Raw genomic sequence first — 57671 nt, forward strand, 5'->3', positions numbered from 1 at the left:
GGCGTGAAGATGGCCTTCATCGGCATGACCCTGGAAGGCACGCCGAACATCGTCACCCCCACCGGCATCCGCGGCCTGGAGTTCAAGGACGAGGTGGAGACCGTCAACGCGCTCGTCCCGGAGCTGAAGGCGCAGGGCGTGAACGCCATGGTCGTCATCGTGCACGAGGGCGGCGTGCCCGGTCCAGACTCGCTCTACAACGAGTGCAAGGGCATCACCGGCCCCATCGTGGAGATCGCGTCGAAGCTGGACCCCGCCGTGAGCGTCATCGTCAGCGGCCACACGCACAACGCCTACAACTGCATGCTGAGCGGCAAGCTCGTCACCAGCGCCGCGTCGGTGGGCCGGCTCGTCACGGACATCGACCTGACGCTGGACGCGGCCACGGGCCAGGTCGTGAAGGCCCAGGCCCAGAACGTCATCGTCACCCGCACCGTGACGCCCGACCCGGAGGTCGGGGAGCTCATCACCCGCTACAAGGGCCTCACCACGCCGCTGGAGAACCGCGTCATCGGCTACATCGACCAGACGCTCGCGCGCGGCAACATCCAGTTGGACCCCACCGGCCAGTCCACCATGGGCTTCGTCATCGCGGACGCGCAGTTGGAGGCCACCAAGGGCGCGAACGTGGGCGCCGCCCAGATTGCCTTCATGAACCCCGGTGGCGTGCGCGCCGACCTGGTGCGCGACCCGGCCGACCCCAATGACAAGGGCGCCGTCACCTACGGCGAGGCCTTCACCGTGCAGCCCTTCGGCAACAGCCTGGTCACCCTGACGCTGACGGGCGCGCAGATCGAGCGCGTGCTGGAGCAGCAGTTCCAGCTCGCCAGCCCCCGCATCCTTCACCCGTCCGCGGGCTTCACCTACGCGTTCAGCGCGTCCGCGCCCGCCGGAGCCAAGGTGGACCCCGCCAGCATCCAGCTCAACGGCGTGACCATCGACCCGGCCGCCAGCTACCGCGTCACCGTGAACAGCTTCCTCGCTCCCGGCGGCGACGGCTTCACCGTCCTCGCGGAGGGCACGAACCCACTGGGCGGCGCGGTGGACGCGGACGCGCTGGAGGCGTACCTCACCGCGAAGAGCTCGGAGGCCGCGCCGCTCCCGGCCCCCGCGCTGAACCGCGTCACGCGGCTGCCGTAGCCCTCACTGCGGACCCGAGCCGCCCGTCGCGGGGCTCGACTCGCTGGGCAGGGAGGTCCTGGAGGTGGGCGCGAAGGTGGGGTTGATGTCGATGCGCCGCGACCCCGTCACGCGCTGGGCCAGCTCGTCGAAGTCCAGCTCCAGGAACTTCCCGGAGCCCTCCTCCGGGAGGGCGAAGCGGATCCGCCAGTAGTTGGGGCGGATCCGCACCGCCTCACCACTCTCCGCCAGCACCAGACCGTTCTGCCGTGCGTACTCCGCGCCCGCGTCGACGACGTTGCGCTCCCCCAACTGGTCCTGGACCGACTGGGAGCTGGGGGGCACGGGCAGACGTCCCGTGGGGCCGGTGGCACAACCCACACCCGCCAGGAGGGCAGGCAACAGAGCGGCGGCAAGGAGACGGGGAAGCATGTCCAGACATTGGACACGCACCCGTCAAGCTGCACCGTGGGGCGGCTTGCGAAGCCGCCACCCATCGGATGCCTGCCCGGAGCAGCGGCACGGGGCCTGCTCCTCCGGTCGCGGCTGGAATGGAACCTACTTGGGCGCCGGCACGCCCGAGGCGCGCTCCACGACCTCGTCGATGAGGCCGTACTGCCGGGCCTCCTCGGCGCTCATGAAGTAGTCGCGCTCGGTGTCCTTCTCGATGCGCTCGATGGTGTGGCCCGTGTGCTTCACGAACAGGCCGTTGAGGTACGTGCGCAGACGGAGGATCTCCTTCGCCTGGATGTCGATGTCCGTCGCCTGGCCCTGCGCGCCACCCAGCGGCTGGTGGATCATGATGCGGCTGTTGGGCAGGGCGTAGCGCTTGCCCTTGGAGCCGGCCAGCAGCAGCAGCGCGCCCGCGGAGGCCGCCTGGCCCACGCAGATGGTGGACACAGGGCATTTGACGTACTGCATCGTGTCATACATCGCGAGCGCCGCCGTGACGGAGCCACCGGGCGAGTTGATGTAGAGGTTGATGCCCTTGTCCGGGTCCTCGGACTCCAGGAACAGCAGCTGGGCGACGATGAGGTTGGCCACATCGTCGTTGATGGGCGTGCCCAGGAGGATGATGCGGTCCTTGAGCAGACGGCTATAGAGGTCGTACGCCCGCTCGCCGCGGTGCGTGGTCTCAATGACGAAGGGGACGTTCATGGCTCCCGTACCCTAATCGTCCCCCTTCCCGCGCGCTCCCCCCTTCTTGCCGGAGCGTGCGCTGTCCCACGCTTTGACCCGAAGTGAAGCGGCCGCCCTTGTTACCGCCGGGCAGCGTCCCAACACATCCCCCGCCGACACGCACCCACCGTCCGTGCGTCCGGCGTCTCTGTTGGGGGAAGTCATGCGTTGGAAGCAGTCGTTGAGCACGTTGGCCGTCTTTCTCTTCTCACTGGGCACGAGCACGGGTTGCGAGTCTCCGGCTCCCGCGTCCGGAGCCGAGCCGCTCCCCACCGAGGAGGTCCCGAACGAGCCCCTCCCCCAGCCCGGTGATACGCCAGTGGAGGAGGAGCCCGGCCCGGTGGTGCAGCAGCCGCCTCCGGTGAAGGAGGAACCCGAGCCCGTCGAGCAGGAGCCCGAGCCCACCGAGGAGGTCATCGCCGCGCCGTTCCTGGTGAAGGACGTCACGCCCGGGCTCCTGGCCGCGCTCCCCGCCGCGCGGACCGAAGGGTACGTCCCGTTGGGGAACCGCTGGTTCTTCACCGTGGATGACGGCGTCCACGGCAAGGAGCTCTGGGGCACGGACGGGACGCGGGAGGGCACGGCGATGGTGACCGACCTGCTGCCCGGCGCCGAGGGCTCCGACCCCGAGTCGCTCGTGCGCATGGGAGACCGGCTGTACTTCACCGCCCGGATGGTGCCGGGCCTGTACGCGCTGTGGAGCTCGGACGGCACCGCCGCGGGCACCCGGCGGGTGACCCTGCTGAGCAGCCACGCCCAGAACGTCGCCGTGGGCGATGGCGTCTTCGTCTTCAAGGCGAAGGCCGTGGCCGGCTCCGCGTGGTGGAGTGACTGGTACAGCCTGTGGCGCTCGAACGGCACGCCCCAGGGGACCTGGCAGATAGGGGAGTACGGCTTCGCGGACCGGGTCACCGCGATTGCCCCGGTCTGGGAGGGCGGCAGGATCGACTTCATCGTCCGGCTGTTCGAAGGGGGCGCCCAGTTGTGGCGGACGAACGGCACGGACCCGGGCATGCGCCAGTTGGTGGAAATGAGCGCCCCCTGGGAGCCCACGCTCATGACGCGGGTGGGCGGCCGCTACGTCTTCTGGGCACGCGGCAGTGAGACGGGCCCCTTCACCCTGTGGAGCACGGACGGGACGAAGGAGGGGACGGTCTCCCTGAAGTCCGTGCGCTGGAGCAGCTCCACGGAGGAGCAGCCCATGGAGCCCCTCACCGTCATCGGGGACACGGTCTACTTCCGGGGCTGGGACGCCGAAGCGGGCCAGGAGCCGTGGAAGACGGACGGCACCCCCGAGGGCACCGTGCGCATCGCGGACCTGCGGCCGGGCGCCGCCGACAGCCACCCCGTCTTCACCGCCACGTTCGCGGGCAGCGCCTGGTTCACCGCGCTCGAGGGGACGGACACCGTGCTCTTCAAGACGGACGGCACCCGGGAGGGCACCGTGCGCGTGACGCCTCCGGGCGCGCGGCTGGACGCCGAGGCGAAGCCCCAGGCCACGCCCTCGGGTGTCTTCTTCTCCGCCTTCAGCACCGCCGGGGGAAACCAGGTGTGGCGCACGGATGGCACCGCCGGTGGCACGTTCCCGGTGAGCGCCGCGGATCCGCGGGGCCTGCCCTCGCTGGGCGGATGGGGCGGGGACCGGATGTACTTCACGTCCGCGGACGGCGTGCTGCACTCCACCCGGGGGACGCCCGGCACCACGGACACCCTGGCGCCGCTGACGGCCGCCCAGGCGAGCTCCTTCGACGCGCGCTCCGAGACGGCGGACGTGGACGGCACGCTCTTCTTCACCGTGCCCATCCCTCACGGCGCCGGTCCGTCCGGCCTGGCGCTGTGGCGCTCGGACGGGACAAGCGGGGGAACGCAGCGGGTGGAGGGCACCTTCGAGCACGAGCCCACGCACCTGATGCCGCTCAACGGCGGCCTGCTGTTCCTCGACGGGCGCGACCAGACCACCCTCTGGTGGATGGACCGCGCGGGAGGTGAGCCGCGGCGGGTGGGAGACCTCGGGGGCAACAGCCCCCAGCTCGTCTCCACGGGGAAGTACGTCTGGTTCGTGCGCGGGCAGCACCCGGCCCTGCAGGAGCTGTGGCGCACGGACGGCACGGTGGAAGGCACCCTGCGCGTGGTGGACCGCATCGGACGGGGCATCTACAGCGACATCCGGCCCATGCTCCGGGCGGTGGGGGACACGCTCTATTTCACGACGGTCCAGGACGTCCATACGCCGATGCGGGACACGCTCTGGAAGTCGGACGGGACGCGCGAGGGCACGGTGCGCGTCCACGTCTTCCAGGACACCCTCGGCTGGAACTCCATCCGGAACATCTGGCCCGCGGGCTCGCGCGTCTACGTGGACCTGATGAAGGACGCCTCGACCCACCATGTGTGGGTCACGGAGGGGACGACGGAGACCACGCGCTTCGTGGCGGAGCTGCCCTTCACCAATGTCCCCGGCTCCGACTCCGCGGTGCTGGGCGACACGCTGTTCCTGTCGCTCGACGCGGACCTCACCGTCCCGAAGCTCTGGAAGACGGACGGGCAGACCTCCGAGGTCGTGCGCCAGTTCGGCAAGGGTCCCGTCACTTCGGGGCCCGCGACCTTCACCGTCCACGACGGCCAGCTGCTGTTCTGGGCGTCGGATGGCACGAACGGCTACGCGCTGTGGAAGAGCGACGGCACGGCGGCGGGCACGACGCCAGTGGAGAGCGCCCCTGCGTCCAACGCCGGCGTTCGCACCCCGTTCCCCGGTCCCCTGGTGGCGCTGCGCCCGGGCGGTCCGCTCCTCTTCGTCGCGTCGGACGGCGCCACGGGCACGGAGCTGTGGCGGACGGACGGCACGGCGGGGGGCACGGAGCGGGTGACGGACCTGGTCCCCGGGACCCGGTCCTCGGCGCCCGCGAACCTGGTGGTCTCGGGTGACAACCTCTTCTTCTCCGCGTGGACCCCTGAGTCCGGGCGTGAGCTGTGGGCCCTGCCGCGCCAGGCCCCCGAGGCTCCGGCTTCGCGGTAGGCCCCAAACCCAGACGTCGAAGTGAAGCGAGGCCCCCGGCCCGGCGCGAGCCCCGCGCCAGACCGGGGGCCTTCGCGCGTCGCGCGAAAGGGTTGGACCGTGCGCTGCCTCACGTTTGAACCCGTGTGAAAAGCCGTCCCCTTGTCGCGAGCCAGGACCGTCCCGACACATCCCCCGTCGACGCGCATCCACCGTCCATGCGCGCGACGCGGATGCATTGGGGAACGTCATGCGTTTGAAGCCATCCCGGAGTGTGCTGACCACCTTCCTCCTCACGCTGGGCGCGAGCCTCGGATGCGGCTCGCCCTCCGAGCCCCCCGGGCCCGGAGCACCTCCAGAGACCGCGGGCCCCCAGGAGCCCGGCCCCGCGCCGGAGCAGGAGCAGCCCGGTCCGGTGACGGAGGCGGAAGCGCCGCCGCCGGTCCCGCTCCTGTTGAAGGACATCCTGCCCCGGGCCCCGAGCGTCCCCGAGCTGAGCCCCGGCAACTTCGTCGAGCTGGGCGCGACCCAGTTCTTCACGATGGATGACGGCATCCATGGGCCAGAGCTGTGGCGGACGGACGGGACGGCTGAAGGCACGGCGATGGTGGCGGACCTGATGCCGGGGGCGCTGGGCTCGAACCCGGCCGCGCTCATCCCGATGGGGAACCGGCTGTACTTCGTGGCCCGGACACTGACGGACCCGCGCATGCCCGCGAAGTACAGCGGCGGCGACCTGCATGGCCTGTGGCGCACGGACGGCACCGCGCGGGGCACCGAACAGGTGGTGGCCCTGGGCAGCTTCGCGTCCTTCATCACCGAGCACCAGGGGGTCCTCTACTTCGAGGCCCCGACCGTGGACGAGCCCCACCGCGCCCACCTGTGGCGCAGCGACGGCACTCCCGAAGGCACCCGGAAGCTGCGCACGGGCGGCCTCGGGCTGCGCTCGGTCTCGACTCCGGCCTGGGTGGGGGACTCCCTCTTCTTCCCGGCCACCGGCCAGGACGGCGGCCCGGAGCTGTGGAAGACGGACGGCACGAAGGCGGGCACCGTCCGCGTCGCGCGCTTCCTGAACGGCGAGGGCCCCGCCGCGCCCCGGCACCTCACCGCGCTGGGCGGCAAGGTCCTTTTCTGGGCCTATCGCGAGGGGCAGAACTTCCCCATCCCATGGACGTCCGACGGCACGGAGGCGGGCACCGCCCCGCTGAAGGACCTCTTGATGAGCCGCAGCTACCACGCGCAGCCCGCTCACTTCGTCGTCCTGGGGAACACGGCCTTCTTCAGCGCCTGGGACGCCGAGGGCGGACAGGAGCTGTGGAGGACGGACGGCACGCCCGCGGGCACAGTCCGCGTCAAGGACCTGTGGTCGGGCCCCGAGGGCAGCAACCCCGGTGAGCTCATCGTGCGGGACGGACGCGTCTACTTCAGCGCGACGGCGCGTGGATACGCCCCGGGCGTGTGGCGGACGGATGGAACGGAAGCGGGGACCGTGGTGCTCGCGCCCATGTCGGGTGGGGATCCGGCGGTGCTGCGGTCCTGGTCCGTGCCCCCCGACGGTTCCGGGCGGGTCATCTACAGTGACTCCTTCCAGGAGGGAGGCCACCGGGTGTGGCGCACGAACAACACCGCCATGGGCCCGGATCCGCTCATCCCTGCCTCGGACACCCATGAATTCAACCTGAAGGGCTGGGGCCTGGGCCTTCAGTACTTCACGTCCACGGACGGGACGCTCTGGGCGACGGATGGCACCGCGGAGGGAACCCGCGTGCTGCGGCGGTTCTCCGCGGACCACGAGGACGTCTACGCCGCGGAGTTCACCGAGTCCGTGGCGCTGGACGGCGCGTACTACTTCACCCGGCCGCAGAAGCTCCTCTTGAAGCCGGGGCAGGAGGGCGTCGTCCCGGTGCTCTGGCGCACGGACGGCACGCCGGAGGGAACGCGTCAACTGAGCCGCAGGGCCCCGGGTGTCTTCGAGCACGAGCCCACCTCCCTCACCCCGGTGAACGGCCAGCTGCTGTTCGTGGACGAGCACGACCGCAAGACGCTCTGGACCCTGGACGCCCGGACCGAGGAGGTCCGCCCGCTGATGGACCTCCCCTTTGGCGACGAGACGTTCTCGCTCACCTCCACGGGCACGCAGGCCTGGTTCGTCCGCAAGCTGTCGACCTCCCTCCAGGAGCTGTGGCGGACGAACGGCACACCCGAGGGCACGGTGCGCGTGGCGAGCACGCCCAGGACTTCGTCCCGAGGCTGGACACCGCGCCTGCTCACCCCGGTGGGCCAGACGCTCTACTTCGCCGCGCACGACGACGCGCAGTTGCGCGACTCGCTGTGGAAGACGGACGGCACCCCCGAGGGCACGGTGAAGCTCAAGTCCTTCGCGGGCCTCCCCGCCGGGGTGGAGCTCCTGGCCCTCTACCCGGTGGGCTCGCGCGTGTACTTCCGGGTCCTGGCGGAGACGCACCAACTCTGGGTCACGGACGGCACGGCCGAAAGCAGCCGCTTCGTGTCAGCGCTGCCCGGCGACAGGCTGTTCTATCCGGGCCGGATGGAATGGGCCGCGGTGGGTGACACGCTGTTCCTCGCGTTGGAATCCACCGGCGGCGAGGCCCCGAGGTTGTGGAAGACGGACGGGAAGAGCTCGGGAGTCGTGCGCGCCCTGCCCCAGGCGAACGTGCCCGCGCCGCCCACGCGCCTCACCGCGAACGGGGACCAGTTGCTGTTCTGGTGGACGGACGGCGCGAGCGGCTTCGAGCTCTGGAAGAGCGACGGCACGGAGGCCGGCACGGCGCCCGTGAAGGATCTCCACCCCGGCGCCGCGGGCAGCGTGGGCATCCCCGGGCCGCTGGTGCCGCTGGGCCCGAAGGGGCCGTGGGTGTTCGCGGCCTCGGACGGCGCCACGGGCGTGGAGCTGTGGCGGACGGACGGCACCGCGCAAGGCACGAAGCCGCTCGCGGACGCGCTGCCCGGCCCCATGTCCTCATCCCCCGCGAACCTGGTGGTCGCGGGCGACAGGCTCTTCTTCTCCGCGTGGACGCCGGAGACGGGCCGCGAGCCCTGGGTGCTGCCCCTGCGCTGACGCCAGCGAAAGCCTATCGGTTCGCCGGAGCGTGTCTGTCCAAGGCTCCGGCGGATTTGATAGGGATTCCCCGCCACGCTGGACCCGCCATCGCGGGTCCAGCGCAGAGGGGGATGCATGACGTCGAAGTCCGTGAAGCTGCTGCTGGCGGGTGCGCTGACCCTGGGGATGGCCTGCGGCGGGGAGAGCACGCCGGAAGGTCCCCGGGACGCGTACCCCGTCTGGGATGGACAGACGGGTGACCGCCCCGGGAAGAGGACGAGCGCGCCCCGCGACCTGGTGGACCTGGGCTCCACGCTCCTGTTCACCCAGGATGACGGCGTCCACGGCCGCGAGCTCTGGACGACCGACGGCTCCGCGCAGGGGACCGCGATGATGCTGGACCTGCTGCCCGGGTTCCCGGGCTCCGAACCGGACACCTTCACGCGCGCGGACAACGACAGCGTCTACTTCGTGGCCCGGACGACCTACGCGCTCGACACCGTGACGCCCCGCGGCCCGGACACCTTCGCGCTGTTCCGCACCCGGGGCACCGCTGAGAGCACCACCCTGCTCCTCGCGCTGCCCCGCCGCCCGGGCTTCCTCGTCGCCGCGAGCGGCGGCGTCTACCTGTCGGCGCCGGACTTCACGGATTCTGGCGAGGACGCGGCCTCGCTCTGGTTCAGCGACGGCACGCCCGGGGGCAGCCGGAAGGTGGCGCTGCCCCCCGACGCCCGCCTCTCCATGAAGGATTCGAGCGCCGCGACGCTGGGCAACGCGGTGCTGGTCACCGCCCGGACCTCCGTGGGGGGCTGGCAGTTGGTGAGGGCGGACGGGACGCCGGAGGGGACGCGGCGGCTGGCGCTCCTGCCTCCGACCGGTGTTGGAGAGACCCCGCGGCGGCTCACGACGCTGGGCAGCCAGGTGATCTTCTGGGCGGAGGCCCTGGGGGGCCTTCGCAAGACGGTCCTCTGGCACTCGGACGGAACGGAGGACGGCACCGTCCCGTTCGCGGACATCGCCCCGGACCGCGACCAGGACGGCTTCTTCGTGCGGGACGGCATGGCGTTCTTCAGCGGAGAGGACCCGCTGACCGGCAGCGAGCCCTGGCGGACGGATGGCACGACGCAGGGCACCGCCCTCATCGCCGACATGATGCCCGGCACCGCGAGCTCCCACCCCACCGCGTTCACGCGCCAGGGCTTCGACGTCTACTTCACCGCGCGCACGGAGGCCGGGACGCGCCTGTTCCGCACCCTCGGGGCCGAGGAGAACACGACGCGCGTGAACGTCTGGGACGGCGGCGCACAGGAGACGCCGCAACCCACCGGGGGACGGATGGTCGCCACCGTGGATGCCCTCTTCTTCCTCGCCACCACGCAGGCGGACACGTCGCTCCGGCTGTGGCGCGTGGGAGCGACCACCGCCGCGGCGACGGCCGTGTCGGGGCCGCTCTCCGTGCCCATGGGCCTGGAGATACCGGCGCGAGGCGTCCTCTATCTCAGCAGCCTGGAGGACGGGCTCTGGACGCACAATGGCATGACCGGCCCCGCGACCCAGGTCGCGCCGCCGTCTCCCCTGCCCGCGGATTCCTGGGAGGGCGCCACGGAAGCGGTGGACCTGGGAGGCACGCTGTATTTCACCCAGCGCGACCCGGCCCGGATGGACATCTGGCGGCTGTGGAAGAGCGATGGCACGGCGGCGGGAACGGTGCAGGCGAAGCCTCCCGTCGCTGGCGAATACGGCCAGGTGCGGTTGTCACCGGAGCTGCTCACCGTCGTGAACGGGCAGCTCCTGTTCGCCGCCATGGCTCCGGAGCTCCAGGTGCCCTACTCCCTCTGGAGCTACGATCCGGCGTCCGGGAACGCCACGCGGCTCGCGACCTCGCTGGGCCGCTGGATCACGGCGACGGATCCGCGGTTGTTCACCTCCCACCCCGTCAAGGTGGGGCGTCAGGCGTACTTCATGGTCGCCAGCAAGGACGGTGGCAGCCCGGACGAGTTGTGGAAGACGGACGGCACGAAGGCGGGCACCGTGCGGCTGAAGACCGGCCTCGAACCCTCCTTCGCTGCGAACTTCATGCCCGCGGGCTCACGGCTCTTCATCGCGGTGAACAAGAGCGCGACCCGCGCGGAGCTGTGGACCAGCGACGGGACTGAAGCGGGCACCGTGCGGCTCACGGCCCCGGAGGTCCATCAGCCCATCTTCGGAGGTGCCGCCATGGGCGACCAGCTCTTCTTCTGGAGCGGAAGCGGCGGCGAGCCCCCCGCGCTCTGGAAGAGCGACGGCACCCCCGAGGGCACGGTGCAAGTGGGCGTCATGCCCGGCGCCCGTCCGACGCCGATGGATCCCGGCGTGGCCCTGGGGGACGCGTTCTACTTCCCCTGCGGCTTCGGCCAGGGCGCGCCCCAGCTGTGCCGGACGGACGGACAGGTCATGAACGCGATGACGGGCACGTTCGGGCCGGAAGGCACGCCCCTGTGGCCCAACCACCTGACGGTGCAGGACGGCCACCTGCTCTTCTGGGCCGCGACCCCCACGAACGGCTACGCCCTGTGGCGCGCGGAGCCGGGGAGCGCCCCCACCCTGCTGATGCAGGCACGGGCAGGGATGAGCGCGGTGGCCACGCCGGGCCCGCTCGTGCGGAGCAGGCCCGGGGGCCCCTTCCTCTTCGCCGCGTCGGACGGCGTCTCCGGCCTGGAGCTGTGGAAGACGGACGGCACGCCCGAAGGCACGGTGCGCGCCGTGGACATCGCGCCGGGGCCCCTGTCCTCCGCACCCGGTTGGCCCATGGTGACCTCGGGCGACCGCGTGTACTTCCCGGCCTGGACGCCCACCCAGGGCCGGGAGCCGTGGGCCCTGCCCCTGCCGTGAGGCGAAGGGACTAGAGGTTCCCGGTCATCTTCTCCGGGCGCACCCACTGGTCGAACTGCTCGGCGGTGACGAGCCCCAGCTCCACCGCCACCTCCTTCAGCGTCTTGCCCTGCTTGTGGGCCGTCTTGGCGACCTTCGCCGCGTTGTCGTAGCCGATGTGCGGGTTGAGCGCGGTGACGAGCATCAGGCTGCGCTGGAGGTTCTCCTGGAGGCGCGGGAGGTTGGGCTCGATGCCCACCGCGCAGTTCAGGCGGAAGCTGCGCATGCCATCCGCGAGCAGGCGGCAGCTCTGCAGGAAGTTCTGGATGATGAGCGGCTTGAAGACATTGAGCTCGAAGTTGCCGGACGCGCCGCCCAGGGAGATGGCCACGTCGTTGCCCATCACCTGGGCGGACAGCATGGTGAGCGCCTCGCTCTGCGTGGGGTTCACCTTGCCCGGCATGATGGAGCTGCCCGGCTCGTTCTCCGGGATGTTGATTTCACCAATGCCCGAGCGCGGCCCCGAGGACAGCCAGCGGATGTCATTGGCCACCTTGAACAGCACCGCCGCCAGGCCCTTGAGCGCGCCGTGCCCCTGCACCAGGGCGTCGTTGGCGGCCAACGCCTCGAACTTGTTGGGCGCGGTGACGAAGGCGTGGCCGGTGAGCTTCGCGATCTCCGCCGCCACGCGCTCGGCGTAGCCCAGGGGCGCGTTGAGGCCGGTGCCCACGGCGGTGCCGCCCAGCGCCAGCTCCAGCATGTGCGGCAGCGCGGCTTCGATGTGGCCCTTCGCGCGGTCCAACTGCGCCACGTAGCCGCTGAACTCCTGGCCCAGGGTGAGCGGCGTCGCGTCCTGAAGGTGCGTGCGGCCAATCTTCACGATGGACTGGAAGGCCTGGGACTTCTGGGCGAGCACGTCGCGCAGGGCCACCAGCTCCGGCAGCACGTGCTTCACCACGGCCTCCACGGCGGCCACGTTCATCGCGGTGGGGAACACGTCGTTGGAGCTCTGGCCCTTGTTGACGTCGTCGTTGGCGTGGACCTTGCGCCCCTCCCCCCGCTCGCCGCCCAACAGCTCCGAGGCGCGGTTGGCCAGCACCTCGTTGCAGTTCATGTTCGTCTGCGTGCCGCTGCCCGTCTGCCACACCAGCAGGGGGAACTCCTCGTCATGCTGGCCGGCGAGCACCTCGTCCGCGGCCTTCACGATGGCCTGGGCCTTCTCCTTGGAGAGCGAGCCGTTCTCCTGGTTCACGAGCGCGGCGGCCTTCTTCACCAGCACCAGCGCGTGCACGAGCGCCAGCGGCATGCGCTCCGAGGAGATGGCGAAGTTCTGGCGGCTGCGCTGCGTCTGCGCGCCCCAGAGCCGGTCGGCGGGGACTTCGATGGGACCAAAGGTGTCCTTCTCGATGCGAACATTCTTCGTGCTCACGGGGCTCTCTCCAGGGCAGGAACGCTGTCTGCGCGCGATTAACACCGCCGCGCCGCCGCGGCAGGACAGAGTGAAGAACCCGGCGTTAGTGTCACGTCGTGAGCACCGCTGGAATCATCAAGGCCCTCTTCCTCGCCCAGGAGCGAGGCACGCCCATGCGCCGCGTCCCGGAGGCCCGCGCCGTGGAGCAGCACGGCTTCGAGGGCGACCGCCACCAGCGCAGGGCGGTGGGCCACAAGCGCCAGCTCCTGCTGTTGGACGAAGCGCAGCGCCAGGCGCTGGACGTGCATGAAGGCGCGCTCAAGGAGAACGTGCTGGTGGAAGGGCTGCCCCTGGACGCGCTGCCCCCGGGACAGCGCCTGGCGCTGGGAGGCGAAGTGGTGGTGGAGCTGACCGAGCCCTGCGTGCCCTGCTGGAAGCTGGACGCCCTGCGCCCCGGCCTGCTGAAGGACAGCTGGGGCAGAAGGGGTCAGCTCGCGCGAGTGCTGAAGGCAGGCACCGTGCACGAAGGCGACACCGTGCGCCTCTTGGACGTGAACCCGGACGCCCCGCGCATCATCCGGCCCAAGCTGCCCTGAGCCGTCACCGGCTCCAGAGCCTGCCCAGGTTCAGGGGCACCGCATCGAAGGGAACAGCATTCACGGTGCCGCTTCCAAGGTGGGCCTCGTGCAGGCGCCACTGGCCTTCCTGGAGACGGTGGATCTCCAACCCCTCCGCCAGCGGGTCGATGAACCACAGCCACTCCACGCCCGCGCGTGCATAGACGCGCATCTTCGGGCCCCGGTCCCAGCGGTAGGTGGACGGGGACAACACCTCGCAGATCCAATCCGGAGCCAGGGAGAAGACAGGTGTGTTTGGAATGCGAGGCATGCGGTCGCGGCGCCATCCCGCGAGGTCCGGAACCAGCGCATCCCCCGTTCCCGCGAAGCGCAGCTCCGGTTCATACAGGATGACCCATCCACCGGGCCCATTGCTGCCCTCGTCGAACGGTCCATCCAGCCATCCACCGAGCTTCGTCGCCGCTCGCGCGTGGGGAGACGCCGGCCTGGGACTGACGACCAGCTCCCCTTCGATGATCTCCCCCACCTTCGTCGGCGGCACGTCCTCCAGGACGGCGTACGACACCGACTTCCCCTTCCCGCTCCCGTTTCCATCGCCCATGCGCGCAAGGATGCCCCCTACCCCTGACATCCTCAAGCCAGCGGCCGACCCGGTGCCGTCACGGGGAGGCAGGAAGACAGGCCCGTGCAGTGCTGTCTGCCCTGAACCCGATTAAAACAAGCTTTGCTTGAATTATTCAAATCACGCCTGCCTGGGTGACGCCGCCAGGGCGTCCGTGACACACTTTTCTCAATCGTTCTCACGGCTCCTGGGGGCGCCTGCATGTCCATGCAATGGCTGGGTTTGGCGCTGGCGGCCTGGGGGCAGCTGCCGCCGGACGGCGTCGCGCAACTGCACAAGGTGGATGGCGTCATGCCCCACCTGCGGCGTCTGGCCGAGGACCCGGAAGTGGTGCGCGCCCTGCGCGCCCAGAACGCGCGCCGCACGCCGCTCGCCACCATCCAGCAGCTGGACGCGGACTGGATGGCGACCCCGTCCCTCACGCCCCACAAGCAGCACGTGCTGGACGGCCCCTGCACGGGCGCGCTCCGCCGCCTGCGCGAGCGCCTGGGCCCGGCGATGGCGGAGGCCTTCGCCATGGATGACCAGGGCGCGCTCGTCTGCGCCAGCCGGCGCACGTCCGACTTCTGGCAGGGCGACGAGGACAAGTGGCGCCTCACCTACGCCCAGGGCCGCGGCGGCCCCGCGCTGAGGGAAGCCCCCTTCTTCGACGAGTCCTCCCAGGCCTACGTCATCCAGGTATCCCTCCCCGTCCGCGACGGCGCCCGGGTGATTGGCGCGCTCACCGTGGGCCTGTCCCTGCTCGACCTGTGACACCGACCGCCCACCCTGGGTCTTCACGCATGCGACTGCTGTCCGGATTGAAGTTGCGGGGCCGCCTCACGCTGTGGATCTGCCTGCTGCTCGCCGCGGCCCTCATCCCCGCCGTCGGCGCCGGAGTCCACACCATCCGCCGCAACCTGGAGCAGCAGGTGCACGGCGTCCTCCAGGTGGAGGCGGACGGCCTGCAGGACCTCATCGAAGCCTCGCTCCACGAGCGCGAAGCGAACGCCCGCGCGTGGACCGAGGACGCCATCGTGCGCGGCGCGCTCCTCTTCGACACCTACGCCAAGAGCGACGCGGTGCTCGCGTCGCTGAACGGCCGGCACACCAGCTTCGCCGGGCTGGTGCTCTTCACCCCCGACGGACGCGCCGTCTCCGTGAGCCGGCCGGAGCTGCGCCAGGCCTTCGCCGGCCGCGAGCAGGAGGTGCGCGCCGCGCCCTGGTTCCAGACCGCGCTGGAGGACCGGCTGGACGCTGGCGTCCTCACGGGCGCGCTCACGAAGAACGACCCCTTCCTCGGCCGTCCCGTGATGCCCCTGGCCCTGCCCGTGCTCAGCCCCATCTCCGGCGCGCGGGTGGGCGTGCTGCTGGCCGCGTATGACTGGAGCCAGCTGGAGAAGGTGGTCGTGGGCGCGCTCCAGCGGGCCCAGGACCGGGGCCAGAAGAGCTTCACCCTGGAGATCCTCGCCCCGGACGGCGCCCGCCTCTTCAGCGCCCGCGCCGAGGGCACGCCGAACCTGGAGAACGCCGTGCGGGCCGAGGTCCACAACGACGCCGCCCACCGCTTCGCCGCGAGCCAGGACTGGCGCTTCGTGGCGGCGATGGAGTCGAACGAGGCCTTCCTGCCCCTGCGGCGCTTCCTGCAACTGAGCCTGCTCGCGGGGGCCCTGCTCCTGGGGCTGGCCGCCCTGGCCGCCTGGGCCCTGGCGCGCGGAGTGACGCGGCCCATCGCGACGCTGAGCGAGCTGGTGTCCCGCGTGGTGCGCGAGGGCGACCTCACCCAGAAGGTGGAGGCCCACGGCCACCAGGATGAAGTGGGCGAGCTGGCCTCCGCCTTCTCCCGGATGATGGACCACCTGCGCGAGTCCACCACCAGCCTCCAGCAGGCCACCCGCGTCCTGGGACAGACGGTGAGCGAGCTCACCGAGGCCACCGAGCAGCAGGAGCGCAACCTCATCCGGCAGGGCACCGCCATCCAGGAGACGCAGGTCACCGCGAAGGAGATCCAACAGACCTCGCAGCTGGCCGCGGAGCGCTCACAGGCAGTGCTCGCGCTGGTGGCGCGGGCGCGTGAGGCGGGCGGCTCCGGGCAGACGGCGCTCGGCGCCAGCCTGGACGGCTTCGAACAGCTGCGCGACCACGGCGAGCGGCTGGCCGAAGGCATCTCCTCCCTCAACGAGCGCACGCAGCAGATTGGCGGCATCACCCAGACGGTGAAGGACCTGGCGGACCAGTCCAACATGCTCGCGCTCAACGCGGCCATCGAAGCGGCGCGCTCCGGCGAGCACGGCAAGGGCTTTGGCGTGGTGGCGCGCGAAATCCGCAGCCTCGCGGACCAGTCCATCCAGGCCACCGGCCGGGTGCGCGACATCCTGGACGCCATCCGCGGCGGCATCCACGACACCGTGGCGCTGTCAAAAGAGGGCCAGCGCCGCTCCGAGGCGGGCCTGGCCCAGGTGCGCGAGAGCGGTCAGAGCCTGCGCGCGCTGACGGACATCATCCAGGACAACGCGTCCGCGGCCCAGCAGATCGCCGCCGCCGTCATCCAGCAGAACGCCGGCATCGCGCAGATTTTCACCGCCGTCACGGACCTGTCCCGGATGATGGACGACACCCTCCAGGCCATGCACGGCACCCAGCGCATGACGCAGGCCCTGCGCGGCGCGGCCGAGCGCATGGAGTCCGTGGCCGGCGTCTGGCGCGTCCAGTAGCGGACGCGCCAGCGGCACGCGGCGACGTCAGACGCGCTTCTCCCAGCGGGGCGTGTCGTCGTCCACCGGCGTGTTCGCGACCTTGGACACCCAGTCCAGCGTCCCCTGCAGCGGCGCCCGGCCCCAGGCCTTCGCCGGGATGAACGCCCAGAGCAGCAGGTAGAGCGCCGCGCTCATCCCCGCGGACGCGAACAGCATCAGCACGAACGCCACCCGCACCAGCGAAACGTCCACGCCCAGCTCGCGCGCCAGCGCCGAGCAGACGCCCAGGAGCGCCCGCCCCTCGCCCCGGTGCATCGGCACCGTCCGCGCACGGCAGTGCGGGCAGCGCGGCGCCTCCCCGGACAGCTCCTTCGAACAGGCCCTGCAGCGTGTCGTGACGTCCATGAGGTGACCTCCCAGTCAGGCCCCCGCTTGGCACGATGGGGGTCCCATACCTACCTACGGACCCCACCGCCCGCGATTGCACCCGCCCCTGGGTGTCGTGATTCCGGGGGTTTCTGGCCGGCTGCGTCAGTGGATTTACAGATTTAATCCAGGTGATGTTGACAGCCTTACAGGCAAGCAGCTTCTAATTCACCAAGGCTTCCCTTCCCTAGACGGGAGGGACATCTTTCAGCCCGTTGAGCCGCTTTTACAACGCATCTCGTCAGGAGCCGACATGGACGCGCGCACCTCCCAGACTCCCCCGGCCTTCGGCCCCGGCGTGACCGTGGAGGGCACCTGGCACCCGGACTACGCGGAGGTGCTGACGCAGGAGGCCATGGCCTTCGTGGCGAAGCTGGTCCGCACCTTCGGTGAACGCCGGGAAGCACTGCTGGAGCGGCGCAAGAAGGTGGCGCAGGGCTGGCGCAAGGGTGAGCGGCCCCACTTCCTGCCGGAGACGGCGGACATCCGGAAGGGCGACTGGACCGTGTCCCCGGTGCCCGCGGACCTGCAGGACCGGCGCGTGGAGATCACCGGTCCGGTGGACCGCAAGATGATCATCAACGCGCTCAACTCCGGCGCCAGCGTGTTCATGGCGGACTTCGAGGACGCCAACAGCCCCACCTGGGACAACGTGGTGCGCGGCCAGCTGAACCTGCGCGACGCCGTGCGCAAGACCATCTCCTTCACGGCGGAGAACGGGAAGCACTACGCGCTCAACGACAAGCACGCCGTGCTGTTCGTGCGCCCGCGCGGCTGGCACCTGCCGGAGCGCCACGTGCGCATCGACGGCAAGCCCATCTCCGGCTCGCTCTTCGACTTCGGCCTGTTCTTCTTCCACAACGCGCGCGAGCAGTTGAAGCGCGGCACGGGCCCCTACTTCTACCTGCCCAAGATGCAGAGCCACCTGGAGGCCCGGCTGTGGAACGACGTGTTCCAGCTGGCCCAGAAGGAGCTGGGCATCCCGAACGGCACCATCAAGGCCACGGTCCTCATCGAGACGCTGCCCGCCGCGTTCGAGATGGACGAGATCCTCTACGAGCTGCGCGAGCACTCGGCCGGCCTCAACTGCGGCCGCTGGGACTACATCTTCAGCTTCATCAAGACGCTCCAGTCCGACGCGTCCGTGGTGCTGCCCGACCGTGGGCAGGTGACCATGGACAAGGGCTTCCTCAACGCCTACTCGCAGCTGCTCATCCAGACCTGTCACCGCCGGGGCGCGCACGCCATGGGCGGCATGGCCGCGTTCATCCCCATCAAGGGGGACACCGCCGCCAATGACGCGGTGATGGCCAAGGTCCGCGCGGACAAGCTGCGCGAGGCGAAGAACGGCCACGACGGCACCTGGGTGGCGCACCCCGGCCTCGTGCCGGTGGCGAAGGAGATCTTCGACGCGCAGATGAAGGGCCCCAACCAGGTGGTCAACAAGCGCGAGGACGTGCGCATCACGGAAGGCGACCTGCTCCAGCTGCCCTCCGGCACGCGCACGGAGGAGGGCCTGCGCCACAACATCCGCGTGGGCATCCAGTACACCGCCGCGTGGCTGGGCGGCCTGGGCTGCGTGCCGCTCTACAACCTGATGGAGGACGCGGCCACGGCCGAAATCTCCCGCGCCCAGGTGTGGCAGTGGATTAACCACGAGGCCACGCTGGAGGACGGCCGCAAGGTGACGCCGGAGCTGTTCCGCGAGCTGCTCGCGGAGGAGATGGCGCGGATGGGCCGCGAGGGCGCCGTCGAGCGCTACGGCCAGGCGCACATGGAGAAGTCCCGCGCCCTCTTCGAGCAGCTGTCCACCGCGCCCGCCTTCGAGGACTTCCTCACCCTGCCGGCCTACGAGGCCCTCGACCCACAGTCCTGACGCTCTTCAACCGCTTCAACGAAGTCTTTCCAACCCTTCACCGCAGCCCGAGGAGTCCTGGCATGTACGACGCGACGCCGACCACTTCCGATGCCTCCCCTCACGCGAAGCTCCATGCCCAGCGCTTCGAGGGAATCAAGCGCAACTACACCGAGAAGGACGTGGAGAAGCTGCGCGGCTCCATCCGCGTGAGCTACACGCTGGCGGAGCTGGGCGCCCGCCGCCTCTGGGAGCTGCTCCACACGGAGGACTACATCAACGCGCTGGGTGCCCTCACCGGCAACCAGGCCGTGCAGATGGTGCGCGCGGGCCTCAAGGCCATCTACCTGTCCGGCTGGCAGGTCGCCGCGGACGCGAACAACGCCGGCCAGATGTACCCGGACCAGAGCCTCTACCCGGCGGACTCCGTCCCCAGCGTGGTGAAGAAGATCAACAACGCCCTGCGCCGCGCCGACCAGATCGACCACGCGGAGGGCCGCAAGGACCGCAACTGGTTCGCGCCCATCATCGCGGACGCGGAGGCCGGCTTCGGCGGTCCGCTCAACGCCTATGAGCTGATGAAGGGGATGATCGAAGCGGGCGCCGCGGGCGTGCACTTCGAGGACCAGCTGGCCAGCGAGAAGAAGTGCGGCCACATGGGCGGCAAGGTGCTGGTGCCCACCAGCCACTTCGTGCGCACGCTGACCGCGGCGCGCCTGGCGGCGGACGTGATGGGCGTGCCCACGCTGCTCGTGGCCCGCACGGACGCGGACAGCGCCAAGCTCTTGATGAGCGACGCGGACGAGTACGACCACGCCTTCATCGACAAGGCGGCGGGCCGCACGGGCGAGGGCTTCTACCGCATCAAGGGCGGCCTGGAGTGCGCCATCGCGCGCGGCCTGGCCTACGCGCCGTACGCGGACCTGGTGTGGTGCGAGACCAGCACCCCGGACCTGGCCCAGGCCAAGGCCTTCGCCGAGGGCATCCGCAAGCAGTTCCCCAACAAGATGCTCGCGTACAACTGCTCGCCGTCCTTCAACTGGAAGAAGAACCTGGACGACAGCACCATCGCGAAGTTCCAGCGTGAGCTGGGCGCCATGGGCTACAAGTTCCAGTTCGTCACCCTGGCGGGCTTCCACGCGCTGAACTTCTCCATGTACGAGCTGGCCCGTCAGTACAAGGACCGCGGCATGGCGGCCTACAGCGAGATGCAGCAGTCGGAGTTCGGCGCGGAGAAGCACGGCTACACCGCCACGCGCCACCAGCGCGAGGTCGGCACCGGCTACTTCGACCAGGTCGCCGAGGTGATCTCCGGCGGCAGCGCCAGCACCCTGGCCCTGCACGAGTCCACCGAGGCCCACCAGTTCTAGGCCCGGCGGATCAGCCCCAGGCTCGGACGTCCTGAAAAGGCAATGAAGGCCGCGGCGTCCCAGGGAAATTCCCTGGGATTTCGCGGCCTTCGCCGTTCGTTCGGCGAAAGAGACAACTTCCCCGGCGCCACGGCGATAATGGGGAGAACGAACTTGAAGCCCCACAGGCACGCCTCCGGGTGCGCCGTGCAGACCGGGGCCTTTTGACGGGAGCCGCCATGAACCGCATCACGTCTCTCTCCGGTCCTCGGGTGCAGCCGGCCACGACGAACACCGCCTCCTCCGTGTCGGGCAGCCGCTTCGGCTCGCTGATGTCGGGCGCGGCCGCGCAGCCCAAGGTGGGCGCGCAGCTGACGGGCGGTTCGGTGGTGTCGTCGGCGCTGGCGCAGATGGGGGCCACGCCGCACGGCGGGCTGCTGAACGCCTACACCGCGGGCGCCACCTCCACGCCCATCAACGTCTCGGGCAACCAGACCCAGCAGCAGCAGGCCGCGGCCTCGCAGACGGGCGCGGAGCCCAAGAGCGAGGAGATGCAGGCCATCGAGGACCTGGCCATCATGTCGTCGGTGTCCATGTCCCAGTCCATCCTGCACATGGGCGGCATGAAGCTGGACCTGGAGCGCGAGTAGTCCCCTCGCCCCAGGCCGTCCTTCACAGCATTGATTTCAAGAAGCCCTGGGGGAGACCTCAGGGCTTTTTCTTGTCGCTGTCGTCGCTGTACTGGTCGCGGATGCCGGCGTGCCGGTGCCGCGTGTCGTTCCAGGGCTTGTCCACGTCGGAGCGCTGGCCGCCGTTCTGCCCGGTGACGTCGTTGAGCTCGTCGGCGCGGCCTTCCGCGGGCACCCGGTCGCCGTCCTCGTCCGGGTCCTTCTGCTTGCTGGGGTCCAGCGGGATGCCGGCGCTCTTCTTGAGGTATTCGTCCTTGGGGTCCATGCCGTCATTCCTCCCTTGAGCCCTCAAGGTGGTGACGGGGCGCCGTTCCGGGAGCGGCCGGGCGGCCGGGCCTCCCCTTCCTCAGTTGAGGTACTGCGGCTTCTTCGCCGCGGCCGGCGGCTGGGCCTTCATCATCTCCAGCCCCTGGCGGGTGAGGACGAAGCGGACGACGCCGGAGCCGCGCTCGGTCTCGATCTCGGCCTCGAAGGCGGGCCCGGCGATGCCGCCCAGGGACACGTCCTTGCGCAGGTTGTTCACGCGGCCGGAAATCAGATCGCCGGCCACCTCGCGCGAGCCCTCGCCGCGCGTGTACAGCTCGAAGGCGGCCTCGTGCAGCGTCATGGCCAGCGCCGGGGTGAGGGGCTGGGAGCTGAAGAGCACGGAGATGAGGAGCCAGTAGGGCGTCTGTTCAGCCATCGCTGGAGTGTAACGGGTGCGGCTAGCGGGCGCGCGGCTGTCTGCGAGCGGCGATGGCCTCCGCGAGCACGCCCTGTGCCCTCCAGTGGCCATACAGGCGGCCCTGGGACGCGAGGAAGTCCAGCCGCTGCCGGGTGCGCTCATCCAGCCGGCCGGGGGCCGCGTCGCGGAAGGGCGTGCCGGGCAGCGGCATGAAGGTGTGGCCGTGCACGCGGGCGCCCAGGTCGGACAGCCGCTGCATGAGGTCCAGCGTGGCGTCCACGTCCGCGGGCTCCTCACCGGGCAGGCCCAGGATGAAGTCCACGTTGGGCACGAAGCCGCCCTCCACGGCGAGCCGCGCGGCGCGCACCACGGTCTCCACGTCGTGGCCGCGCCGGGTGGCCTGGAGGATGCGCTCGGAGCCGGACTGGCCGCCGATGATGAGGTTGTCATTGGCCACGTAGCGCTTGAGCAGCGCCAGGGACTCCGGCGTGACGTGCTCCGGGCGCACCTCCGAGGGGAAGGTGCCGTAGTAGATGCGCCCGTCCGGGGCCATGGCCTCCGTCACGGCGGCGAGCAGCTCCTCCACGGCGGCCAGGTTCACGGTCTCGTCGGGGGTGCCGTAGGACAGGGACGTGGGGGTGATGAAGCGCAGGTCGCGCCGTCCCGCGCGGCGCAGCTCGCGGGCCCAGTGGGCGATGTTGGCCACGGTGCGGTGCCGGAAGCGCGCCTTGGACATGAAGGGCGTCTGGCAGAAGCGGCAGGCGTAGATGCAGCCGCGGGTGATCTCGATGGCGCCGAACTTCACGTGCTTCGCGGCGAACGGAGGGAAGTCATCCAGGCGCACGCCCTCGCCGTGGCCGTGCTGCACGAGCTTGCCGTCCTTGAGGTGCGCGGTGCCGTGCGTGGTGCGCGGGTCCTCGCCCTTGAGGACGCGGGCCAGGAGGGCGCGCAGGGTGTGTTCGCCCTCGCCCACGGCGACGAGGTCGAAGCCGGCCTGGAGCGTCTGGAGCGTCTCGGCGGTGGCGTGCACGCCGCCCGCGATGCAGAGGACGTCGCGGCCCTCCAGCCGTTCGCGCACCCAGTGGAGCTCCTCCACGGAGGGGCCGAAGCTGGCGGAATAGAAGGACCACGCGGCGACGACGGTGTCGCCCGCGTCCACGCGCTCGCGCACGGTGGTCAGCAGGTCCTCGCGGTTGCGAGGGAAGTGCAGTGACACCTCCGCGAGCGCGGGGTCCGCCTCCACGGCGCCAGCGAGCACGGTGAACGCGTACTTGCCGGGGTACTGGTAGCTCAGGACGAGCGAGACCTTGCGAGGCGGCTGAGACATCACGGCCGCGGATGATGCCACAGCGCGGTCAGAGGAAGCGGCGCTCCCACTGGCGGACCTCTGCTTCGGTGAAGTCGCCCCAGGAGCCCTGGTGCGCGTAGAGCCACGGCTCCAGGACGCGGGCCAGCTCGCGATACGCGGGCAGTGTGTCACCGGCCTCCAGGTCCCCGGCTTCGGGAACAGGCCCCAGTGACACCAGCGCACGGTCCGGAGACAGGGACTCGACCCGGGTCGAAGGCGAGTGCAACCGGGAGCGCAGTCCCTCCGCGCCACCCAGTTCGTTGAGCACCGGCGGCCCCAGGAACGTGAGCCACGCTGGCCCCCAGAGCCGTGTCCCCAGTTCCAGCGCCAGGGTCTCCAGTCCTGGCAGCAGAAGGCCAGGATGCCGGAATCCCTTCTCCTTCATCACCGGAGTGGTGGACTCCGCCCAGCCCCAGGCGTCGAAGGACAGTCCCACGTAGCCAGAGTGGAACGGCAGCTCTCGCCCCAATTCGAAGGCCAACGCACGCACCCATTCCGGGCCTGGATGCTCCAGGAACTCGACGGGGAGCCAGAACTCCGCGGCGAAGGTGCCATGCGGTGTGAGCTGGAAGAAGGGTTGTTGAGGCAACCCTCGGCCCCGGTACTTGAACCGGATCCCCGTCACGGAGTTGGGTTTCTCGCTCGCCTCAATGCGCCCGGTCGCCGGGTGCATCAACTCCCCGCGCAGGAATGCGTCAGCCTCTTCGGCCAGGGGACTCCAATCGCCGTGGCGGTCCACGTACCACTCCAGGGAATGGGGCTCGATGGCACGCCGGTAACGTTCCAGAGCGCGGCAGAGTGGCAAGGCCAGCTCCTCGTGGGGCCCGCCCATGTAGAACGCGATGCTCACCGCCTCGCGCAGGACGACGATCGACTCACCTTCGATGTCGAGGGTGACACGGCTTTCTGGATAGCGAGTGGCCATCACCTGACCCCCAAATTCGGAGACACGAGACGAGGAGCAGTGTCCCTGCCAAGGAGCAGTAAGTAGACCTCGCCCTGCTCCTTCTTCGCGAAAGGATGTCCTTCAGGATAGGTGTCCCACCTGGGAGGATTTGTCACGGGACACGGGAACTTGAAGTCGTAGACCCGCTGCGCCTGGAGCGGATTCCCGAATGCATGCAGTACCACATCCGGTGCGATGCTCCCCGAGAGCAGGTGGAACAGGCCGTCCCGCAGCCATTGCGCCACCTCCTCCGGCGCCAACCACCGCGTCCGCCCGGTCTTCGCGTCCCGCAGATAGCGTGGCTCCAGGCTGAACCGTCCTGCATCCGTGGAGCCCAGCGCCCGCTGCACGCACTCCAACGCGGCCGAATGCTTGGCCTCTCCCAGTTGCATGGCCCGGGTGATTTTCCTGCCATTCGCGTCCACCACCTTCTCCCGACACACCGCGGGAGAGGTCTTCCCTCCTGGCCCCAGCAGCCGCTCGTTCACCTCGAAGTTCGCCTGCTTCGCGCACTCCACCAGCACACGCTCCACACGGGCCACCTCCGCCGCGTCCCACAGGCGCATCACCGCCGCGGCCTGACCTGCCCGGGCCGCCGCTCGTGACAGCCACGGCAGGATGGCGTCCTGCCCCACCTGGGACGCGCACGCCGGATTGCGCAGGCATCCCGACGTCGCGGAGTCCATTGTCGCCTGGGAGTAGCTTGGGGGCCTGCGCACCTCCGGGCCCGCGCACGCGGTCCACAGCAGGAGGCAGCACAGCCACCGCATCCAACGGGGAGGAGTCATTCCGCGCCTCCTCGCATGGAGGCGCGGGCTCCTTCAACCCACCTCCCGCCCCGGACACACCAGAGCGGGAGGGTCCTTCAACCGCGCTTCAGCTCCGGCGACGGCGCGCCCGCGCCAGACCCAGCAGGCCCAGCAGCGAGAACGCGGCCAGGGAGCCACCGCTCGCGGAGCAGCCGCCGTGGAAGTTGGCGTCGCCCTCGTTCTCATCCAGCGGCGAAGGCTTCACGCCCGTGTTCGTGCCCGCGTCCACCACGGGCGCGGGGTCCACGGGCGAGCCCGCGTCCACCACCGGATCCGGATCCTCCGGGCTGCCCGCGTCCACCACCGGGTCCGGATCCTCCGGCGAACCCGCGTCCACGGTCGTGCCCGCGTCCACCGGCGTGCCCGCGTCCACCACGGGCTCGGGGTCCGGCTGCACCACCGGGAACACGTCCTCGCGCTTCGTCGCCTGGATCATCCCGTCGTGGTAGACGACGCCCACCGGCTTGATGGTGTCCGCCCGGTACAGGCCCAGCTTCAGGTAGTTGTTCTGGCCGGAGAACATCGTCTTGGCGTAGGTCTTCTTCAGCACCTGGACGCCGTTGTGCCACAGCTCCACGTAGCCCACGGACGAGTCCGGGGACCACTTCACGTGGAAGATGAACTCCTGCCACGCGCCGCGCTTGAGCGCCGTGCTCCACACCGTGCCGCTGTCGTTCAGCGTCAGGCGGATGAGCTCGCCCTTCACGAAGAACTCAATCGGCGGCGACCCGCAGCACCCGTCGTGGTGCCACTGCGTGAAGAGCTGCCACGCGTCCACGCTGGGGAAGTCGTTCGCGAACATCACCTTCCAGCGGTACCAGTACTCCGAACCCACCTTCTCGTTGCTCAGGTAGACGAGCTCGTTGCGGTTGCCGCTGGAGTTGATGGGGTCATCGCCCTGCTTCACCGTCGCCTTGAGGGCGTACTTTCCTTCCGACACCGGACTCGTCACCACCTGGAGCCGGTCCGAGCTCACCATCTGTTCCGTGCTGTATTGGGAGCGGTTTCCCGTCTCGAAATCGCCCCGCCAGACGATTTCCGCCGCAGCGAGGCTCGGGAGCAGACAGGCCACGAGCCAGAGGTGCAGTGCTTTCAATGCTGAATCCTTGGGGGAGGTGGAAGGGGAGGGGCTGATGCTTTGACAGCAAAGCTTTGACAAACATTACCCCAAACCATTCCCTCACTTCATTCCCCCACCAAACCATTCCAAGACGCCTGACAACACAGCATGCAGCCAGACAGGCCCTCCCCTGGATTGAGACATGTTTCACGTCAGGACCGGGCCGCCCGTACCCACCGAGCGGTCGGCGGAGCGATGTCCTGAACGCAACGCGTCATTGACAGGGGAGCATCCAAGAGGCTGACGGGACGGGGGCGTGGTGTAAGGTCACGGGCCCTTCCGGCGCTCCCTTCCCGGGGCGCCCTTCAGTGTGCCCCATGCTCGTGCTGCGAGACGTCCAGAAAACCGACTTGCCCGGCCTGAAGCGTCTTGCCGCGGTGCTGAACACGGTCAACCTGCCGAACAACGAGGAGACGCTCGAGGCCATCATCGACAAGTCGGTGAAGAGCTTCGCCGGCAAGGTGAAGGACCCGTTCGAGCGCGAGTACCTCTTCGTGCTGGAGGACGTGCGCAACAACCTCATCATCGGCACGTCGATGATCATCGCCCAGCACGGCACGTACGACGCGCCCCACATCTACTATGAGGTGAGCGAGCGCGAGCACTACTCCGCCTCGCTGGAGCGGCACCTGCGGCACAAGGTGCTGTCCATCGCGTACAACTACGAGGGCCCCACGGAGATTGGCGGCCTGGTGGTGGACCCGCCCTACCGCGCGACGCCGGACAAGCCCGGCAAGCAGCTGTCCTTCGTGCGCTTCCTCTTCATCGCCATGCACCGGCGGCTGTTCCGGCCGCGCGTGCTGGCGGAGCTCCTGCCGCCGCTGCTCCCGGACGGGCGCAGCCTCCTGTGGGAGGCCTGCGGGAAGAAGTTCACCGGCCTCACCTACCTGGAGGCCGACCGGCTGAGCCGCCAGAACAAGGAGTTCATCAAGGAGCTGTTCCCCGCCTCGGACATCTACGCGTCGCTGTTCCCGGACCGCGTGCAGAAGGTGCTGGGCGAGGTGGACCCGGCCACGCGCGGCGTGCAGCGGATGCTGGAGCGGGTGGGCTTCCGGTACGTGGAGCGCATCGACCCGTTCGACGGCGGCCCGCACTTCGAGGCGGACACGGCGGACATCTCCCTGGTGCGCCGCTACCGCACGATGAAGCTGGCGGAAGAGGACTTCGAGCTGGTGGGAGACGACGTGCTGGTCGCCGCCGAGCGCGAGTCCGGCCGCAACCGCTTCCGCTCCGTGCGCTGCCAGGCCCGGCTGGACAACACCGTCATCCACCTGCCCGCCCGCGCCAAGGAGATCCTCGAAGTGAAGCCCGGCGCGAAGCTGTCCGTCATTCCGTTCGAGTAGCGCGCACCACCCGGAAGTCCCCGCGCAGGAGCGACAGCCAGCGCTCCCCTGCCTCCAGCGCAGGGCCCTCCGGCGGCACCAGCGCCAGCGCCAGGTGCGTGTCCGGGCGCACGGGGTCCAGGGACGTGGGGTCCAAGTCCAGCGTCCCGCCGCCCTTGAGCGCCACCCGCACCCAGGCGTGCGGCCGGGCGGGGCCGCCGTCCACCACCAGGAGCCCGTGCACCAGCCCCACCCGCTGGCCCTTCTCGCGCGCCAGGGACGCGTAGCGCAGGGCGTGGGCCAGGCAGCCTCCGGCCTCGCCCTCTCCGCCCCGGTTCCAGTCCGCCTCCGAGGGCCCCTTGTCCGGGAAGGCGGCGTGCACCTTCGCGGACAGGGCCCGCGCCGCCGCGGACGTCCACTCCGTCATGCCCTCGAGGCGCCGGGGGACGGCCGGCGCGCGGGGCCCGTCCCTCCGGGCCGTGACGAGCGCCAGGGGCCCCGGGGCGTCTCCCTCCACCGGCAGGCCGTCCGAGAAGAGCTCCGGTGGCGGCTTCAGCCGTTCCCCGGGGGCGGCCCGGGTGAAGCGCGAGTCCCCCAACTCCAGCACCTGGAGCCAGCCCTCCCGGTCATAGGTGGCCCGGAAGGCAACGCCCAGCATCGTGCCCTCGGCGCGCGTGGGGCCGCGGGACGTGACGCAGTGAGGACCGATGCGCGCGGGGGAGGACAGCTCCTCGCGGGCCTCCACGCACCCTTCGGGTGGAGGGCCCCGCCAGACCCAGAGCGCCTGGGGCATCACGTCGCGCTCGCGGTCGGTGTCCGTGATGCGCCCCCTGCCGTCCACGTGGAGGATGGCCGAGCGCCCCAGCATGCCCGCACGGCCCGAGCGCAGGTGCAGGTGCTCGCTGGCGTACGTGAAGCTCCCTGGCTCCAGCGTCAGGGTGACCGTCCCCACCGGCACGCCGCGCCACGCGAAGATGAACCGGGCCCGCGACACCTCCGTGCGGACCGGCGCCGGGGGTCCGGCCTCGGCGCCCGTGCTGGCGGGGTTTACGGGGAGCGCCAGCATGGTGATGGCGAGCAGGGCCTTCATGTCTCATGAAGCATGCGTCGAAATCAGGACCGGCGCGAGAAGGCGGGTTAGCGTCCACCCCGTCCATGGGCGCCAAACGGTACCTCTTCTCGTTCGGGCTGGTGGCGGCCCTGGTCTCCGCCCTCATCCTGGGCTTCGTGCTGTGGTGGGTGACGGGCAAGCCGGATGACACGGCCGGGTGGGCGGTGCTGCTGCTCGGCGTGCCGTTCCTCTGGCTCATCGGCAGCTACCTGTCGTGGTTCCGCTTCGCGGCCATGCGGCGGCGCGAGCGGCGCGACCTGATGTCCCGGCTGGCGGAAGGCGACCTCACCACGCCCATCCACACCGGCTTCGAGGGCCAGGAGGACCTGCGCCGCCTCATCCTGTCCCTGCGCCGGGCCATGTCCCAGGTGCAGCGCGTGACGAGCAACCTGCACCGCACCGGCAACGGCGTGAGCGAGCAGGCCCGCATGCTCCTGGAGGCCGCGCGCCGTCAGGGCGGCGCCGTGGAGCGCACGCTCACCGCCGTGGGCGGCAACGGCACCAGCCTCCAGGTGGCCATCAAGCGCGTGCAGCACATTGAAACCTTCGCGCACGAGACGACGGGCGCCCTCTTGGAGATGACCGAGCGGCTGCACCAGGTGGTGGACGGCCTGGAGACCGTCAACGACTTCAGCCAGCGCACCAGCGGCCTCACCCAGGCGATGACGGAGCGGCTGACCCACATCGCCGCGTCCGGCGACGAGCTGGGCCGCTTCGCTTCGGAGGCGGAGGACTTCGTCGCGCTGGTGGAGGGCGGCATCGACGCCGTGCGCCGCCGCGCCACGGAGACCAACAGCATGGCCATCGCCGTCACCGCCACCGCCCAGCGCGGCGAGGCGCTGGTGGGCGACAGCGTGCAGGGCATGTACCGGGTGGAGGAGACGGTGCGCAAGGCGGCCGAGCTGATGGAGATGCTCGGCACGCGGTCGCTGGAGATTGGCCGCATCGTGGACGTCATCCAGGAGATCGCCGACCAGACGAACCTCCTGGCCCTCAACGCCGCCATCATCGCCGCGCAGGCGGGCGAGCACGGCCGCCCCTTCGGCGTGGTGGCCAATGAAATCCGCAGCCTCGCCGAGCGCACCACGCGCTCCACGCGCGAGATTGGCACCATGGTCACCGGCATCCGCGACGCGGTGGAGACCGCCGTGGCGCTGGTGCAGGAGGGCCGCGAGCAGGCCACCGCGGGCGTGGCCCTGGGCGACCGCGCCTCCGAGGCCCTGAGCGAGATCCGCTCCATCACCCAGCGCACCTTCGCCGCCGTGGAGGCCACGGTGATGGAGACGCAGCGGCTGGAGGCGCAGGGCGCCACGGTCGTGGAGGCCAGCAAGCGCGTGGCCCGGCGCGTGGAGGACATCACGCGCATGGCCATCGAGCAGTCCGGCAACGCGCGGGACCTGGTGCGCCAGATTCAAGAGATGTCGCGCGTGGGCCAGAGCGCCGGCCAGAAGGCCGAGGCCCAGGCGCGCACCGGCCGCGACCTGTCCGAGGCGGTCATGCGCCTGAGCGCGGCCATCGAGGAGCTGAGGGCCGCGCACCAGGTGCTCACCCGGGGCGACGCGTCCATCCGGGAAGAGGTCGCGCAGGTGCGCGAGGACGCGCGCCGGGTCATCCGCATTGGCGACGGGCTGGACCGCACGGTGGACCAGTTGGGCCACGAGACGGCGAGCCTGGAGGCGGAGGTGTTCCGCTTCCAGCTGCCTCGGGCCCGCGTGGGCGGCACGCTGAGGGTGGGCCTGCATCAGTCAGGCTCGCTGCGCGCGCGGCAGACGGTGGATCCGCTGTTCTCCGTGGAGAACCAGATGACGGAGCTGACGGCGTGCCTCTTCTCCTGCCTCGTGCGGCTGGAGGACGGCATGCTGGTGCCCGACCTGGCCGAGCGCTGGGACGCGGATCCGTCCGCGCGCCGCTACCGCTTCTATCTGCGCCGGGGTGTCACCTTCCACGACGGCGCCCTGCTCACCGCGCAGGACGTGAAGCGCCACCTGGAGCGGCTGATGGACCCGGCGCTGCGCTCGCCGGACCGCAGCCTGCTGGAGGACGTGGAGGGCGCGCGCGAGTACGCCAGCGGAATGGCTCGCGAGGTGACGGGCATCGAGGTCCTGGACGAGGGCACGCTGGAGATCCGCCTGCGCGAGCCGAAGGCGTTCTTCCTCCAGCTCATGGCGCTGACCGCCACGGCGGTGGCGAAGATGGACCCCGCGGGGAAGCTGGTGGGCACGGGGCCGTTCCGCGTCGTGGGCATGCAGGCGGACCGGATGGTGCTGGAGCGCAACGCCACCTACTGGCGCGGCGGGCTTCCGCTGCTGGACCGGTTGGAGTTCGTCCTCACGGAGACGCGCCCGCAGGCGGTGCGCCAGTTGCTGGACGGGCAGGTGGACCTCGTGTCGTTCCTGCATGTGGAGCACACGGAGGCGCATGGGCTGGACGCGCACCAGGTGGTGACCAGCACCACGCCCTCCACGGCGTTCCTGGGGCTCAACCTGACCGAGGCGCCGTACAACGACGTGCGCGTGCGGCGGGCACTGCGCGCGGGCATGGACATCCCGAGCGTGGTGGCGCAGTTCCACCCGGGCGCTCGCGCGGCCCGCACCTTCACGCCGCCGGAGCTGCTGGACGGGGCACAGGAGCTGGGGCCCACGCCGGTGCCGGACCTGACGCTGGCGGAGCGGCTGTTGCGCGAGGCGGGCGTGCGGCGCTTGCAGCTCACCCTGCACCACGCGGTGGGCCGCGACACGTCCGCGGAGGACGCGGTGCTCTTCCGGCCGTTGATCCAGGCGGGGCTGCTGGAGCTGCGGCATGAGCAGATGCCTCCAGAGGAGTACCTGGCACGCCTGCGCGAGGGGAAGGTCCCGGCGTTCCGCACGCTGTGGCTGGCGGACTTCCCAGACCCGGACGCGTTCCTGCACTTCCTGCTCAACTCCAGCGCGCAGACGGTGTACCCGCTGGGCTACCGCAACCCGGAGCTGGACCGGCTCACCTCCGAGGCGCGCGTGTCCATCGACCCGGAGCTGCGCTCGCAGCTGTACCGGCGCGCGGAGCTGCTGGCGCGCGAGGACTGCCCGCTCATCCCGCTGTACCACGACCGCACGCACGCGGTGGCGGTGGCCTCCGTGCAGAACCTGCGGCTGCACCAGACGCCACCGCAGGTGCGCTTCGAGGACCTCTGGGTGGACCCCTCCGCGGGCGGCTAGGGCACGGCACGGCGTGTGCCCGCGGGACTGGCGTTGCGCTGGGGCCAGCCCCGGACTTCGGTGCGTCCACCGAGGGGATAGGACTCCAGCCACCAGACGCCGTCGCGGCGCAGGGCCACGTGCAGCAGGTCTCCGGCGAACACCGCGCCCGCCACCTCCACGCGGCCCGGCAGCGAGCACTGGTTGAGCTTGTTGCCGAAGGCGATCCATTCGAGCCACGCCTGGCGCTGACCGTTTGGCAGCTCCGCGTCCGCGAGCACGCCCAGGGTGTTCTGCTCCAGCAGCGCGGCTTCGTGGAACGCACCGGGCAGCAGCGGCGAGGGCAGCACGTCCACCTCCGTGAGGAAGTGTCCATCGTCGGAGCTGAACGAGCGCAGCACCGTGCGCAGCTCCGCGCCGATGCAGGGAGTTCCGTCCGTGCGGTCGCACGCGGACGCGAACGCATGACCGATCGTGCCTCCGGGGGACATGAGCACCGGCTCGGCCAGGGGCGACAGCGTGCGTGTGCCCGCGTCCCAATCCAGCGCGGTGAGCACACCTCCATCCGTGTCCACGAAGGCCTGCGTCCCCACGAGCAACCGTCCCGACGCGAGCGCCAGTGACGGAGCACCGCCCGGGACACCCGCATCGAGCGGTTCGAAGCTCAGCGACGCGATGCCTCCGTCCGCGCTCGCAGCACCGAACGCCATGAGTGCCCCGCCGTCCGTGCTCACTTCAGGCGTTGCCCAGTCCGTGAAGGCCAGCCGTCCATCCCACGGCGTGTAGAGGTACGCGCCGCGCGTGTCGTCCACGGCGAGCCTCGCTGCTCCGCCGCCGTCCTCCTCGGGGCCCATCGCCAGCGGTGCACCCGCGTCCGCGCTCAGCAACACCAGCCTGGCGTGCAGCGGCTCCGTGCCCGCGTCGTCGCTCCATGTGACGTACGTCAGCACGTCCCCTTCCTTCGTGAGCGCCACCCTTCCCGCTCCCGTGGTGCCGGGCATGACCTCCGGTGTCCCTCCGTCCAGCGCCGCATCCGCGAACGCCAGCGACGTGCGCCAGCGCAGCTCCCCCATGCCTCGCGGCGCGTATGCCTCCAGCGCTTCCGGCGCCAACACCACCACTCCCGCGTCCGATGCCGCGAGCAGCGTCCTCGCGCCTCCGTCCTCGTAGGGCGACTCGTAGCGCAGCAGTCCGCTCTCCGTGTACGCGGCGAGCCAGCAGCCCGCGTCCTCACCGCACACCGATACGTAGACCGTCCCGTCGTCCACCAGCAGCACCGGCCCGCCGTCCTCCGCGATGGGCGCCCCGCCCAGCTCCGCGCTGAAGTCGGGCTCCAGGTCTCCCGCGTCCGGGCGCACGCACTCGCCCGCGTTGCACTTGCCTTCGTCCTGGCAGGGCGTGGCCGGCGCGCAGACGAAGCCGTCCGGCGGCGTCACCGACTGGCACGTGCCGCTGAAGCAGACCCGCGCCGCCTTGCAGCTCACCGCGCCGCAGGGGCTGAAGTCCGCCACGTCCACCTCCTGGCAGCCCGAGTTGCGGTCGCACACGCCCACCTTGCAGGGGTTGCCCGGCACCGGGCACGCGACGTTCGCCGTCACGCAGCCCTGCGTCGGCGAACAACTGTCCACCGTGCATGGGTTGTCGTCATTGCACGTGCGCGGCTGTCCCACGCAGACGCCCGCCTGGCAGCGGCCGTTCTCCTGGCAGCGGCTGCTGGGGATGCATGACGCTCCGTCCTCCAGCGGGGACTCGATGCACTGGCCGGAGTCCAGGTCGAAGCGCGAGTCGCGGCACTCGCCCTGCGGCACGCACGTCAGCGGACGCACGCCCACGCCGGTGAGCTTCACCTTCGCCGTGGTGCGCCCCGCGGTGAGCACCAGCTCCCCCTCCACCGGCGTGTTGCCCGCGGAGAACAGGATGTCCACCGTGCCCGTGCCGCTGCCCCCCACGACAATCTGGGACACGACGACGAAGAAGGGCGCGTCCGTCACCGCGTCCACCGTGACGCCCGCGCGGCCGGTGGCCACCAGCGTCAGCGAGCGGCGCACCTGCGTGCCCTCCAGCACCCGGCCGAAGTCCACCACCTCCTGCTGCGGCCGGAAGCTGGCGCTCGCACCGCCCACGTTGGGGTCGTCGCCACAGCGGCACCCTCCCACCAGGACGAGCACCAGGAGCAGCCACCAGCGAGCACGGGCGCGGAACATGCCCCGACTCAACCCCGCCACCCCGGGCCCGCGCAACGTGCGCCCACCCTGGCGGGTCGTCCCCGCACATTTCCCTGCCCGGCCGGGCCCGCTACGGTTCCACGGCGGACTCACGCCGCCGCGTCAGCGCCCGCACACCGAACGCCAGCGCCGCCACCCCGAGCAGCCCGATGACCGCGTACTGGTAGCGAGACACCAGCACCGTCAGCCGCTCCAGGTTGCCGCCCACCGCCATGCCCAGCGCCAGGATGAGCCCGCTGTGCGCCAGCGCGGAGATGGCCCCCAGCACCAGCGCGTTGAAGCGCGGCATGCGCGCCGCTCCCGCCGCGATGAAGATGACGCCCCGGATGCCCGGCAGGAACCGGTTCACCAAGAGCAGCCACGGCCCCGCGTGCCGCATCCGCGCCTGCACCTGCTCCAGCCGCGCGTGCGTGAGCCCGAAGAAGGAGCGCCCCGGCTGCTCCTCGAAGCGCTTCGCCAGCCACTTGCCCACCGCGTAGTTGATGAACGCGCCCACCACGCTGCCCGCCGTCACCACCGCGAGCACCAGCCACCAGGGCTTCACCCCGCGCACGGCGTAGACGCCGCCCATGAGCACGATGGTGTCCCCGGGGAACGGCGGCACCACGTACTCCAGCATCGCCGCCACGCCGAGCACCAGGAACCCGAACGGCCCCAGCGTCCCAATCAGCTTGTCGACGTGCTCGATCCACATCCGCGCGGTGCCCTCCAGGGCCAGAAGCCCTCCGCGCGAGACTTAAGTCGTCTCCCCGCCCGGCGGAACCCGTATCCACCACCACCCGCGCGGCGGTGAACACGGGCCGGCCTTTGTCCCCCTGGCCTCAGCCGAGCGAGACGCCTCCATCGGCCGTGAGGACACTTCCCGTGACGAACGACGCCTCGCCGCTCGCGAGGAAGACGGCCGCGTTGGCGATCTCCTCCGGGTTCGCGACCCGCTGGAGCGCATGCAGCCGGGCGGCGGAGGCACGCTGTTCCTCGGAGCCGTTCCAGAGCCGGAACATGGGCGTGTCCGCGCCGCCGGAGACGAGCACGTTCGCGCGGATGCCCCGCGGGGCGTACTCCGCCGCGACGGTTCGCGTGAGCCCGATGAGGCCCGTCTTCGCGGCGGCGTAGCCGGACGTCCCGGGGATCGCCTTCGTGTGCCCCACGAAGGTCCCGATGTTGATGACGCTCCCTCCGCCCGACTTCAACATCGCGGCCACCTCGTGCTTCGTCGACAGGAACGCGCTCACCAGGTACCCGTCGATCCACTCCCGGAACGACGCCGTGTCCAACGTGTGCGTGAGCCCGCCGCCGAACGTTCCCCCCGCTGCGTTGACGCCCACGTCGAGCCTCCCGAACGTCTCCAGCGTGAAGCGGACCAGGGCCTCGACGTCCTCCTCCTTCGTCACGTCCGCGGCGCGGGCCACCACGTGCCCTCCCGCCATGCGCGCTGTCTCTTCAAGCGGCTCCACACGTCTGCCAGCCGCCACCACCCGCGCGCCCTCCCGGGCCAACGCGAGCGCCGTCGCACGGCCAATCCCTGAACCCGCCCCCGTCACCAGGGCGACCTTCCCTTCCAATCGATGCGTCATCCGACGGTTCTCCCGGACACGGGCCCGCTCATGAGGTCGCGCCCGCGGGGCCCTCTCGCCGCGGCGCACAGTCCTCGTAGCGCCGCGGGGCCAGGGCCCGCGCTCCGGTTCTTGCCGTCGAAATCACAAGCCCCGCGCGGCGGTGCGCACGGGCGGAAGCGGACTCAGGCCTGCCGGGGCGAAGCCTCGGGCTTCGGCAGCACCGTGCCGCCGTACTGGCTCGCCGCCAGCGTGCCGCACGCGGCGCCAATCTCCTTGCCGCCCGAATAGCGCCGCGCGATGGGCGCCTTCAGAATCTGCAGGTGGTCCCGGAACGCGCTCAACTCCTCCGCCGTGGGCGGCAGGTACTTGCCCGTCGGATCCGTCACGTCGATGAGGTCCACCTTGATGGGGATGCCCTCGAACGCCGCCTTCAGCGCCTCCGCGTCCTCGCGCTCCAGGTTGAAGCCCTGGATGGCCACGTAGGCAATCATCGCCCGCTCGCGCCGCGCCTCGCTGTACTCGCGGATGGCTTGAATCAGCTCCGGCAGCGGGTGCGTCTTCTCGATGGGGAGCACCTTCGCGCGCTTCTCCGGGATGGCGCTCGTCACGCTGAACGCCAGGCGGAACGGGTGCCCTTCCTTCGTGTAGCGGCGAATCGCGGGCACGTGCCCCGCCGTGGAGAACGTGATGGCCGTGCCGGAGATGGAGAACCCCGCCGGGTGCGACAGGATCTGCGCGGCGCGGATGGTCTCCTTGTAGTTGAGCAGCGGCTCGCCCATCCCCATGAACACCACGCCGCCCACGCGCCGGTCCGCCTCCGCGCGCACCTGCATCACCTGGTCCAGAATCTCCCAGGTCTGGAGGTTGCGCTGGAAGCCCAGCTTGCCCGTCATGCAGAAGTCGCACGCCAGCGCACAGCCCACCTGGCTGGACACGCAGACGACGTACTTCTCCTCGAAGATGGGGATGCGCACCGCTTCGATGCGGCCGCCCAGCGGCGACTCGAAGAGGTACTTCACGAAGCCGTCTTCCGCCTGCCGCCGCTCGACCACCTTGAGGGACGGCATCTGGGCCTGGGCGCGGAGCAGGTCCGCGACACGGCGCGGCACCTGGGGCGCCAGCGCGACGGCATCCACCGTGGGACGGGCGTGGGCGAAGACGCCCGCGAACACCTTGCGGACCGCGGTCGCGGACGGCTGGGCCGGCGCGAGCGCCGCTTCCAACTCCGGCAGCGACAGTTGTTTCAGGTTCACGAGCAGGACTTGATCTTCGAGCGCAGGAACTCGGTCAGCTTCGCTGACACTTCCCGGGGCATCTTCAGCGCCATGGCGCGCTTGCACAGGCCGGGAGTCGCCCGATAGGTGCTGAGGAATTCCTCGCAGGGCTTGCAGCCCGACAGGTGCTCCTGCAGGTGCCGCGCCTCCTCCTCTGGCATCTCACCTTCGAGAAACTCCAGCAGGAGGTTGATGGAATCTTTGCAGGTATACATCCGAACCTCGGCTGGCTGCGGCTCCCCTCGTTCCAGTTCGAAGATGCCGAGGCGCCCTGGGGGTTTCACACCCCGCGATTGTCCCGGTTGTAGAACAGGTCGATGGCCTCTCGCAGCGCGAGCCGTGCCCGGTGCAGGCGGCTCTTGATGGCGGGGATGGAATCCCCCGTCACTTCTGCGATCTGTTCGTAGCTGAGGCCGTCCACGTCTTTCAAGAGGAAGACTTCCCGGTAGCCCTCCGGCAGGCGGTCGGCCGCCTGCTGGATGGCCTGCCCCAGCTCCGCGTCCAGCGCCTTCTCCTCGGCGTCCCGGCTCCAGTCCGTGACGGGGTAGTCCGCCAGGGTGCCCCGCTCCGTGAATTCAGGGGCCTGGAGCTCCGCCTCCGCCGCCTGGGCCACCCGGCGGTGACGCAGGCGCATGAGGGCATGGTTGGCCGCGATGCGGTGTACCCAGGACCCGAAGGCCGCCTCGCCCCGGAAATCCTTCAGGTGTTGATAGGCGGACAGGAAGGTGTCCTGGGTGATTTCCGCCGCATCCGCCTCCGAGCGCGTCATCCGCAGCGCCAGGCCGTAGACCCGGTCCTGGTGCAGGCCCACCAGGGCCTCAAAGGCGGACACGTCGCCGTCCTGGGCCCGCGTCAGGAGCCGCCGGTCTTCTTCCTGCCGGTCTTCTTCCTGGGGAGCCTCTTGGGACATGGCGTTTCCCACCCAACCAGTCGAAACGTTCCGCGTCAAGGCCGACGGCGAGGCCGCCGGGAGACGAAGCGGCTGACGTGTCCACTGTCCCGGTCCCACAGCCGGAAGGGTTCAGCGGCCCACTCCCCGGCGTACTCCACGCCGATACGCGGCCCCCGCTCCACCCGCGCGTCCGGCACCGGCGTCCCCGGCAGCAGATGCAGCCCCTCCGAGTCCAGCTTCAGGCCGTTGTGGTTCAGGTTCACCCCCATCACCCGGCACAGCTTCCCCGGCCCGTCCGTCCGCTCGCCGGGCGGGATGCCCTCCACCGGCTCCACGCCCCGCACCAGCACCGCCGCCGCCACCCCGGGCGCGTCCGTCACCACGTTGAAGCAGTGGTGCATTCCATAGATGAGGTAGACGTACGAGCGCCCCGCCGGCCCGAACATCACCTCCGTGCGCGGCGTGCGGCCCTTGGACGAATGGCAGGCCAGGTCGTGCTCGCCCAGGTAGGCCTCCACCTCCACGATGCGGCCCACGCGCTGGCCCCGGACGCCGTCCACCACCAGCAGGGTGCCCAAGAGGTCGCGCGCCACCTCCAGGGTGGGCCGGGCGTAGAAGGACAGGGGAAGCGGTTTCACGGGGGCGGTCCTTCCCGCCTCATGGGGGTGTTCGTCAACCATTGAGCGTCTCGGGACCGATGGCGGGCCCGACAAGCAGGCGGGTGTGCACCGCGCCGCGACAGCAGTTCACACCGGCCCGGGGCTGGGGCAGATTGCGCCGCATCATGTCCACTCCTGGCCGGCTCTCCGGTCTCCTGCTGCCTCTCTTCTCCCTGCGCTCGCGAACGGACTTCGGCATCGGTGATTTCGGTGCCATGGACGGACTCTTCTCCTGGATGAAGGCCGCGCGTCAGCGAATGCTGATGGTGCTGCCGCTCCTCCCCACCGCGCCCGGCGACCCCAGCCCGTACGCCACTCGGTCCGCGTTCGGGCTGAACCCGCTCTTCATCGACCTGAACCAGGTGCCGGAGTTCCAGGCCACCGGCGGCGAGGGCGCGCTCAGCGACGCGCAGAAGCAGCAGCTGGCGGAGGCCCGCGCCGCGGCGCGCGTGCGCTACGACCTGGTGTTCCCGCTGAAGGACGCCGCGTTCGCGCGCGCGTTCGACCACTTCGAGAAGCACGAGTGGGCCCCGCGCACGCCGCGCGCCCAGGAGTTCCAGAAGTGGCGCGAGGCGCAGGGCGAGTGGCTGGAGAGCTACGCCCTCTTCACCGCCATCAGCGAGAAGGAGGACCGCCGTCCCTGGTGGCAGTGGCCCGAGGGGCTGCGCACGCGCCAGCCGGACGCGCTGCTCGCCATCCAGAAGGAAGGCCTGGAGCGCCGCGTGCGCTACCACGCCTGGCTCCAGTGGCTGGCGGAGGCGCAGTGGAACCAGGTCCGCGCGCAGGCCAAGGCGAAGGACGTGCTGCTGTGCGGCGACGAGCCCTTCATCATCGGGCAGGACAGCTCCGACTGCTGGGCCCACCCGGACATCCTGCGCCGTGACGCGCGCCTGGGCGTGCCGCCGGACGACTTCTCCGCCACGGGCCAGGACTGGGGCCTGCCCTACTTCGACTTCGCCGCGATGGAGAAGGACGACTACGCGTGGCTGAAGAAGCGCGCGGCCAAGGCGGCCAGCTACTACGACCTGCGCCGCGTGGACCACGCGGTGGGCTACTTCCGCCAGTGGATCCGCGACGAGAAGAACCCCACCGGCTACTTCGTCCCCGGGGACGAGCCCACCTGGCGCCGCCAGGGTGAGAAGCACTTCCGGCTCCTGTCGGAGGGCGCGGGCATCGTCGCCGAGGACCTGGGCGTGATTCCCCCGTTCGTGCGTCAAATCCTGGCGGACCTGAAGCTGCCCGGCTACCGGGTGCTGCGCTGGGAGCGCGACGACAACACCTACCGCGACCCGCACCAGTTCCCCGCCGTGTCGCTGGTCACCACCGGCACGCACGACACGGAGCCGCAGGCGGAGTGGTGGGAGCAGGCGCAGGAGCACGAGCGCCAGAACGCCGCGCGCGCGTGGCCGGAGTTCCAGGGCGTGGCGCTGACGCGCGAGTTCACCCCGGACATCCACCGCGCCACGCTGGCCGCCGCGCTCAACGCGGGCTCGGACCTGTGCGTGCTGCCGTGGCAGGACGTGCTGGGCACGCGTGACCGCATCAACCTGCCCGGCACCATGGGCGACGCCAACTGGGCCTACCGCATCGCGCAGAACACGGACGCGCTGCTGACGGAGCCGCAGACGAAGGACGCCGCGGAGCGCCTGGCGTGGCTCACCGCCTCGTCGCGCCGCTAGCGTGAAACATCCGCCCCGGGGCCTTCCGCCCCGGGGTTTCTGGACGACGGCCCCTGCCCTACTGGCCGTTGTCCTCGATGCACTTCACCTGGCCGGGGAAGCCGTCGAACACGGCGCAGCGGCGGCCCGCCTTCGCGCACTCCAGCCGTTCGCAGATGTTGTCCACCACGCACAGGGGCGGCGAGCGGCCGAACTCCAGGAACAGCTCCGCGCAGAAGCGGAACGGATCCGCGCACCCGAGCGAGCCGCAGTACGGCGTGTCGGAGAGGTTCTCTCCCTCCTTGAGTTGGACCACTTCGTCTTCGCTCACGCCGCAGCCGGTGGCGAGCACCAGCGTGGCCGACAGCAGGAGTGCGATTCGCCGGACCATAGGGGCCCGAATCTGACGCACCCCGGGCCCGGTTGCACGCGCCACGGCGGAACCCGGGGGTTTGGCGGACACTGACCCCGTCCCCGAGGTCGTGGAATGCGACACTCGCTGCACAAAGAAACATTGCGAAACGCGTCAGGGGCTGGCCATCCGCTAAGAAACGTGACGTGGCCGACGTCCGACTCCTCCGATTCCGCTCCGCCGTGCCCCTCGCGCTGGCCGTGCTGCTCACGGCGTGCGCCACCACTTCCAATCAGCCCACCGGCCCGAAGGTGAAGTCCCTGGATATCGAAGGGGCGAAGCAGGTGGACGACGGGGACATCAAGGACCGCATCCTCACGTCCTCCACGCCCTGGTACGCGTTCTGGCCCTTCGGCAAGGCGCACTACTTCGACACCAACGCGTGGCAGGCGGACCTGCGCCGCATCGAGCGCTTCTACCAGGCGGAGGGCTTCTACCAGGCGCAGGTGGAGTCCAACGAGGTCATCCCGGATGGCGACAAGGCCGTGCGCCTCAAGGTGGTGGTCAACGAGGGCGCACCCACCGTCATCGACCGCATCGAAACGCACGGCCTGGAGTCCTTGGGCGAGGGGCCGGACCAGCCCTCGCAGCGCGAGCGGGAGCGCATCCTGGAGGAGCTGCCGGTGAAGACCGGCGACGTGTTCCGCGAGGAGACGTGGACGACCACCAAGGAGCTGGTGCTCCAGCGGCTCAAGGACCTGGGGTACGCGGAGGCGGAGGTCGGCGGCGAGGTGCGCGTGGACGTGGCCACGCAGAAGGCCGTGGTGGACCTGCAGATCGCCCCGGGCCTGCGCTACCGCTTCGGCAACATCTTCATCGCCACGGACGCGAACCCGCAGGTGCCGCCCCGCCGCATCATCGAGCAGGCGCAGGGCGCCGTCATCAAGGGCGCCTACTTCAGCGAGGCGGCGCTGGCGGAGGCACAGGCGCGCGTCTTCCGCATGGGCGTGTTCGGCGCGGTGAAGGTGAACCGGGGCGCGCCGGACCGGCAGAACGCCACGGTGCCGGTGGTGGTGGACGTGCGCGAGTCGCCCTTCCACTCGCTGCGGCTGGGCGGCGGTATCGGCGTGGACGCCGCGCGGCAGGAGGGCCGCATCCTGGGCGAGTGGACCAACCGCAACTTCCGCGGCGGCCTGCGCAGGCTCACGCTGCGCGGACGCCTGGGCTACGCGTTCATCCCCAACGTGCTGGCGGCCCTCCGCGATGACAAGGGCTCCGATGATGATCCCGTCTTCACCTTCACCACGGAGTTCGAGCAGCCGCGCTTCCTCTTCCGCGACCTGGCCCTGCAGGCCTCCGTCACCGCGGAGAAGGGCCTCCAGCAGGCCTATTCGTTCTACGGCGGCTATCTGAAGACCGGCGTCATCTGGACGCCCCACCCGTCCTTCTCCGTCTTCCCCTCGTACAACCTGCAGCTCTACCGGCTGACCGGGCAGGTGAACCTGGAGGAGGGCGTCCCGCCCATCACCCTGGGCTGCAAGACGACGGAGGAGGTCTGCGACCAGGCGCTGAGCTTCCTGGAGATTGCGTTCGCCTGGGACCGGCGGGACGACCGCACCGAGCCGCGCGACGGCTACTACGTGGGCTTCTCCATCCAGAAGGGCGGCGGCCCCTTCTTCGGGCAGTACACCTACGTCCGGCTGCTGCCGGACCTGCGCTACTACCACTCCATTGGAGAGAACAAGGACCTGACGCTCGCGGTGAAGCTGCGCGGGGGCACGCTGAACCCGGCGGGCGGCGGCCAGAGCTCCATCGTCACCCGCTTCTTCTCCGGCGGCGCCACCGCGATGCGCGGCTTCAACGGCCAGCGGCTGTCCCCCATGACGCCGCTCGCGCCGACCTACAAGGAGGACGACGACGGCAACGTCCTGTTGGACGCGAACGGCAACCCCATCCTGGATTCCTGGGACACCGTGCCCGTGGGCGGCAACAGCCTCTTCGAGAGCTCCGTGGAGCTGCGCTACATGCTCACGGACAGCCTGATGCTCGCCATCTTCTATGACTCCGGCCTCGTGGGCACGGAGGCGCTGTTCGACAAGAACGGCCCCAAGTTGTTCGGTCCCGAGCACTACCACGCGGTGGGCGCCGGCCTGCGCTACCTCACGGTGGTGGGCCCCATCCGACTGGACATCGCCCGGCGCTTGAACATCGGGCGGGGATTGCCCGTCAGCGATCCCGGATACATCTATCCGTCCTCTGGTGGATGCCTGGGCTTCGGGCGCAAGTTCGGTCAGACCTCGACATCCGCTGATGCAGCGTACGCGGGTGCCCCGGAAGGGCTCTGCGCGGTCCATATCTCCATCGGAGAGGCGTTTTGAGCGAACCCACGACCCCCGCCCCCTCCGCCCCGCCCCACCGGCGCAAGCGCTGGGGACGGCGGCTTCTGTGGGGACTGCTTGGCTTCCTGGGGCTCATCGTCCTGCTGGTGGCGGGCGTGCTCGTGTACGCCACCAGTCCCGGCGGCTCCGCCCGCATCGCCCGCTTCGGCGTGGACCTGGCGAACAAGCAGTTCGCCGGCCGGCTGGAGCTGGGCGGGTTCGACCTGGACTTCAACGGCGCGGTCCTCACCGGCATCAAGCTCTACACGCCCGAAGGCGACCTGGCGGCCGAGATTGCCCGCGTGGAGGCGCGGCTGAACCTGTCGCCGCTCTTGGGCCAGCAGGTGGACCTGACCAAGGTCCGCATCGAGACGCCCCGCCTGTACCTGGTGCAGGACGAGCGCGGCCTCAACCTGATGCGCGCGCTGGAGCCCCGGGAGCCCAAGCCCGAGGAGCCGCCCACCGAAAGCAAGAGCGCCCTGCGCATCAACCTCAAGGACTTCGAGCTGAGCCACGGCTACGTGGACTTCCAGCAGGAGCTGCCGGACGGCGGCGAGCGCCAGGTGCGCCTGGAGGAGCTCGGCGCCAAGGGTGAGGGCCACTACGCGCTGGCGGACATGGACTTCGCCGCGGACCTCCAGGCCACGGGCGGTCTCACCCGTCCGCTGAAGGGGCCCGTTCGCCTGGTGCTCAAGGGCCAGGGCAAGGACGTGGTGCGCCAGGTGGACGCGCAGCTGGGGCTCGCGGGCATCGAGGCGGACCTGGGCGCGAAGCAGACCGGTGAGACGGCCGCGGCCGTGGAGCTGCGCCGGCTGGCCGTGCCGCCCGAGCCGGTGAAGGCCTTCGTGCCCGCGTACCCGCTGGTGGTGCCCATCGAAGCGAAGGGCACCGCGTCCATGGACGGCGACCTCGCGAAGGCGCGGCTGGGCGCGTCCGCGGGCAAGGCCACGCTGGACCTCACGGGCGACGTGAACCTCAAGACGTTCCGCACCTCGGAGACCACCGTGAAGGCGCGCGGGGTCAACCTGGCGGAGCTGATGGAGAACGGCATCCCCACCAACATCGCCGCGGACCTCGTCGCGCACGGCGGCGGCGACAGCGTGGAGACGCTGGACGGCGACGTGGCCCTCACGGTGACCCCGTCCGAGTTCCGCGGCCAGTCGGTGGGCCCCATCGAGATGAAGGCCAGCGCCAAGGACGGCCGCTACAACGTGGCCAACCTGCGCGTGATGATGCCGGGCGCGGCGTTCGTCGCGTCCGGCGAAGGCACCGCGAAGGCGCTGGAGGCCCGCGGCAGCCTGTCCGCGGGCAACCTGAAGCTCCTGTCGCAGGCGTTGGACAAGCTGCTGCCCGGCGGCACCGTGCCGCCCATGTCCGGCAGCGGTTCGCTGGAGCTCCAGGTGCGGGGGCCGCCGCGCTCGCCAGGGGTGAAGGCGGACGGCAACTTCGTGGCGCTGAACTACGGCGACATCGCCATCCAGGACCTGTCGCTCAAGGCGAGCGTGCCGGACGTCACCCGCCCGCTCACCACCGACGCCACCGTGCTGGTGAGCGAGCTGAAGACCGCGGGCAAGACGTTCCGCGACCTGTCGCTGGCGCTCACCACCGACCAGAACCGCGAGCTGAAGGCCAGCGTGCGCGTGGACGGCGACGCGAAGCTCGCGCTGGGCGTGGAGGGCACGGTGGACGAGGACAACGAGGGGCTGGCCATGCGCGCCTTCTCGCTGTCCTGGCCGGAGGCCACCTGGACGCTCCAGCAGCCCACGCACCTGGCCTTCGGGGGCGGGCGCATCGCGCTGGAGCCGCCGCTGGCGCTCGCGTCGGGGCCGCAGACGTTGAAGATCGCCGCGGTGAAGGACGGCGAGCGCGTGGACGCGCGCATCGACCTGGGCGCCTTTGACTTGTCGAAGCTGCCGCGCATCGCGGTGCCGGAGGACCTGGGCCTGGGCGGCACGCTGTCCGGCCATGTCGCGGCGAAGGGCCGCATGGCCCGGCCGGACGCGGACGTGGACCTCACGCTCGCGGATGGCAAGGCGCGCGGCTACGAGGGCCTGGGGCTCCAGGTGAAGGCGCAGTACGTGAAGGACCGCGCCACCGGCACGCTGGGCGCGGAGCTGAACGCGGCGCGCGTGTCCTCCAAGTTCGACGTGCCCGTGCAGGGCGTGCTGCGCCGGCGCAACGAGCCGGTGTCCCTGACGGTGAACCTGGAGCGGCTGGACGTCGCGGAGGTGCTGAAGCTGGCGAACCAGCCGCCCGGCCCCTCCGGTCAAATCACCGGCACGCTGGTGGTGAACGGCTCCGCGAAGGACCCGCGCCTGGACCTGAAGGTGGTGGGCGCGGACATGCGCTACCCCGGCCGGCCGGAGGCGCTCTTCGCGCAGGCGCTGGGCTTCGAGCTGCACGCGAACTCCGACGCGAACGACGCCACGCTGGGCGCGCGGCTGGACGTGAAGGGCGTGGCGCCGCAGGCCTGGGTCCTGGTGAAGACGCCCTTCACGCTGGGCGCGGTCATCGCGAAGCCGCCCACGCCCGCGCAGGCGCTGGAGGCGCCGCTGCACCTGGAGGCGCTGGTGGCGGAGCTGCCCCTGAAGCTGCTGGAAGGCGCGGAGGGCGTGGACAAGCCGGCCGGCACGCTGACGCTGAAGGCGGACGTGAACGGAAGCGCGCTCGCGCCGCAGGGCCGAGTGGAGATGCAGGCCAAGGGCGTCACCGCCAACGGCCTGCCGCCCCTCAACGGCACCGCCCTGGCGCTGGCGGGCAACGAGGACGTGAAGCTGACGCTGGACGTGCAGCGCCCCAACGGACCGCTGGCCACGCTGGAGGCGCGCGTGCTGGCGCCGCTGGCCGCGCTCCAGGACCGCGAGGTGGTCAGCCGCGTGCCCTTCCGCATGAAGGGGCGCGTGGGGCCCGTGCCCCTGAGTGAGATTCCCGGCATGGCGGTGGAGCCCGCGCAGGGCAACCGCGGGCCGCAGGGCGTGCTGTCCATGGAGCTGGTGGCGCGCGGCACGCCGGAGGCTCCGGAGCTGGAGCTGAACGCGGGCATGCAGGGCCTGGGCGTGGCGCAGACGGCGCTGGGCCAGGCGCGGCTGCACTACTCCTACTCGCAGGCGAAGTCCCTCTTCGACGCGATGCTCACCGCGCCCGGCGGCGGGTCGCTGCTGCTGGGCGGCACCCTGGACCTGGACCTGTCGCTGCCCGCGTTCCAGTCCGCGCAGGGGCCCGCGAAGAAGGCGGAGCGGGCGCCGGTGGAGGTGTCGCTGCGCGCGCGCCGCTTCGACCCGACGTTCCTCTCCGGCATCTCCCCGTACGTGCGCTCGCTGGGCGGCATCATGCAGGCGGACGCGAGCCTGGGCGGCACCGTGGGCGCGCCCACCTTCAAGGGCGACCTGCAGTGGAAGGACGGCCGGCTGGGGCTGATGGGCTTCGGCGAGTACCACGACATCCAGCTCGCGCTGAACGCGTCGCAGGAGCGCATCGACCTCAAGAAGCTCACCGCGAAGTCCGGCAACGGCACGCTGGAGCTGACGGCCACCGCGAACCGCCAGGGCAAGAGCGGCGAGTTCGTGCTGGAGGGCAAGGGCCACACCAAGAACCTGCCCATCGTGGTGGAGGACCAGCTCATGGCCCTCCTGACGCTGAACCTGTCCATGAAGGGCAGCCTCACCGAGCGGCTGGTGAACATCAGCGAGCTGTCCATCCCGGAGGCCCACGTCGAATTGCCGGAGGCCAAGCGCAAGGACCTCCAGCCCCTGGAGCGCCCCGTGGACGTGGTGATGGTCCGCAACGGCGTGCCGGTGGACAAGCGCAAGAAGAAGGAGAAGGCGCCCACGCAGGTGGCCACGTCGCAGAAGGCGCAAGACCCGCGCAACGCTCCGGACTCGCCCGGCATGCCCGGCAACCCGGAGCCCACCGTGGGCAGCGGCGGCGCGGGCGGCCCCACGTCTCAGGCGGAGGCCGAGGCCCTGGCGGAGGAAGGCGAGGAGGAGGAGGCGCCGCAGCGTCAGTTCTGGGTGAACATCAACGCGCCCCGAAACCTGTGGGTGCGCGGCACGGACCTCAACGTCCAGTTGGGCCTGTCCGAGGGCTTCCGCGTCGAGTACGCCAACGAGGCGCGCATGTTCGGCGAGGTGATGGTGCTCCTGGGCCGCGTGGACGTGCTGGGCCGCCGCTTCGACGTGCAGCGCGACAGCCAGGTGCGCTTCACCGGCCCCGTGCTGATGCCGTACATCAACGTCACCGCCGAGCACCGCAACGACAACGCGAACGTCACCGTCTTCGTCACCGTGCGCGGCCAGGGCAAGGAGGTCACGCTGAAGACGACGAGCGAGCCGGCCCTGCCGGAGTCGGAGATCTACACGCTGCTCGCCACCGGCCGGCGCACGCTGGAGCGCGGCTCCGGTGCGTCCATGAATGCGGGCGCGCAGGCCGCTTCCGTGGTGGGCTCGTTCGTCGCCAACGAGGCGCGCAAGGCCATCGCCGCGAAGCTGCCCCTGGACGTGCTCTCCATCGAAGCGGGTGACAACGGCATCGCCGGCACCAAGCTGGAGGTGGGCACGTACGTGACGGACAAGATCTACGTGGGCTACACCGGCCGCGTGGGCGCCAACCTCCAGCGGGGGGAGAACGCCAACGCCGTGCGCTTCCAGTACCTCTTCAGCCCGCGCTGGAGCCTGGAAGGCATGTACGGCGACGCGCGCTCCGGCGGCCTGGACCTCATCTGGACCAAGGACTACTGACCGCCCGGACGCGTGAGTCCCGTCCGGGCGGCGGTGTGACGCTTTACAGCGAATACGCCGCGTAGCACGTGCCCACGGGCCCCACGCCCGTGGTGCCCGCGCCCGGCGCGTCCCGCCACACGCCCTCCGCGCCGCACTGCTGCCAGAGAGTGGTGCTCACCTGCACGCAGGTGCGCACGGGCACGCCGCGGCCCAGGCGCGTGGAGACGCAGTACGGGAAGGACACGTTGCAGTTGGACGGCTTCGTGGTGGTGCCGCCAATGAAGACGCCCTGCGAGCACTGGCGCCACAGCGCGTCCGAAGAGCTCTGCACGCACGAGCCCTCCGGCACCGTGGCGTCCACCGTGCCGGAGTAGCAGCCCTCCGCGGTGGTGAGCGTCCACGGGTACGCCGTCTTGTAGCGGTTGTAGATGGACGCCATCAGCGACGAGCCGCCCACCGTGGTGCGGCCACACTGGATGGCGTAAGCGCCCACCCAGGGCGTGTACGTGTAGAGCGCGGCGGTGGCGTGGTTCACCGGCTTCACCGAGCACGGGTCGGACGTGGACTTCGTCACGCCCGTCTTCCAGCCGGAGATGGTGGCGCGCCCCGCCTCCAGGTCGGTGAGGTAGCCGCGCATCTTCTTCGCCGCGCACTCCACCTGCTTGCCGAAGCCCACGTATTGCGCGTCACAGCCGCTGGTGTCCGGACAGCCACAGCCCGTGGCCTTGCTCAGGTTGGTGGACGTGCCGCTCTGGATGAGGCTGGACTCGCCCTGGATGCGCGCCAGCATGTAGAGCGGGCTGATGTTGCTCGCGCGCGAGCGCTCCACGATGAGCGTCGCCGCCGTCTTGCCGTAGGCCGGGTCCGTGTAGCCCGCCAGGTACGAGCCCTGCTGCTGGAGGAACGCCTGCACCTGCGCCGGCGTGATGCCTGTCCCACCCGTGACGTCCGAGTCCTCCAGCAGGCGGTGCATGTCGTACTTCGTCGTCGCCTCCTGGAGCACCTGCCCGGTCAGCTCGTCGATGACAGGCTCGGGGGTTTCATCCAGGGGACCGCAGCCGGCCGCCAGCAGCGCGGGTACCAACAGCACGTACAAACGGAGCTTCATCACGCACACCTCGGGGGAAGGCCGGCCGGGGGCCGGTGGGGCGAGCGTGACTCAAGACTTCCTGGGAAGGGTGGGAAAAGCTCCCAGCGGTGAAGGGCATGGGGGGACGGGGGCGGAGTAGAGTTCTGGACATCATGCGGACCCCTGCCCTGTTTCGTCGGAAGTGTTGGCCGTTCCTCGCCGCGAGCCTGCTGGCCGTGGCGGGCTGTTCGGATTCGAGTGAGCCGGGTGATGAGCCCGGGCCGGGCACGGATGGGCCCGGGGTGACGCCGGGCGACGGCTCGGAGTGCCTGGGCGCGAAGTTCCTCACCACGCTGGGCAAGAACACGGTGCTGGTGGGCGCGAAGATGGAGGACGACACCGCGAAGGCCGCGCCCTTCGACGTGCGCTACCTGTACCTCGCGGCGGGCCTGTTCGATTCGAAGGACGCGTGCAACTCGTGCGCGTCCGGGTGCACCTCTGACGGCGCGTCTTGCGCCAACGACGCAGGCGGCTGCGGGTGGTGGGGCTGCTGGCAGTACGACCAGGAGCCGCCCGGTGCCTACCTGCGCGACTTCATCAAGTCCGCGCAGCAGAACGGGCAGATTCCCTTCATCACCTACTACGAGGCGTATCAGGCCAGCGGCTTCGCCGAGGGAGAGGCGCAGCTGAAGGCGCTCAACGACTCGGCGTTCCTGGGGCGCTACCTCGCGGACTGGCGCTTCCTCTTGAAGCAGGTGGGCCAGGAGAAGGCGCTGCTGCAAATCGAGCCGGACATGTGGGCCTACCTCCAGTTCTTCCCCAAGGACGGCAAGGCGCAGTCAACGCCCGTCGCGGTGAAGGCGGCGAACCCCACGGACTGCGGCACCCAGGAGAACAACGGCGCGGGTCTGGGCAGGTGCATGATCGCCATGGTGCGCAAGTACGCGCCCAACGCGAAGGTGGGCCTGCACGCGAGCGCGTGGGCGACGAAGACGGACGTCTCCGGCAACACGGACGCGTCGTTCGACGTGGCGGGCGAGGCGAACAAGGTCGCGGACTTCCTCCTGTCGGTGGGCGCGGGCGACACGGACTTCGTCACGGTGGAGGCGTCCGACCGCGACGCGGGCTGGTACCAGCAGACGACGGGCAGCGCGGTCTGGTGGGATCCGGAGAACCGCAAGCTGCCGCACTTCCACCAGGCGCTCACCTGGGCGAAGGCGGTGTCCACGCGGCTGAACAAGCCGCACATCTGGTGGCAGCTCCCGGTGGGCAACATGTCCCTGCCCAACTCCAACCAGAAGTGGCGCGACAACCGCGTGGACTACTTCCTCACCCACCCGGGCGAAGTGGCCGCGGCGGGCGGCGTGGGCATGCTCTTCGGCGCGGGCAATGACGAGCAGACCACGCCGGAGACGGACGGCGGCAACCTGGTGAAGCGCGTGAAGGCGTACAAGGACGCGGGTGGCCAGGCCGCGTGCGTGAAGAACTGAGCCGCTGAAGCGGTGCCGTGCGCCCGGGCCCGAGTTCAGGCCCGGGCCCGCGTGCGCTTCCTGGCCGGAGCCTTCTTGGCCGCAGGCTTCTTGGCGGCGGTCTTCTTGGGCTTCGCCTCCTTCCGGGCCTGGATCTTCTGGATGTACTGAGCGGCATCCGGCGTCTCGCAGGCCGTGTCGCCGTGGTCCACCTCCACCCGGCCCAGCCGCTTCGCCGTCGCGAGCGCCGCGGTCTGGACCGCGCCTCCGGTGGAGCCCACCGCAATGAGCGCGCTGTTCATCGCCTCGCGGACGCGGTTCTTCGCGCCGGGCAGCTCCTGTTCAATCCGCTTCACCCACGGCAGCAGGTCCTCCCCGGCGAGCACCTTCGTCTTCATGAGGAGCGCGGCGAGGCTCTGCCACCCTGCCCGCCCCACCCATTCGGACTTCGACTGTGTCCACGTCAGCGCCTTCGCCGCATGCGGTGAGCGCAGCACCACGTTCGTCACGAAGACGTCCGTGAGCGTGTGCCAGTCCAGCCCCTTCGCCCAGGCGTCCAGTTCCTTCCAGGGCATCGCGGGCGCGTCCACGACCATCGTCGCCAGCAGCCGCGCCTCCGTGTGGCCCGACGCCCAGAGCGCGCGGGCGAGCGCCGCGTCCGTGCCAACGCGCTTCTTCAACACCGTCAACGGACCGAAGTTCACACCGGACAGCGGCTGTGGAGCGCCGTGGCGCAGATAGGTCTTCCGCGTCTGCTCCGTGCCCAGCCGCTCCAACTCCCGCATCGTCTCTTCCAGGGTCATGTCGCCCGGGATTCTGCCAGCACTAGCTCAAACGAGTGACTGTCACTCCCCGAGTGCCTTCTCCAACTTGCGGCCCGTGAAGGGTGGAGGTCTCACCTGCGAGGGGGAGCGATGACCAGCGCTGAGTACCTGTCCGATGTGGAGTCCCTCGACGCCATGGACCCCTGGGAGGGCGCGGATGCCCTCCAGGAGCTGGAGGACCTGGCGGATGAGTTCAGCGAGCTGGAGGGCTTCGAGGCGGAGGGCTTCGAGGCGGACCCCTTCGAGCCGACGGGCTTCGAGCCCACGGGCTTCGAGGATGACGGCTTCGAGGAGCTGTTCGCCGAGGCCGAGGCCGAGGACGCCTTCCTGGAGGAGGACGGCTTCGAGGGGTTCGAGGCAAGCCCGACCAGCGGCCTGTTCGTGCCGAGCACGAGCAACCGGCTCGTGTCCGGTCCCGCCGCGGTGACGCTCGCGCGGACGCTCAACCCCTTCGTGCTGGAGTCCATGGACGCTGATGACGCCGAGGCCTTCTTCCGCCGCGTCACCCGGCGCATCCGCAGCGCCGCGCGCGGCATCGCCCGGGGCGTGCGGCGGGCGGGCCAGCTGGGGGCCGCGGCGCTGCGCCGCGCGGGTCCGCTGATTGCCCGCGCGCTGCCGGTGGTCCAGCGCGTGGCGGGGCTCGCGGGGCCGTGGGGGCGCGTGGTGGCGGCGGGCATTGGCGCGGCGCAGGGGCTGCTGCGCGGACAGGGATTGCGCGGTGCGCTCGCGGGGGCGGTGGGTGGCCTGATTCCAGGCGTGGGCGGGCGCATCGCGTCCTCCATTCTGCGCGGCGACGGCGCGGATGATGACGCGTCGCTGGATGCGCTGGCGGACATGGCGGATGCGCGGCAGGTGCCGGCCGCCGTGGCCCTGCCCCTGGGCGCGGGGCTCGCGGCGCGGGTGGTGACGCGGCAGGCGGTGCCCATGAGCACCGCGCTCGGTGGCGCCGCACAGGGCGTCCTGCGCGCGCGTGCGCGTGGCGTGGAGCAGCTCCTGCTGCGGCTCTGCCGTCAGGCGCCGGGCACCGCGGGCCGGCGCCTGCGGCTGATGCGCCTCATCGCCCGGCTGGCGGCGGGGAACCTGCGCCTGCGCGGCCCGAGCGGCGCCATCACCGCCCTGCCGAGGGTGGTGCAGGGCGCGGGGCGCCGGGTGCTCACGCGCGCGGTCCAGATGCCCTCGATGGGCGTCGTTCCGCCGCGCCTGGCCGCGCGGCGGGTGCATGCCCGGCGGCATGTGCTGCGCCGCATCCCCATCGCCGCGGTCAGCGCCGCGAGCGTCCGGCGCGCCTAGGTCGCACCACTCACGAAGTCTTCAGGACAAGGAGGAGTACCCATGCAACCGCAGCCTTTCGAAGATGAGTTTTCAGGCCAGGGCGATGAGATGTCCGACCTGTTGGCAGAGGGCGAGGAGGGCTTCGAGGAAGAAGGCATGGAGGACCCCTTCGAGGGCGAGGGCTTCGAGGACAACCCCACCACCATGGAGGACCCCTTCGAGGACAACCCCAACCCCATGGACGAGGGCTTCGAGGCCGAGGGCTTCGAGGACAACCCCACCACCATGGAGGACCCCTTCGAGGGCGAAGGCTTCGAGGAGAACCCCACCACCATGGAGGAGGGCTTCGAAGGCGAGGGCTTCGACCTGGACAACCCCAACGCCCTGGACGACGCCTTCGCGGACGCGATGGACGCCCAGGACGAGGACGAGTTCCTCCGCCGCCTGGCGGCCGGCGCGCGAAGGCTCGCCACCGTGGCCGGGCCCACCTTCCAGCGCATCCGCCGCAGGGCCATGCCCATCGCCATGAGGCTCATCCGCCAGGCCGCGCCCCGGCTGGGCGGCATCGCGGGCCAGGAGATTGGCCGCACCATCGGAGGGCTGCTCCGCGCGGATGCCATGGACGCCTTCGCGGACGCCGCAGGTGACTACGCGAGCGACGAGGACATGGACGCCTTCAACCGCGTGCTGGGCGGGCTGGCGGCGCGGCACGTGGTGCGCTCCACCCTGTCTCCCGCGCGCCGCCGGCAGTCGCCCCAGCAGGCCCGGGCGCTGGGACGCGCGGTGGGCCAGATGACGACGCAGCTCGCCTCGCGCATCAGCCAGCGCTACGGCCCGCGGGCCCTGCCGGCGGTGACGCGCGTGGTGCGGCAGGTGACGCGGCTGGTGCGCCAGCAGGGCGCGAGCCCCCAGGCGGTGCCGCGGATGCTGCGCCGCATCGGCGCGCGCGTCATCTCCAACCCGCGCGTGGTGCGCCGCCTGGCCCGGACGAGCCCCGCCGTGCGGCAGCTCCGGGCGCGCGCGGGCCTGCGCCGCATGGGGCAGCGCGGCCGGATGAATCCCATGATGGGAGGCTACGGCCTGCGCCGGCTGCGGACCGTCACGCTGCGGGGGCCGGTGCGCGTCATCGTGCGGTGAGTCGGGGGACGTGAGGGGCAAGGGGGAGGCGGGCACATGGCGGACGCGCTTCAGCAGTTCCTGCGGGCCAAGGTCCAGAGCATCACGTTCCGGGCGGGGCGGCTGTCGCGCCTCACGCCGCAGGACGTGGGCATCCGGCCCCGGGACGTCCCCTATGCCCCCTCCGCCGCGCACTTCGCCGCGGCCAACGCGCGCCTGGGCGAAATCGACCGGGACGTGCGCCGCGCCCTGGCGCGGCTCAACGGCCAGCTGCGCGACGCTCCGCTCAGCTCCGACGAGGTGCTGGAGCGCAACGCGCTGCTGGAGCGCGAAATCGACCGCGCCCGCCGCGCCTACGGCCTCTTCTTCGACGTCTTCAGCCAGCGGGGCACGCGGTTCGCGCCGGCGCTGGCCGCCTGCGACGCCATCGCCGTGGACTGCTTCCAGGCGGTGCGGCAGGCCGCGCCGGGCCTGCTGCACAGCCCGATGCTCAAGCCGCTCACCTACCTGGAGCATGGCTTCTCCCCGGCCACCTTCCGCAGAGGCGTGTTGCTGAGCCGGCTGCTCGGGGAGCGCAACCCCTTCCCGCTCATCCGCGTGCCCTACGAGCGCGTGGAGGCCCCGTGGGGCATGGGCGTCATCCTCCACGAAATCGGCCACAACCTGCAGGCCGACCTGGGCATCTGGCAGGAGACGCAGGTGGCGCTCCAGCGGCGGGTGCTGCACGCCACCGGCAACCCGTGGCTCACGCGCCTGTGGGGCCGCTGGCACAAGGAGATCTTCGCGGACCTCATCGCGTGCCTGCTCGGAGGGCCCGCGTCGGTGCACTCGATGAAGGACTTCCTCGCGTACCCGTCGTCGCGGGTGCTGACGTTCCATCCGCTCAGCGCGCACCCCACGCCTTTCCTGAGGGTGTTCATCCAGGCGGAGATGCTCCGGCGCATGGGCTTCCAGCGCCGGGCCAAGGACGTCTGCGACAACTGGAACCGGCTGTACCGCGCGAGGCTGCCCTACGCGCGCATCCCACGGCTGCTCCTGTACACGGCGGCGCGGCTCATCCCGCATGTCGTGGATGAGATTGCGTTCCAGCCCCGCCGGGGCCTGGCGCAGCGCGCGTTGGTGGACGTGGTGCCCTTCTGGCATTCGGACCAGGAGCGCATCGACCGGGCCGCGGAGTCGTTGGCGCGCGGGCACATCCCGCCGGGGCTCCCGCCGCGCCACGTGGTGAGCGCCAGCCGTGAGGCGCTCGAACGGAGGCTGGCCTCACCCGAGCGCATCTCGCGCACGGTGCTCAATCATCTGGTGAAGCTCGGAACGCGCAACGCGCGGACGCCGGGCATGGGCGTCACCCTGGCCGCATGACAGGACCTCAAGGGAGGGACGATGTACGAGAACGTGAAGGGGAGAAGCCCCGCCGCAACCATCGAGTTGGCCTCGAGCGCGAAGTCGAAGTTCGACGAGTTCCTGCGCCGTCAGCTCGGCGTGTCCGACGCGCGTGACCCCAAGGCGGTGGTGTACGCGCTGCGCAAGCTCTACCCGACCACGGCCGCGCGCCTGGACGACGAGAGCCGGGGCCAGCCCATCCGCGTCTCGGCCACGCCCGAGCCGGCCATGACCCCGATGACCGGCATGCTGGACTCGCCGGGCCAGCGCCGCTTCCGCCAGGAGCGCAAGGCGCTGGTGGACGACCTGGAGATCGCGGTGAACCTGGCCTCCAACCGCGACTTCAAGGCGCCGGTGTGCGGCTGGCGCGACTCCATCCTCGCGGAGCTGGACGAGGGCGAGGCCGCCGCGAACCTGGCGGTGGACCCCGTGTCGCGCGACCGGGCCTTCTATTCCATCCGCAAGCTGGGGGACACCGCGCGCGTGGCGCGCCTGGTGGGGATGATCAACCCCACGGTGGTCCAGGAGTTCGGCCGGCTCGCGGCGACCATCGACGACAACGCCACGCTGCTGCGCATCCTGGCGGGCGAGGCGCTCTTCCGCGCGGGTTTCGACAAGGGCGGCACGGTGTTCCAGGTGGCGCTCCAGGACCTGCGCCAGCGCCGCGAGGCGCTCATCAACTCGCTGGAGCAGCTCACCGCCACCTCCATCCAGGAGGGCTATGACGACTGGGGTGACGGCCAGGCGTCCTACGGCAAGCTGTTGGATCAACTGCGCGCCCGGGGGCAGTCGGACCTGCGCGCCATCGTCCGGCCGGATGCCATGTCGCGGCTCCTGGACGTGCTCCTGAACCACGCGCCCCGGCAGAACTCCGAGGACATGCGCGGCATCGCGTCCGCGGTGCCCGTGGAGCTCATCCAACTGCGGCGCCTGCGGGACGTGGCCGGCAGCTTGCTGGACACGTCCACCAACGGCTTCTCCAACTCCGGCGGCACCAGCCGTGGCGTCGCGCTGAACGCGAAGGTCCAGGGCGCCTCCGCGCCCCTGGCCGCCTTCGTGGAGGCGCTCACGCTCTTCATCGACTCGTTCGACCGGCCCAACGCCGGGGCGCGGCTGCTCAACCTGGTGCTCCCCGTCCCGCTGACCTTCCGGGACCTGACGGGCAAGGAGCAGGAGCTGAACGACAAGTTCAAGGAGCGCAACGACACCCAGGAGCTCATCGAGGACCTCCTGATGGACCCCAGCACGTCGGTGGAGTTCTGGAAGGAGCTGGCCCGGCTGGACCGCAAGCTCTACCACATCGACCGGATCATCGACCTGTTCCTGCTGGACTACGACGAAGCCGTGGTGCCGGGCGGCAACCGCGTGGACCTCCACGAGGAGATGATTGAACAGCTGGACGACAACGTGGACGTCTTCAACGTGAGCCCGGCGTTCCTCCGGGAGCAGTGCGGCCTGGAGGAGGACTCGCTGGAGCTGGCGAAGACGCTGACCCAGGAGGCGCCCGGCCAGGCGGAGGAGATCGAGGACGACCGGAACCACAAGTACGGCTTCCCCGAGGGCGCGCACTGCAACACCGGCGAGCCGTTCACGGTGCCGCCGCCGATCCGCGTCTCGCTGGACCGCATCGAGAAGGACCTGGAGCCGCGCATCATCAACCCGGGGGCCACCGTGGAGCACCCGATGGAAGCGGAAGGCGGCGAGCGGGAGGTGCCTCCCTCCGCCACGGTGGGCAACGGGGCCAGCATGGACGACGTGGCCTCGCTCATCGAGAAGAGCCGGGCGCGCATCATGACGGACGTGAAGCAGCAGCTGGAGGCCCAGGGGCCGGAGCTGGCCCGTCAGCTGGAGCAGGCGTTCTCGGATCAGCTCAAGGCCGTGGAGCGCATCATCGCCGGCAAGGAGCGGCACGGCGCGGACAGCCGGCCCGCGCCTGTCAACGGGCACGCCAAGACAGGCCACACGCGCCGCCATGTCCGCCACGCGCGCAAACCGTGAGCCTGGCGCGCACCGGACTGGAAACCCTTTCCTTCAACGTCATTGACCCAGGTGGCATGCCATGAGCATCGGTACGGCAGAAGCCCTTCAGCGGCTGTTCTCGCAGTGGAAGCGGGAAGTCCTCGCCAACGTCACGTCGGATGAGCAGCGCACGGAGTTGCAGAAGCAGCTCGCGCTCCGGGAGGAGGAGCTGCTCGCCAGCGCCTCCGACGGCTCCACGGCGTCGCTCTTCTCGGACCTGATGGGGATGGGCAAGGAGGGAGCGCCCTCCTTCGACTCCATCAGCCGGCCGGTGCTCGTCCAGGACTTCGACGAGTCCGTCATCGAGACGCAGCTCCACGCGACCGCGGAGCTCTATTACATCTACCAGCACGAACGGATGAAGGTGTTCCAGGTGGCGGGCGTGCTCCTGCGCCTCTTCCACGACGGGCGCATGCGCATCCAGCGGGGCCCCGGCGCGCGGGCGCTGTACCTGATGGAGAAGCACCAGCCGCTGCGCTACAAGCCGCGCGACCGGCAGCTCGCGTACCGGCGCGCGTTCAACTACGGCAGCCTGGCGGCGCCGCCGGGCGCGGTGATGTTCCGCAACTTCCACCGCGAGTTCGTCGCCTTCGTGTCCGCCATCGCGCAGTACTTCCGCGACCTGCTCATTGGCGAGGTCATCCGCGGCTCGCAGCAGCTGAATGAGCGGCCCTTCGCGAGCCAGGCCACCATCCAGCGGCTGGGCACGGACATCCGCTGGCAGATCGACCGCGCCACCTACGGCAACATCCTGGCGCTCACGGTGGAGGTGGGCGAGTACCTCAAGACCATCCTCGACGCGATGGAGACGCCGGACATCAAGAAGGCCTTCGACGCGAACACCAAGTGGGACGTGATTGAAGTGGTGTCGCAGCGCTACCTGGGCGGCACGGGGGAGATTTCGCAGCGCTCGAAGATGGCGGACGCGGGGCGCCTGCTGCTCAACTTCATCGCGGACAACCCGTTCAAGACGCGCGACTTCAGGGACTTCCAGACGGAGGTGATGCCGCTGGGCCCGGTGGCTGAAGAGTGGATCGCCGCGTACCGGATGACGCCGGATGGCCGCTCGTTCCGCGGTGTGACGCCTGTCCTGCGTCAGACGCTGGGCATCACCAGCCCCGCGCCGGCGCTTCGCTGAAAGAAGGGAGGCGCGCATGGACATCCCGCTGCATCCCCTGATGGAGGCGGGCACGAGGGCCGCCTCGGCGCCGCGCACCAACGTGTCGCGGATGGTGGCCTCGGCGGTGGCGGGCCAGGTGTCGCATCCCATCGTGCGCGCGTCGCCGTACCGCATCGGCCGGGATGGGGTGCCCCGGCTGGTGCCGGGCAGCGGCGGAATCGTGCTCAACCGCCGCGTGGGAGACCGCGCGGTGGGGCTGGCGGCGGACCACATGGAAGCGGGTGTGTCGCTGCACAACACGGGGAAGGACGACGTCGGCCAGCGCGGCGGCTCCAACCGGGCGCTGATGTTCTATGCGTGCGTGGGCAACCGCGCGCGCGTGACG

44 protein-coding genes (2 of these 44 cut by a window edge) are annotated in these 57671 nt (G+C 70.6%); 22 read left to right on the forward strand and 22 right to left on the reverse strand.

Annotated elements, in window-relative coordinates; all coding sequences use genetic code 11:
• A protein-coding gene (locus tag ACX114_RS35050) for a bifunctional metallophosphatase/5'-nucleotidase (protein WP_459291690.1) crosses the window boundary here: on the forward strand, positions 1–1140 show its 3' portion. 756 nt of this gene lie to the left of the window's left edge; only the last 1140 of its 1896 coding nucleotides appear in the window; its start codon lies off the left edge, out of view; the stop codon is at positions 1138–1140.
• A gap of 3 nt (positions 1141–1143) precedes the next feature.
• On the opposite strand, the gene ACX114_RS35055 is transcribed toward ACX114_RS35050, so the two are convergent.
• Positions 1144–1464, reverse strand: a complete 321-nt coding sequence (locus ACX114_RS35055; protein WP_459291691.1) for a hypothetical protein — start codon at positions 1462–1464, stop codon at positions 1144–1146.
• A gap of 213 nt (positions 1465–1677) precedes the next feature.
• The gene (gene clpP, locus ACX114_RS35060; RefSeq protein ID WP_014399808.1) at positions 1678–2277 is read right to left on the reverse strand and encodes an ATP-dependent Clp endopeptidase proteolytic subunit ClpP; all 600 of its coding nucleotides are present in this window, start codon (positions 2275–2277) and stop codon (positions 1678–1680) included.
• A gap of 184 nt (positions 2278–2461) precedes the next feature.
• Between clpP and ACX114_RS35065 the strand changes: the two genes are divergently transcribed.
• The 3 genes from ACX114_RS35065 to ACX114_RS35075 all read left to right on the forward strand — a co-directional run bounded on the left by ACX114_RS35065 (position 2462) and on the right by ACX114_RS35075 (position 11225).
• Complete coding sequence (locus ACX114_RS35065) at positions 2462–5314, forward strand: ELWxxDGT repeat protein (RefSeq protein ID WP_459291692.1); 2853 nt, start codon at positions 2462–2464, stop codon at positions 5312–5314.
• A 253-nt stretch (positions 5315–5567) separates the two neighbouring features.
• Positions 5568–8372, forward strand: coding sequence for an ELWxxDGT repeat protein (locus ACX114_RS35070; RefSeq protein ID WP_459291693.1), 2805 nt, complete (start codon positions 5568–5570; stop codon positions 8370–8372).
• 117 nt (positions 8373–8489) lie between these two features.
• Positions 8490–11225: a hypothetical protein gene (locus ACX114_RS35075; protein WP_459291694.1), complete on the forward strand. Its 2736-nt coding sequence runs from the start codon at positions 8490–8492 to the stop codon at positions 11223–11225.
• A 10-nt stretch (positions 11226–11235) separates the two neighbouring features.
• Here ACX114_RS35075 and fumC read toward each other — a convergent pair whose 3' ends face one another.
• Positions 11236–12633, reverse strand: coding sequence for a class II fumarate hydratase (fumC, locus tag ACX114_RS35080; protein ID WP_459291695.1), 1398 nt, complete (start codon positions 12631–12633; stop codon positions 11236–11238).
• Positions 12634–12731: 98 nt separating this feature from the next.
• On the opposite strand from fumC, the gene ACX114_RS35085 reads away from it, so the two are divergent.
• A complete protein-coding gene (locus tag ACX114_RS35085; RefSeq protein WP_459291696.1) occupies positions 12732–13211 on the forward strand; it encodes an MOSC domain-containing protein in 480 nt (159 codons plus the stop codon).
• A 4-nt stretch (positions 13212–13215) separates the two neighbouring features.
• Here ACX114_RS35085 and ACX114_RS35090 read toward each other — a convergent pair whose 3' ends face one another.
• Positions 13216–13758, reverse strand: a complete 543-nt coding sequence (locus ACX114_RS35090) for a Uma2 family endonuclease (protein WP_459291697.1) — start codon at positions 13756–13758, stop codon at positions 13216–13218.
• A gap of 258 nt (positions 13759–14016) precedes the next feature.
• Here ACX114_RS35090 and ACX114_RS35095 point away from each other — a divergent pair, with 258 nt between their 5' ends.
• Together ACX114_RS35095 and ACX114_RS35100 are read left to right on the forward strand one after the other, a co-directional pair.
• On the forward strand, positions 14017–14568 hold the full coding sequence (locus ACX114_RS35095) for a PDC sensor domain-containing protein (RefSeq protein ID WP_459291698.1): 552 nt from the start codon (positions 14017–14019) through the stop codon (positions 14566–14568).
• Between the two features lie 29 nt (positions 14569–14597).
• Positions 14598–16508: a methyl-accepting chemotaxis protein gene (locus ACX114_RS35100; protein ID WP_459291699.1), complete on the forward strand. Its 1911-nt coding sequence runs from the start codon at positions 14598–14600 to the stop codon at positions 16506–16508.
• 27 nt (positions 16509–16535) lie between these two features.
• Here ACX114_RS35100 and ACX114_RS35105 read toward each other — a convergent pair whose 3' ends face one another.
• On the reverse strand, positions 16536–16895 hold the full coding sequence (locus ACX114_RS35105; RefSeq protein ID WP_459291700.1) for a PspC domain-containing protein: 360 nt from the start codon (positions 16893–16895) through the stop codon (positions 16536–16538).
• Positions 16896–17169: 274 nt separating this feature from the next.
• Here ACX114_RS35105 and aceB point away from each other — a divergent pair, with 274 nt between their 5' ends.
• The 3 genes from aceB to ACX114_RS35120 all read left to right on the forward strand — a co-directional run bounded on the left by aceB (position 17170) and on the right by ACX114_RS35120 (position 20770).
• Positions 17170–18792: a malate synthase A gene (gene aceB / locus ACX114_RS35110; RefSeq protein WP_459291701.1), complete on the forward strand. Its 1623-nt coding sequence runs from the start codon at positions 17170–17172 to the stop codon at positions 18790–18792.
• Positions 18793–18854: 62 nt separating this feature from the next.
• Entirely contained in the window at positions 18855–20141 is a 1287-nt protein-coding gene (gene aceA, locus ACX114_RS35115) for an isocitrate lyase (protein ID WP_014399818.1), read from the forward strand.
• A 218-nt stretch (positions 20142–20359) separates the two neighbouring features.
• On the forward strand, positions 20360–20770 hold the full coding sequence (locus ACX114_RS35120; RefSeq protein ID WP_459291702.1) for a hypothetical protein: 411 nt from the start codon (positions 20360–20362) through the stop codon (positions 20768–20770).
• A gap of 58 nt (positions 20771–20828) precedes the next feature.
• Here the strand turns inward: ACX114_RS35120 and ACX114_RS35125 are convergent, their stop codons facing one another.
• The 6 genes from ACX114_RS35125 to ACX114_RS35150 form a co-directional block, all read right to left on the reverse strand.
• A complete protein-coding gene (locus ACX114_RS35125; RefSeq protein ID WP_459291703.1) occupies positions 20829–21074 on the reverse strand; it encodes a hypothetical protein in 246 nt (81 codons plus the stop codon).
• Between the two features lie 81 nt (positions 21075–21155).
• Positions 21156–21491 (reverse strand): hypothetical protein, encoded by a 336-nt coding sequence (locus ACX114_RS35130; RefSeq protein ID WP_459291704.1) that lies wholly within the window; start codon positions 21489–21491, stop codon positions 21156–21158.
• A gap of 22 nt (positions 21492–21513) precedes the next feature.
• Positions 21514–22800, reverse strand: coding sequence for a TIGR04013 family B12-binding domain/radical SAM domain-containing protein (locus ACX114_RS35135; protein WP_459291705.1), 1287 nt, complete (start codon positions 22798–22800; stop codon positions 21514–21516).
• A gap of 28 nt (positions 22801–22828) precedes the next feature.
• Positions 22829–23746, reverse strand: a complete 918-nt coding sequence (locus ACX114_RS35140) for a type VI immunity family protein (protein WP_459291706.1) — start codon at positions 23744–23746, stop codon at positions 22829–22831.
• Positions 23746–24555, reverse strand: a complete 810-nt coding sequence (locus tag ACX114_RS35145) for a hypothetical protein (RefSeq protein ID WP_459291707.1) — start codon at positions 24553–24555, stop codon at positions 23746–23748. The genes ACX114_RS35140 and ACX114_RS35145 overlap by 1 nt, the downstream gene beginning before the upstream one ends.
• Before the next feature lie 88 nt (positions 24556–24643).
• Positions 24644–25672: a polysaccharide lyase gene (locus ACX114_RS35150; protein ID WP_459291708.1), complete on the reverse strand. Its 1029-nt coding sequence runs from the start codon at positions 25670–25672 to the stop codon at positions 24644–24646.
• 341 nt (positions 25673–26013) lie between these two features.
• Between ACX114_RS35150 and ACX114_RS35155 the strand changes: the two genes are divergently transcribed.
• A complete protein-coding gene (locus ACX114_RS35155) occupies positions 26014–27039 on the forward strand; it encodes an arginine N-succinyltransferase (RefSeq protein ID WP_459291709.1) in 1026 nt (341 codons plus the stop codon).
• Here ACX114_RS35155 and ACX114_RS35160 read toward each other — a convergent pair.
• On the reverse strand, positions 27023–28108 hold the full coding sequence (locus tag ACX114_RS35160) for a transglutaminase domain-containing protein (RefSeq protein WP_459291710.1): 1086 nt from the start codon (positions 28106–28108) through the stop codon (positions 27023–27025). The genes ACX114_RS35155 and ACX114_RS35160 overlap by 17 nt on opposite strands.
• 65 nt (positions 28109–28173) lie before the next feature.
• Here ACX114_RS35160 and ACX114_RS35165 point away from each other — a divergent pair, with 65 nt between their 5' ends.
• Entirely contained in the window at positions 28174–31323 is a 3150-nt protein-coding gene (locus ACX114_RS35165) for an ABC transporter substrate-binding protein (protein ID WP_459291711.1), read from the forward strand.
• Here the strand turns inward: ACX114_RS35165 and ACX114_RS35170 are convergent.
• The 7 genes from ACX114_RS35170 to ACX114_RS35200 all read right to left on the reverse strand — a co-directional run bounded on the left by ACX114_RS35170 (position 31320) and on the right by ACX114_RS35200 (position 37887).
• Complete coding sequence (locus ACX114_RS35170; protein WP_459291712.1) at positions 31320–33506, reverse strand: hypothetical protein; 2187 nt, start codon at positions 33504–33506, stop codon at positions 31320–31322. The genes ACX114_RS35165 and ACX114_RS35170 overlap by 4 nt on opposite strands.
• Positions 33507–33597: 91 nt before the next feature.
• Positions 33598–34221, reverse strand: a complete 624-nt coding sequence (locus ACX114_RS35175; protein WP_459291713.1) for a DedA family protein — start codon at positions 34219–34221, stop codon at positions 33598–33600.
• Positions 34222–34348: 127 nt separating this feature from the next.
• Positions 34349–35101, reverse strand: a complete 753-nt coding sequence (locus tag ACX114_RS35180; RefSeq protein ID WP_459291714.1) for an SDR family oxidoreductase — start codon at positions 35099–35101, stop codon at positions 34349–34351.
• A gap of 164 nt (positions 35102–35265) precedes the next feature.
• Complete coding sequence (locus ACX114_RS35185) at positions 35266–36336, reverse strand: radical SAM protein (protein ID WP_459291715.1); 1071 nt, start codon at positions 36334–36336, stop codon at positions 35266–35268.
• Positions 36333–36572, reverse strand: coding sequence for an anti-sigma factor family protein (locus ACX114_RS35190; RefSeq protein ID WP_014399836.1), 240 nt, complete (start codon positions 36570–36572; stop codon positions 36333–36335). Before ACX114_RS35190 ends, ACX114_RS35185 begins: the two co-directional genes overlap by 4 nt.
• Before the next feature lie 65 nt (positions 36573–36637).
• Positions 36638–37267 (reverse strand): RNA polymerase sigma factor, encoded by a 630-nt coding sequence (locus ACX114_RS35195; protein WP_120592678.1) that lies wholly within the window; start codon positions 37265–37267, stop codon positions 36638–36640.
• Positions 37268–37302: 35 nt separating this feature from the next.
• Positions 37303–37887, reverse strand: a complete 585-nt coding sequence (locus ACX114_RS35200; RefSeq protein WP_459291716.1) for a DNA-3-methyladenine glycosylase — start codon at positions 37885–37887, stop codon at positions 37303–37305.
• A gap of 146 nt (positions 37888–38033) precedes the next feature.
• Here ACX114_RS35200 and ACX114_RS35205 point away from each other — a divergent pair, with 146 nt between their 5' ends.
• The gene (locus ACX114_RS35205) at positions 38034–39587 is read left to right on the forward strand and encodes a 4-alpha-glucanotransferase (RefSeq protein WP_459291717.1); all 1554 of its coding nucleotides are present in this window, start codon (positions 38034–38036) and stop codon (positions 39585–39587) included.
• Between the two features lie 58 nt (positions 39588–39645).
• On the opposite strand, the gene ACX114_RS35210 is transcribed toward ACX114_RS35205, so the two are convergent.
• Positions 39646–39957, reverse strand: coding sequence for a hypothetical protein (locus ACX114_RS35210; protein ID WP_459291718.1), 312 nt, complete (start codon positions 39955–39957; stop codon positions 39646–39648).
• 167 nt (positions 39958–40124) lie between these two features.
• Between ACX114_RS35210 and ACX114_RS35215 the strand changes: the two genes are divergently transcribed.
• Together ACX114_RS35215 and ACX114_RS35220 are read left to right on the forward strand one after the other, a co-directional pair.
• A complete protein-coding gene (locus tag ACX114_RS35215; RefSeq protein ID WP_459291719.1) occupies positions 40125–42296 on the forward strand; it encodes a BamA/OMP85 family outer membrane protein in 2172 nt (723 codons plus the stop codon).
• Positions 42293–47032: a translocation/assembly module TamB domain-containing protein gene (locus ACX114_RS35220; RefSeq protein ID WP_459291720.1), complete on the forward strand. Its 4740-nt coding sequence runs from the start codon at positions 42293–42295 to the stop codon at positions 47030–47032. The genes ACX114_RS35215 and ACX114_RS35220 overlap by 4 nt, the downstream gene beginning before the upstream one ends.
• 43 nt (positions 47033–47075) lie before the next feature.
• Here the strand turns inward: ACX114_RS35220 and ACX114_RS35225 are convergent, their stop codons facing one another.
• Positions 47076–48122, reverse strand: a complete 1047-nt coding sequence (locus ACX114_RS35225; RefSeq protein ID WP_459291721.1) for a hypothetical protein — start codon at positions 48120–48122, stop codon at positions 47076–47078.
• Positions 48123–48256: 134 nt separating this feature from the next.
• Here ACX114_RS35225 and ACX114_RS35230 point away from each other — a divergent pair, with 134 nt between their 5' ends.
• On the forward strand, positions 48257–49573 hold the full coding sequence (locus ACX114_RS35230; RefSeq protein ID WP_459291722.1) for a hypothetical protein: 1317 nt from the start codon (positions 48257–48259) through the stop codon (positions 49571–49573).
• Between the two features lie 35 nt (positions 49574–49608).
• Here ACX114_RS35230 and ACX114_RS35235 read toward each other — a convergent pair whose 3' ends face one another.
• The gene (locus ACX114_RS35235) at positions 49609–50355 is read right to left on the reverse strand and encodes a DNA alkylation repair protein (RefSeq protein WP_459291723.1); all 747 of its coding nucleotides are present in this window, start codon (positions 50353–50355) and stop codon (positions 49609–49611) included.
• 111 nt (positions 50356–50466) lie between these two features.
• Between ACX114_RS35235 and ACX114_RS35240 the strand changes: the two genes are divergently transcribed.
• From ACX114_RS35240 to ACX114_RS35265, 6 genes are all read left to right on the forward strand, one after another.
• The gene (locus ACX114_RS35240; RefSeq protein WP_459291724.1) at positions 50467–51666 is read left to right on the forward strand and encodes a hypothetical protein; all 1200 of its coding nucleotides are present in this window, start codon (positions 50467–50469) and stop codon (positions 51664–51666) included.
• Positions 51667–51708: 42 nt separating this feature from the next.
• A complete protein-coding gene (locus ACX114_RS35245; RefSeq protein ID WP_459291725.1) occupies positions 51709–52785 on the forward strand; it encodes a hypothetical protein in 1077 nt (358 codons plus the stop codon).
• A gap of 36 nt (positions 52786–52821) precedes the next feature.
• Positions 52822–54126: a hypothetical protein gene (locus tag ACX114_RS35250; protein ID WP_459291726.1), complete on the forward strand. Its 1305-nt coding sequence runs from the start codon at positions 52822–52824 to the stop codon at positions 54124–54126.
• Positions 54127–54147: 21 nt separating this feature from the next.
• Positions 54148–56145, forward strand: a complete 1998-nt coding sequence (locus ACX114_RS35255) for a hypothetical protein (RefSeq protein WP_459291727.1) — start codon at positions 54148–54150, stop codon at positions 56143–56145.
• Positions 56146–56206: 61 nt separating this feature from the next.
• Entirely contained in the window at positions 56207–57304 is a 1098-nt protein-coding gene (locus tag ACX114_RS35260; protein WP_459291728.1) for a hypothetical protein, read from the forward strand.
• 16 nt (positions 57305–57320) lie between these two features.
• Positions 57321–57671, forward strand: the 5' end (the start) of a protein-coding gene (locus ACX114_RS35265; protein WP_459291729.1) for a DUF4438 domain-containing protein. 630 nt of this gene lie beyond the right edge of the window; the window shows 351 of its 981 coding nt (coding positions 1–351); its start codon is at positions 57321–57323; its stop codon lies off the right edge, out of view.

Source organism: Corallococcus sp. M7 (assembly GCF_054512695.1).

What these genes read in the sequence shown, in the direction of transcription:
- ACX114_RS35175 (WP_459291713.1), bottom strand. Translation starts at nt 34,221, where the DNA reads ATGTGGATCGAGCACGTCGACAAGCTGATTGGGACGCTGGGGCCGTTC.
- ACX114_RS35225 (WP_459291721.1), bottom strand. Translation starts at nt 48,122, where the DNA reads ATGAAGCTCCGTTTGTACGTGCTGTTGGTACCCGCGCTGCTGGCGGCC.
- aceB (WP_459291701.1), top strand. Translation starts at nt 17,170, where the DNA reads ATGGACGCGCGCACCTCCCAGACTCCCCCGGCCTTCGGCCCCGGCGTG.
- clpP (WP_014399808.1), bottom strand. Translation starts at nt 2,277, where the DNA reads ATGAACGTCCCCTTCGTCATTGAGACCACGCACCGCGGCGAGCGGGCG.
- ACX114_RS35140 (WP_459291706.1), bottom strand. Translation starts at nt 23,746, where the DNA reads ATGGCCACTCGCTATCCAGAAAGCCGTGTCACCCTCGACATCGAAGGT.
- ACX114_RS35100 (WP_459291699.1), top strand. Translation starts at nt 14,598, where the DNA reads ATGCGACTGCTGTCCGGATTGAAGTTGCGGGGCCGCCTCACGCTGTGG.
- ACX114_RS35245 (WP_459291725.1), top strand. Translation starts at nt 51,709, where the DNA reads ATGCAACCGCAGCCTTTCGAAGATGAGTTTTCAGGCCAGGGCGATGAG.
- ACX114_RS35120 (WP_459291702.1), top strand. Translation starts at nt 20,360, where the DNA reads ATGAACCGCATCACGTCTCTCTCCGGTCCTCGGGTGCAGCCGGCCACG.
- ACX114_RS35205 (WP_459291717.1), top strand. Translation starts at nt 38,034, where the DNA reads ATGTCCACTCCTGGCCGGCTCTCCGGTCTCCTGCTGCCTCTCTTCTCC.
- ACX114_RS35125 (WP_459291703.1), bottom strand. Translation starts at nt 21,074, where the DNA reads ATGGACCCCAAGGACGAATACCTCAAGAAGAGCGCCGGCATCCCGCTG.
- ACX114_RS35135 (WP_459291705.1), bottom strand. Translation starts at nt 22,800, where the DNA reads ATGTCTCAGCCGCCTCGCAAGGTCTCGCTCGTCCTGAGCTACCAGTAC.
- ACX114_RS35190 (WP_014399836.1), bottom strand. Translation starts at nt 36,572, where the DNA reads ATGTATACCTGCAAAGATTCCATCAACCTCCTGCTGGAGTTTCTCGAA.
- ACX114_RS35160 (WP_459291710.1), bottom strand. Translation starts at nt 28,108, where the DNA reads ATGAAGGCCCTGCTCGCCATCACCATGCTGGCGCTCCCCGTAAACCCC.
- ACX114_RS35170 (WP_459291712.1), bottom strand. Translation starts at nt 33,506, where the DNA reads ATGTTCCGCGCCCGTGCTCGCTGGTGGCTGCTCCTGGTGCTCGTCCTG.
- ACX114_RS35155 (WP_459291709.1), top strand. Translation starts at nt 26,014, where the DNA reads ATGCTCGTGCTGCGAGACGTCCAGAAAACCGACTTGCCCGGCCTGAAG.
- aceA (WP_014399818.1), top strand. Translation starts at nt 18,855, where the DNA reads ATGTACGACGCGACGCCGACCACTTCCGATGCCTCCCCTCACGCGAAG.
- ACX114_RS35180 (WP_459291714.1), bottom strand. Translation starts at nt 35,101, where the DNA reads ATGACGCATCGATTGGAAGGGAAGGTCGCCCTGGTGACGGGGGCGGGT.
- ACX114_RS35240 (WP_459291724.1), top strand. Translation starts at nt 50,467, where the DNA reads ATGACCAGCGCTGAGTACCTGTCCGATGTGGAGTCCCTCGACGCCATG.
- ACX114_RS35260 (WP_459291728.1), top strand. Translation starts at nt 56,207, where the DNA reads ATGAGCATCGGTACGGCAGAAGCCCTTCAGCGGCTGTTCTCGCAGTGG.
- ACX114_RS35105 (WP_459291700.1), bottom strand. Translation starts at nt 16,895, where the DNA reads ATGGACGTCACGACACGCTGCAGGGCCTGTTCGAAGGAGCTGTCCGGG.
- ACX114_RS35095 (WP_459291698.1), top strand. Translation starts at nt 14,017, where the DNA reads ATGTCCATGCAATGGCTGGGTTTGGCGCTGGCGGCCTGGGGGCAGCTG.
- ACX114_RS35195 (WP_120592678.1), bottom strand. Translation starts at nt 37,267, where the DNA reads ATGTCCCAAGAGGCTCCCCAGGAAGAAGACCGGCAGGAAGAAGACCGG.
- ACX114_RS35075 (WP_459291694.1), top strand. Translation starts at nt 8,490, where the DNA reads ATGACGTCGAAGTCCGTGAAGCTGCTGCTGGCGGGTGCGCTGACCCTG.
- ACX114_RS35130 (WP_459291704.1), bottom strand. Translation starts at nt 21,491, where the DNA reads ATGGCTGAACAGACGCCCTACTGGCTCCTCATCTCCGTGCTCTTCAGC.
- ACX114_RS35065 (WP_459291692.1), top strand. Translation starts at nt 2,462, where the DNA reads ATGCGTTGGAAGCAGTCGTTGAGCACGTTGGCCGTCTTTCTCTTCTCA.
- ACX114_RS35250 (WP_459291726.1), top strand. Translation starts at nt 52,822, where the DNA reads ATGGCGGACGCGCTTCAGCAGTTCCTGCGGGCCAAGGTCCAGAGCATC.
- ACX114_RS35210 (WP_459291718.1), bottom strand. Translation starts at nt 39,957, where the DNA reads ATGGTCCGGCGAATCGCACTCCTGCTGTCGGCCACGCTGGTGCTCGCC.
- ACX114_RS35165 (WP_459291711.1), top strand. Translation starts at nt 28,174, where the DNA reads ATGGGCGCCAAACGGTACCTCTTCTCGTTCGGGCTGGTGGCGGCCCTG.
- ACX114_RS35255 (WP_459291727.1), top strand. Translation starts at nt 54,148, where the DNA reads ATGTACGAGAACGTGAAGGGGAGAAGCCCCGCCGCAACCATCGAGTTG.
- ACX114_RS35230 (WP_459291722.1), top strand. Translation starts at nt 48,257, where the DNA reads ATGCGGACCCCTGCCCTGTTTCGTCGGAAGTGTTGGCCGTTCCTCGCC.
- ACX114_RS35145 (WP_459291707.1), bottom strand. Translation starts at nt 24,555, where the DNA reads ATGACTCCTCCCCGTTGGATGCGGTGGCTGTGCTGCCTCCTGCTGTGG.
- ACX114_RS35235 (WP_459291723.1), bottom strand. Translation starts at nt 50,355, where the DNA reads ATGACCCTGGAAGAGACGATGCGGGAGTTGGAGCGGCTGGGCACGGAG.